At 61.0% G+C, this 57,671-nt stretch carries 51 protein-coding genes and 2 tRNA genes (1 of these 53 running past the window's edge); 13 read left to right on the top strand and 40 right to left on the bottom strand.

The window, feature by feature from the left end; genetic code table 11:
• From tadA to rpsT, 3 genes are all read right to left on the bottom strand, one after another.
• Positions 1–310: the 5' portion of a tRNA adenosine(34) deaminase TadA gene (tadA, locus tag H8711_RS07915; RefSeq protein WP_249282931.1), read on the bottom strand. It extends 179 nt beyond the left edge of the window; 310 of the gene's 489 nt are visible here — the first part of the coding sequence; its start codon is at positions 308–310; its stop codon lies beyond the left edge, outside the window.
• A gap of 4 nt (positions 311–314) precedes the next feature.
• Complete coding sequence (locus tag H8711_RS07910; RefSeq protein ID WP_249282930.1) at positions 315–1,373, bottom strand: CPBP family intramembrane glutamic endopeptidase; 1,059 nt, start codon at positions 1,371–1,373, stop codon at positions 315–317.
• 1,639 nt (positions 1,374–3,012) lie between these two features.
• Positions 3,013–3,273, bottom strand: a complete 261-nt coding sequence (rpsT, locus tag H8711_RS07905) for a 30S ribosomal protein S20 (RefSeq protein ID WP_249282929.1) — start codon at positions 3,271–3,273, stop codon at positions 3,013–3,015.
• Positions 3,274–3,464: 191 nt separating this feature from the next.
• On the opposite strand from rpsT, the gene gpr reads away from it, so the two are divergent.
• The 3 genes from gpr to H8711_RS07890 all read left to right on the top strand — a co-directional run bounded on the left by gpr (position 3,465) and on the right by H8711_RS07890 (position 6,075).
• Positions 3,465–4,361: a GPR endopeptidase gene (gene gpr / locus H8711_RS07900; RefSeq protein ID WP_249282928.1), complete on the top strand. Its 897-nt coding sequence runs from the start codon at positions 3,465–3,467 to the stop codon at positions 4,359–4,361.
• A 79-nt stretch (positions 4,362–4,440) separates the two neighbouring features.
• On the top strand, positions 4,441–5,706 hold the full coding sequence (spoIIP, locus tag H8711_RS07895) for a stage II sporulation protein P (protein WP_249282927.1): 1,266 nt from the start codon (positions 4,441–4,443) through the stop codon (positions 5,704–5,706).
• A 33-nt stretch (positions 5,707–5,739) separates the two neighbouring features.
• On the top strand, positions 5,740–6,075 hold the full coding sequence (locus tag H8711_RS07890) for a hypothetical protein (RefSeq protein WP_249282926.1): 336 nt from the start codon (positions 5,740–5,742) through the stop codon (positions 6,073–6,075).
• Between the two features lie 76 nt (positions 6,076–6,151).
• On the opposite strand, the gene H8711_RS07885 is transcribed toward H8711_RS07890, so the two are convergent.
• The 9 genes from H8711_RS07885 to H8711_RS07845 form a co-directional block, all read right to left on the bottom strand.
• Positions 6,152–6,796: a hypothetical protein gene (locus tag H8711_RS07885; RefSeq protein WP_249282925.1), complete on the bottom strand. Its 645-nt coding sequence runs from the start codon at positions 6,794–6,796 to the stop codon at positions 6,152–6,154.
• A gap of 28 nt (positions 6,797–6,824) precedes the next feature.
• Positions 6,825–7,379 (bottom strand): sortase, encoded by a 555-nt coding sequence (locus H8711_RS07880; RefSeq protein WP_249282924.1) that lies wholly within the window; start codon positions 7,377–7,379, stop codon positions 6,825–6,827.
• 16 nt (positions 7,380–7,395) lie between these two features.
• On the bottom strand, positions 7,396–8,373 hold the full coding sequence (locus H8711_RS07875) for a Cna B-type domain-containing protein (protein ID WP_249282923.1): 978 nt from the start codon (positions 8,371–8,373) through the stop codon (positions 7,396–7,398).
• Between the two features lie 6 nt (positions 8,374–8,379).
• Complete coding sequence (locus tag H8711_RS07870; protein WP_249282922.1) at positions 8,380–9,213, bottom strand: class C sortase; 834 nt, start codon at positions 9,211–9,213, stop codon at positions 8,380–8,382.
• 73 nt (positions 9,214–9,286) lie between these two features.
• Complete coding sequence (locus H8711_RS07865; protein ID WP_249282921.1) at positions 9,287–10,909, bottom strand: SpaH/EbpB family LPXTG-anchored major pilin; 1,623 nt, start codon at positions 10,907–10,909, stop codon at positions 9,287–9,289.
• Positions 10,910–10,969: 60 nt separating this feature from the next.
• Entirely contained in the window at positions 10,970–14,926 is a 3,957-nt protein-coding gene (locus H8711_RS07860) for a DUF7604 domain-containing protein (protein WP_249282920.1), read from the bottom strand.
• Between the two features lie 24 nt (positions 14,927–14,950).
• Positions 14,951–15,526 (bottom strand): signal peptidase I, encoded by a 576-nt coding sequence (lepB, locus tag H8711_RS07855; protein WP_249282919.1) that lies wholly within the window; start codon positions 15,524–15,526, stop codon positions 14,951–14,953.
• Positions 15,527–15,534: 8 nt separating this feature from the next.
• Positions 15,535–15,861: a DNA repair protein gene (locus H8711_RS07850; protein ID WP_249282918.1), complete on the bottom strand. Its 327-nt coding sequence runs from the start codon at positions 15,859–15,861 to the stop codon at positions 15,535–15,537.
• Between the two features lie 383 nt (positions 15,862–16,244).
• Complete coding sequence (locus H8711_RS07845) at positions 16,245–16,436, bottom strand: hypothetical protein (protein ID WP_249282917.1); 192 nt, start codon at positions 16,434–16,436, stop codon at positions 16,245–16,247.
• Positions 16,437–16,586: 150 nt separating this feature from the next.
• Here H8711_RS07845 and H8711_RS07840 point away from each other — a divergent pair, with 150 nt between their 5' ends.
• Both H8711_RS07840 and H8711_RS07835 read left to right on the top strand, forming a co-directional pair.
• Positions 16,587–16,811 carry a ribbon-helix-helix domain-containing protein gene (locus tag H8711_RS07840; RefSeq protein ID WP_249282916.1) on the top strand — a complete coding sequence of 75 codons (225 nt, stop codon included), beginning with the start codon at positions 16,587–16,589 and terminating at the stop codon, positions 16,809–16,811.
• A complete protein-coding gene (locus tag H8711_RS07835) occupies positions 16,771–17,004 on the top strand; it encodes a hypothetical protein (RefSeq protein WP_249282915.1) in 234 nt (77 codons plus the stop codon). The genes H8711_RS07840 and H8711_RS07835 overlap by 41 nt, the downstream gene beginning before the upstream one ends.
• 1,065 nt (positions 17,005–18,069) lie before the next feature.
• On the opposite strand, the gene H8711_RS07830 is transcribed toward H8711_RS07835, so the two are convergent.
• From H8711_RS07830 to H8711_RS07735, 20 genes are all read right to left on the bottom strand, one after another.
• Complete coding sequence (locus H8711_RS07830) at positions 18,070–18,369, bottom strand: hypothetical protein (RefSeq protein ID WP_249282914.1); 300 nt, start codon at positions 18,367–18,369, stop codon at positions 18,070–18,072.
• 43 nt (positions 18,370–18,412) lie between these two features.
• A tRNA-Glu gene (locus H8711_RS07825) sits at positions 18,413–18,487 on the bottom strand.
• Positions 18,488–18,533: 46 nt separating this feature from the next.
• Positions 18,534–18,610, bottom strand: a tRNA-Met gene (locus H8711_RS07820).
• A 148-nt stretch (positions 18,611–18,758) separates the two neighbouring features.
• Complete coding sequence (guaB, locus tag H8711_RS07815) at positions 18,759–20,234, bottom strand: IMP dehydrogenase (RefSeq protein ID WP_249282913.1); 1,476 nt, start codon at positions 20,232–20,234, stop codon at positions 18,759–18,761.
• A gap of 264 nt (positions 20,235–20,498) precedes the next feature.
• Positions 20,499–21,017 carry a flavin reductase family protein gene (locus H8711_RS07810; protein WP_249282912.1) on the bottom strand — a complete coding sequence of 173 codons (519 nt, stop codon included), beginning with the start codon at positions 21,015–21,017 and terminating at the stop codon, positions 20,499–20,501.
• A 12-nt stretch (positions 21,018–21,029) separates the two neighbouring features.
• Positions 21,030–21,776, bottom strand: a complete 747-nt coding sequence (locus H8711_RS07805; RefSeq protein WP_249282911.1) for an acyl-[acyl-carrier-protein] thioesterase — start codon at positions 21,774–21,776, stop codon at positions 21,030–21,032.
• A gap of 61 nt (positions 21,777–21,837) precedes the next feature.
• Positions 21,838–23,109 (bottom strand): serine--tRNA ligase, encoded by a 1,272-nt coding sequence (gene serS / locus H8711_RS07800; protein WP_249282910.1) that lies wholly within the window; start codon positions 23,107–23,109, stop codon positions 21,838–21,840.
• A 66-nt stretch (positions 23,110–23,175) separates the two neighbouring features.
• Positions 23,176–24,045, bottom strand: coding sequence for a ParB/RepB/Spo0J family partition protein (locus tag H8711_RS07795; protein ID WP_249282909.1), 870 nt, complete (start codon positions 24,043–24,045; stop codon positions 23,176–23,178).
• Between the two features lie 15 nt (positions 24,046–24,060).
• The gene (locus H8711_RS07790) at positions 24,061–24,831 is read right to left on the bottom strand and encodes a ParA family protein (RefSeq protein ID WP_249282908.1); all 771 of its coding nucleotides are present in this window, start codon (positions 24,829–24,831) and stop codon (positions 24,061–24,063) included.
• A 376-nt stretch (positions 24,832–25,207) separates the two neighbouring features.
• Complete coding sequence (locus H8711_RS07785) at positions 25,208–26,038, bottom strand: ParB/RepB/Spo0J family partition protein (protein WP_249282907.1); 831 nt, start codon at positions 26,036–26,038, stop codon at positions 25,208–25,210.
• 286 nt (positions 26,039–26,324) lie between these two features.
• Positions 26,325–27,038 carry a 16S rRNA (guanine(527)-N(7))-methyltransferase RsmG gene (gene rsmG / locus H8711_RS07780; protein WP_249282906.1) on the bottom strand — a complete coding sequence of 238 codons (714 nt, stop codon included), beginning with the start codon at positions 27,036–27,038 and terminating at the stop codon, positions 26,325–26,327.
• Positions 27,035–28,921, bottom strand: a complete 1,887-nt coding sequence (gene mnmG, locus H8711_RS07775) for a tRNA uridine-5-carboxymethylaminomethyl(34) synthesis enzyme MnmG (protein ID WP_249282905.1) — start codon at positions 28,919–28,921, stop codon at positions 27,035–27,037. The genes rsmG and mnmG overlap by 4 nt, the downstream gene beginning before the upstream one ends.
• Positions 28,922–29,080: 159 nt before the next feature.
• A complete protein-coding gene (locus H8711_RS07770) occupies positions 29,081–29,293 on the bottom strand; it encodes a helix-turn-helix domain-containing protein (RefSeq protein ID WP_249282904.1) in 213 nt (70 codons plus the stop codon).
• Between the two features lie 1,016 nt (positions 29,294–30,309).
• Positions 30,310–31,680, bottom strand: a complete 1,371-nt coding sequence (gene mnmE / locus H8711_RS07765) for a tRNA uridine-5-carboxymethylaminomethyl(34) synthesis GTPase MnmE (protein ID WP_249282903.1) — start codon at positions 31,678–31,680, stop codon at positions 30,310–30,312.
• A 70-nt stretch (positions 31,681–31,750) separates the two neighbouring features.
• Positions 31,751–32,941, bottom strand: a complete 1,191-nt coding sequence (gene jag, locus H8711_RS07760; RefSeq protein ID WP_249282902.1) for an RNA-binding cell elongation regulator Jag/EloR — start codon at positions 32,939–32,941, stop codon at positions 31,751–31,753.
• A gap of 29 nt (positions 32,942–32,970) precedes the next feature.
• Complete coding sequence (locus H8711_RS07755; RefSeq protein ID WP_249282901.1) at positions 32,971–34,074, bottom strand: YidC/Oxa1 family membrane protein insertase; 1,104 nt, start codon at positions 34,072–34,074, stop codon at positions 32,971–32,973.
• A 93-nt stretch (positions 34,075–34,167) separates the two neighbouring features.
• Complete coding sequence (gene yidD / locus H8711_RS07750; RefSeq protein WP_249282900.1) at positions 34,168–34,413, bottom strand: membrane protein insertion efficiency factor YidD; 246 nt, start codon at positions 34,411–34,413, stop codon at positions 34,168–34,170.
• Between the two features lie 3 nt (positions 34,414–34,416).
• Entirely contained in the window at positions 34,417–34,767 is a 351-nt protein-coding gene (gene rnpA, locus H8711_RS07745) for a ribonuclease P protein component (RefSeq protein WP_249282899.1), read from the bottom strand.
• Positions 34,768–34,831: 64 nt separating this feature from the next.
• The gene (rpmH, locus tag H8711_RS07740) at positions 34,832–34,966 is read right to left on the bottom strand and encodes a 50S ribosomal protein L34 (protein WP_249282962.1); all 135 of its coding nucleotides are present in this window, start codon (positions 34,964–34,966) and stop codon (positions 34,832–34,834) included.
• A 1,562-nt stretch (positions 34,967–36,528) separates the two neighbouring features.
• Positions 36,529–36,837, bottom strand: a complete 309-nt coding sequence (locus tag H8711_RS07735; protein ID WP_249282898.1) for a helix-turn-helix domain-containing protein — start codon at positions 36,835–36,837, stop codon at positions 36,529–36,531.
• Positions 36,838–36,965: 128 nt separating this feature from the next.
• Between H8711_RS07735 and H8711_RS07730 the strand changes: the two genes are divergently transcribed.
• A complete protein-coding gene (locus tag H8711_RS07730; RefSeq protein ID WP_249282897.1) occupies positions 36,966–37,601 on the top strand; it encodes a hypothetical protein in 636 nt (211 codons plus the stop codon).
• A 26-nt stretch (positions 37,602–37,627) separates the two neighbouring features.
• Here the strand turns inward: H8711_RS07730 and gyrA are convergent, their stop codons facing one another.
• The 7 genes from gyrA to dnaA all read right to left on the bottom strand — a co-directional run bounded on the left by gyrA (position 37,628) and on the right by dnaA (position 46,941).
• Positions 37,628–40,153 (bottom strand): DNA gyrase subunit A, encoded by a 2,526-nt coding sequence (gene gyrA / locus H8711_RS07725; protein ID WP_283245892.1) that lies wholly within the window; start codon positions 40,151–40,153, stop codon positions 37,628–37,630.
• Between the two features lie 256 nt (positions 40,154–40,409).
• Entirely contained in the window at positions 40,410–42,371 is a 1,962-nt protein-coding gene (gene gyrB, locus H8711_RS07720; RefSeq protein ID WP_249282896.1) for a DNA topoisomerase (ATP-hydrolyzing) subunit B, read from the bottom strand.
• Between the two features lie 61 nt (positions 42,372–42,432).
• Positions 42,433–42,705: an extracellular matrix regulator RemB gene (gene remB / locus H8711_RS07715; RefSeq protein ID WP_249282895.1), complete on the bottom strand. Its 273-nt coding sequence runs from the start codon at positions 42,703–42,705 to the stop codon at positions 42,433–42,435.
• 15 nt (positions 42,706–42,720) lie between these two features.
• The gene (recF, locus tag H8711_RS07710; RefSeq protein ID WP_249282960.1) at positions 42,721–43,824 is read right to left on the bottom strand and encodes a DNA replication/repair protein RecF; all 1,104 of its coding nucleotides are present in this window, start codon (positions 43,822–43,824) and stop codon (positions 42,721–42,723) included.
• Positions 43,814–44,038 carry an RNA-binding S4 domain-containing protein gene (locus tag H8711_RS07705; RefSeq protein ID WP_249282894.1) on the bottom strand — a complete coding sequence of 75 codons (225 nt, stop codon included), beginning with the start codon at positions 44,036–44,038 and terminating at the stop codon, positions 43,814–43,816. Before H8711_RS07705 ends, recF begins: the two co-directional genes overlap by 11 nt.
• Positions 44,039–44,052: 14 nt before the next feature.
• Positions 44,053–45,168: a DNA polymerase III subunit beta gene (gene dnaN, locus H8711_RS07700; protein ID WP_249282893.1), complete on the bottom strand. Its 1,116-nt coding sequence runs from the start codon at positions 45,166–45,168 to the stop codon at positions 44,053–44,055.
• A 426-nt stretch (positions 45,169–45,594) separates the two neighbouring features.
• The gene (gene dnaA, locus H8711_RS07695) at positions 45,595–46,941 is read right to left on the bottom strand and encodes a chromosomal replication initiator protein DnaA (RefSeq protein WP_249282892.1); all 1,347 of its coding nucleotides are present in this window, start codon (positions 46,939–46,941) and stop codon (positions 45,595–45,597) included.
• Positions 46,942–47,135: 194 nt separating this feature from the next.
• Here dnaA and H8711_RS07690 point away from each other — a divergent pair, with 194 nt between their 5' ends.
• A complete protein-coding gene (locus tag H8711_RS07690) occupies positions 47,136–47,414 on the top strand; it encodes a hypothetical protein (protein WP_249282891.1) in 279 nt (92 codons plus the stop codon).
• Between the two features lie 1,762 nt (positions 47,415–49,176).
• Here H8711_RS07690 and H8711_RS07685 read toward each other — a convergent pair.
• A complete protein-coding gene (locus tag H8711_RS07685) occupies positions 49,177–49,815 on the bottom strand; it encodes a superoxide dismutase (RefSeq protein ID WP_249282890.1) in 639 nt (212 codons plus the stop codon).
• Positions 49,816–50,049: 234 nt separating this feature from the next.
• Between H8711_RS07685 and H8711_RS07680 the strand changes: the two genes are divergently transcribed.
• The 6 genes from H8711_RS07680 (at position 50,050) to H8711_RS07655 (ending at position 57,462) form a co-directional block, all read left to right on the top strand.
• On the top strand, positions 50,050–51,324 hold the full coding sequence (locus H8711_RS07680; RefSeq protein ID WP_249282889.1) for a DUF1015 domain-containing protein: 1,275 nt from the start codon (positions 50,050–50,052) through the stop codon (positions 51,322–51,324).
• A 119-nt stretch (positions 51,325–51,443) separates the two neighbouring features.
• Positions 51,444–52,283 (top strand): phosphatase PAP2 family protein, encoded by an 840-nt coding sequence (locus H8711_RS07675; RefSeq protein WP_249282888.1) that lies wholly within the window; start codon positions 51,444–51,446, stop codon positions 52,281–52,283.
• A gap of 273 nt (positions 52,284–52,556) precedes the next feature.
• Positions 52,557–54,725 (top strand): Tex family protein, encoded by a 2,169-nt coding sequence (locus tag H8711_RS07670; protein WP_249282887.1) that lies wholly within the window; start codon positions 52,557–52,559, stop codon positions 54,723–54,725.
• A 36-nt stretch (positions 54,726–54,761) separates the two neighbouring features.
• Positions 54,762–55,214, top strand: coding sequence for a PH domain-containing protein (locus H8711_RS07665; RefSeq protein ID WP_249282886.1), 453 nt, complete (start codon positions 54,762–54,764; stop codon positions 55,212–55,214).
• Positions 55,211–56,662 carry a PH domain-containing protein gene (locus H8711_RS07660; protein WP_249282885.1) on the top strand — a complete coding sequence of 484 codons (1,452 nt, stop codon included), beginning with the start codon at positions 55,211–55,213 and terminating at the stop codon, positions 56,660–56,662. The genes H8711_RS07665 and H8711_RS07660 overlap by 4 nt, the downstream gene beginning before the upstream one ends.
• Before the next feature lie 17 nt (positions 56,663–56,679).
• Positions 56,680–57,462, top strand: a complete 783-nt coding sequence (locus H8711_RS07655) for a DUF4352 domain-containing protein (protein WP_249282884.1) — start codon at positions 56,680–56,682, stop codon at positions 57,460–57,462.
• The last annotated feature ends 209 nt before the right edge of the window (positions 57,463–57,671 follow it).

The raw sequence follows: 57,671 nt of genomic DNA, 5'->3' as shown, positions 1-57,671 counted from the left end.
CGTATGCGCCGAAGTATACCCGGTCGATGCGGCTGTTGATGATCGCGCCTGCGCACATGGGGCAGGGCTCCAGCGTGACATAGAGGTCGCAGCCGAACAGCCGCCAGCCGCCCAACGTGCGGCACGCCTGATCGATTGCGATCAGCTCGGCGTGGCACAGGGCGTTTTTTGCGCCCTCGCGGCGGTTAAAGCCACGCCCCACAATCCGTCCATTTTTTACCACCAGCGCGCCCACGGGCACCTCGCCCAGGGCTGCCGCCTGCGCGGCCAACGCGAGCGCCTGCCGCATATAAAATTCCTGCTGCTCCATGAGGTCACCTCGGCAAAAATTGTACGCTCCCGCGCGCGAGCCAGATGATCAGCACCAGCGCGATCACCATGGCCGGACAGGTGAAAAACAACTTGGCGCGCTGCCGCACGGGCAGTGCGGACGGGGACTGGTTGAGATGGAACAGGTTGACGCCGCTGCGCGAGAGCACCAAGATGGAGACAAGGCCCATCACCAAATAAAACAGCACCAGGATGGTGCCGAGCATCCGGCCCTGTTCGGGTTCCAGCATGGGGGTGACCACCTGCTGCGTCACCGCCAGCAGATTGTTGCAGAAGTGCATGAGCACGCCCGTCCAGAGCGAGCCGGTGCGCAGCACGAAGTAGCCGATCACCAGGCCCATGAGCAGCGCGATGGGCGCTTGCAGGACGTTGCGGTGCATCAGGCTGAACAGCACCGCCGAGATCACCAGCGCGAACCCGTCGCCAAACCGCCGCAGGCTTTGCATCAGCACACCGCGGTAGATGCATTCCTCCAAAAAGGCGGGCAGCAGGCAGACGTTGACGAGCGCCCAGACCAGGCCGCTGGCGGTGGTGGAGACCGAGATATCCGGCGTCACGGGGATGGCCCCGAACCAGCCGAAGACCATGCTGAGCAGATTGGCCGCAAACGAACCGAGCGCCGAAACCGCCAGGCCGATGAACACGGCCGGGGCGGCGATCACGCCGGGCGCGCGGCGCAGCGGCAGCGCCACCCGCGCCGGGATGCGGATGAGCGCCATATAAATTCCAAAGGCAACCACGCTGCAAATGACAAAAGAGAGGGCCTGGATGAGCTGGCCCACCCATTCCGGGGCCATCAGGTGGGAGTTGAAATAGCGCAGATGGGGCATAAAGAGCCTCATAAATCCGACCAGATAGCTCGGAGTCACCGAGCTGAGAAAAAGATACAACAGTACCGCAAGCCCCACCGCATTGGCACAAGCCACCAGCGCGGCGCGCTCCTTGTTGGCTGGCCCGTAAGGCACAAACCCCAGCCCCTGCACATAGGTGTAGCCGGACCCCGGCGGAGAGGGCTGGTTGGTGTTCCAGTTGTTTCCTGCCATGTAATCACCCTAAACGAAACTTTTTTGTTTTCTTAGCATAGCACAATCTGCCCGGTAGAATATACTCTTTTTTTGTAAACATTTTGCGTGCTGCCATGCACTAACCCGGCATAGCGCCCCGGGCGCTGCCCGGCGGGGTTGGCTGGTATTTACTGGCTACGGGCAGAGTGTATTGCGCACTATAGCGCAACCGGCCCGGCTTGGGCCTGGGCGCTTTAGTTTGCACCTGGCTTACAGCTACGGACACAGTGTTTTGCGTATTGTAGCGCAACTGGCCCGGCTTGGGCCTGGCCACTGGCCAGCGGGGTTGCGCCCCCGCACGACGCCATCCTTTTGGCACGCGCCAAAAGGATGCAAAAGCGCGCCAAAGGGCGTTCCCCCCTTTGGCATCCCCCCTAGGGGGCGGAGTAGACGGCCTGCGCTGTTTTTATCGGTTCTCACAAGTTCCCTCGGCAGGTGCCTTCCAGTCGCTTCGTGCAAATTCCAGGGAGCGCACTCGCTCCAATCAGGCACCTGTCCCGCCTTTGGCGGGATCCCCTCGGGTAATGCCCGCATACACTCAGCCGTCCCCCGCTTGCCCTAGATCCTCCGCCCCTCCGAGGGCGTAAGTGCGGTTTTCTTACTTGGGCTTTTCCGGCTTCGGCCACCGCGCCCCATGGCCTAGTAAGTGTCATCCCCGGCTTTCCTGTCGGCGTTGCCGACCCGGAGCCAAAAATCAAGCGGTGCGGGGCCTGCGCGCCTTACTGGTATCGCCCGAGGGCACCCCGCAAGGGGCAATGGTTGGTGGGAGCGAAGCGTGCCCTTCCCTCTTTTCGCGAAGCGACTTCAGAACCATTGCCGAGGGGGCTTGCCGTACTTCGCCATCACCAGCGCTGATTTTATCTCCGGGCGCACAACGGGGTTTTCAAAGGGGTGCCCCCTTTGACACGTTTTTGCTCGCTTTTGGCGTGTACCAAAAGCGAGTCGTCGCGCGGGGGCGGTGCCGAGGAGAACACTTGTTAAGGCATTGGGCTCGGTGCCCGTAGCTGCAAAGCAAAGTGCCAACCCGCCCAGGCATGCCCCCGGGGGTGTTGCCGAGGCAGCCGCACGGCAGTGCGCAAAGCCGCCCCCAGCAGCGCGGCCACAAAACTCCGCCGCACGGCAGCAAAAGCCCTGCAAAAAGCGCGCAAAAGCCGGGCGGAGGCGTCTGCAACCACCTCGCCCGGCTTCTGTTTTGAGGACGCAAAAAGGGCGCTGCATGTTTCTTACTCATACAGCACCCCGAATGTTTGCCATCCACTCGTGCAACGCAGACCGCCTGCAAAATACAGCGCGGCACATTCTCCCCGGTCCGCTCTCCCACCGCGGGCTTTGCCCGCGGCCGGCCCCTGCCCCTTGCTTTACAGGGCGGGAAAAATGTTGTATAATGTCGTTGCAAGGCGCGGCACTTAGCCGCGGTGTATGAGCTGATCCCTCATATGCAGGGCGCAGAGGGGGCTAACCTCTGGGCCTGCCTTGCGCTTTTTGCGCCTCACGTTTATTATAGGCTATCTTTTCCAGAAAATCAAGGGGTTTGTCGAAAAATGTCGATACCCATTTTAAAAGAAAAAGGTTTGAGGAACGGCTCCCCAAACCTTTTTTGTTGCGTCTTTCGTCCCAATCAGCCCACAGCGTTCAGCTTGCTGGCGAGGTGGGATTTTTTTCTCGCGGCGCAGTTTTTGTGAAGAATATTTTTAGCGGCGGCCTGGTCGATCTTTTTCACAGCCAGCTTGACAGCCTCCGCTTTGTTCGCGTCGTTGTTCGCCAGCGCCAGCTCCGCGTTCTTAATCACAGTTTTGAGATTGGTTTTCACGGCCTTGTTCTGAGCGGTTTTCACAGCGATGACCTTCACTCTTTTTTTGGCAGATTTAATGTTAGGCATATTCACACCTCCTTCGCGTCTCATGGCAGTACAATTTATCTTATCATTTTTATGCCCAAATTGCAACTGTTTTTGCGCAAAAAGTCGCGGATCGCCGGGATTTTTTTTGAGAAACAGCGATAAGATAGCGCCAAACGGACCAAACTAAAGGGGAAGAACGGCCGGAAAGCCCGGCGGAAGGAGCGTTTTCTATGAATTTTCGCACCGACCTCGCCATGGAGCTGGAGCAGCAGCACCGCAGCGAGGGGCTGACAGGGGTGGAATCGGAGGAGTGGCGGGCCGGCCAGCTTTCGATCAACCGCATCCGCATCACACAGGAGCAGGCCGCGCGGCGCATCGGCAAGCCGGTGGGCGAGTACGTCACCATCACGGTGCCCGCGTTTTCCGACGACGTGACCGCGGCGCACGACGAGATCGAGGCCATGGCCGAACAGATTGCGCGGCTGGTGGGGGACGACAAGGGCCTGGTGCTGGTGGCGGGGCTGGGCAATGTGCAGATCACGCCGGACGCGCTCGGCCCCAAGGTGATCGACGGCATGCTCGCCACGCGGCACATCCAGGGGGAGGTGGCGCGCGCCGCGGGGCTGGAAGGTTTGCGCCCGGTGGCGGCCATCGCGCCGGGCGTGCTGGGCCAGACCGGCGTGGAGACCGGCGAGATCATCGCGGCCATCGTGCGGGATATCAAACCCTGCTGCGTCATCGCGGTGGACGCGCTGGCCTCCCGCAGCCTCGAGAGGCTGGGGCGCACGGTGCAGGTGGCAAACTCCGGCATCTCGCCCGGGTCGGGGGTGGCCAACGCCCGCAAGGAGCTCTCCCGCCAGACGCTGGGGGTGCCGGTGGTGTCGATCGGGGTGCCCACGGTGGTGGACGGCGTCACCCTGGCGGGCGACCTGATGACCGGACGCGACGGGCTGGATGAGGACGAGCTGCGCGCGCGCTTTGAGCCGCGCGGCTGCGCCATGATGGTGACCCCGCGCGAGATCGACCTGCTCATCCGGCGGGCGGCGCGGGTGATCTCGCTGGCCATCAACCGGGCGCTTCAGCCCGCCATCAGCCTTACAGATATCGCGGCCCTGTCCGCCCCGTAACCCTTTGCCGGTATAAATCCATCCTGATTTTCATAACTATGAAAGAAGCAGCGATCTCAAACAGGATGGGGGAAAAGCGGTGGCCAGACACAGAAGAACGCGACAGATCAAAAAAGCGCTGGCCCTGCTGCTGGCCGTACCGCTGATCGGGTGGGGAGCCTACCGTTCCCTCCCCGTCCTGACCGACCTCGCCGCGCGCGCGGCCCTGGTCTCGGCCTATGTGAACATGCCCGAGGGCAGCGTGGCGCTGCTGGAGGAGCGGTTCAACTCGGAACTGTTTGAAAACGGCGAAAAGGACGACCCCATCGTATCGCAGGCCCCTCCCGCCGTTTCCTCCGCGCCGGAGGTCCCCTCCAGCCCCGGCGCGGATCTCTCCTCTGTACCCGATGAAAACGCCCCGCGGGATGAAGATCAACCCGACCTGCCCGGGCCGGACAGCGTGCCGCCCCGCTTCCGGGGGACCATCCGCGAGGTGCAATACGGTGCGGACGGCACCCCGCTGTACATCCCGCTGGCCGCGGGCTATCTCAAAAACTCCACCAACCTGGAGAACGACGAGGTGCAGGCCGAGCTCGACCAGCCGCTGGAGCTCAAACTGGAGGAGACCACGGAACCCCAGGTGCTCATCCTGCACACCCACGCCACCGAAGCCTATGAGCCCTATCCGGTGGATTTTTACGACACCCGCGGCACCTGGCGCAGCACCGACAACAGCTGCAACATGGTGCAGGTGGGCAACCGCATCGCCGAGCAGCTCGAGGCCGCCGGCATCGGGGTGATCCACGACGACACCCAGCACGACTACCCCTCGTACAACGGCGCGTATGAGCGCAGCGCCGAGACGGTGAAGGCCTGGCTGGAGGAGTACCCCTCCATCAAGGTGGTGCTCGACGTGCACCGCGACGCCATCCAGCCCGAAGATGACGTGATCGTCAAGGCGACCGCCGAAATTGAGGGCAAAAAGGCCGCGCAGGTGATGATTATTACCGGGTGCGAGGACGGCACCATGGGGGTGCCCGACTGGCCGAGCAACCTGCGGTTTGCGGCCGCCCTGCAAAGCACCGCCGAGGGCATGTATCCCGGCCTGATGCGGCCGATCTTTTTCTGTTACCGCAAATACAACATGGACCTCACCAAGGGGTCGATTTTATTGGAGTTCGGCAGCCACGGCAACACGCTGGAGGAGGCCGAATATTCGGGCGAGCTGATCGGCAAAGCGCTGGCCGAGGCGCTCAAGGGCACCCTGCCAGAGGGAGCGGCCACCCTCGCGCCACAAAGCGGGGCCGGGGAGACCTACACCACGGCCGACAGCCCCTGGATGCCCGGCGAAAGCCCCATGCCCTGACAAAAGGAAAGAAAAAACGCGAGGATGATGAAAATGAAGATCAGATGGCGCTGTTTTATGCTGGCGTTTATCTGCACCCTGCTGCTCTGTTGCCTGGTGAGCGGGTTCGCGGTGGCCGACGCCAACACCCGCGAGACCGGATACGGCGAGTTCGTGCCGCTGTGGCAGTTGGAGGAATCCGAGCAGCCGCTGCACCTCGATCTGGCTGTGTTCGGCACGCGCTACGACGTTTCGTTCGAGTGGCTCAACACAGCCGCGGGCTGGGCGCAGAAGGCCAGCCCGTTCGCCCCGGCGGGCGCGCGGCTGGCGGTAAAGGTGGGCGCACTGGGCGCGCGGTGGTTCGGCGAGAACTGCCTGCTGGCCGGGTAGCCGGCCGGCGTTTGCTGATAGCCAACAAATATAAATCCCCCGGATGATCCGGGGGATTTTGTTCGTTATCTCGATGTTAGACATTTCCTTCCGACTTGCTGAGTTTTTCCAAAAACGCGCCGAAAAGCTCCTTTTCCGCAAACCGGCGCGCCTCAGCCGCCTCCGCCCGGTTGTCGTATCTCCCCAGGTTGTACTTCTTCCCCTGGAATTTAATCATCGCCCGCCACTTGTTCTGCTGGTAGGTGACCCCGATGACCTCCTCGCCCTTCCCAGCATTCTGTTCCATAATTTTCCGTATTCGCGTCACCTGCGTCCCTTCTATGTATCCCGCGGCCTCGCGCATCTTCTCTACCTTTTCCGCCGCCATGCACCCGCAGCTCCGCGTTGTGCCCGACGTGAGGCTATCCAAACGCACCAACACGATGTTGCCGCAATCGCACCGGCATTTCCAAAGGGGCGATTTCGTACTCCCGTGCTGGACTGTCTCCTCCGTCTTTTCCAACACCACCAGCTTCCCGTACCGCTTGCCGATGTACGGGCTGACACGCCTGCACCCGCAGCTCACGACATGACCGCTTTTCAGGTTGCTTGTCGTCGCCTCCACGATATTCCCGCAGTCGCACCGGCAGGTCCAATATACCCGCGAATGCGGCTCCTCTGACCGGTGCAGCACTGTGAGCTTTCCAAAACGCTCCCCGCTCAGCTCTATCAGCCGCCCCAATGTCAACGCTCCCTTTCTGCAATCCCTTTCATCCGTCCACACGCACACACCGCACCGCGACGCGGCGCCTTCCATCCAGTGTGCAGGAAAACAACGTCATATCCCACTCGCCGCGCTCCATGCCCGCCAGGTCGTACTGGTCCACCGTCTCAAGCTGGGATACGACGTATTCAAACACCGCGCCGTTCATATCGGTGAAGCGGACCGCGTCGCCGGGGGCCACGCCATACAGCCGGCCGAAGCCGGTCTTGTAGTTGTGTCCGGCGACGATCAGCGACCCGTCGTAGGCCGAGCCCTGGTAACGGCAGGGGGAAACCAGCGCGCCGCCCTCGTCCCAGGCCGATTGGACGGGCAGGGAGGGCCCGCCGTCGGGCAGGTCGAGCACGCCGATGTAGGTATACCCGTCGATTTCCACCGCAGGCATCTCCGCACCGGCAGCCGCCTGGCTGCCCGGCTCGGGCGGAAGGGCGGTTTGCAGCTTTTGCACAACCGCGGCGGCCGCCTCCCCGGCCCTGTGATCCACGCGGCTGTTGTGAAGCAACAGGGCGAACGCGCCGATGATGAGCGCCAGCCCCGCAAGCATAAGGCGGAGGCCCAGCCTACTTCTCCTCATTCTTTTTTCTAATGCACATCGCCCAGCCAGCGCCGAATAAAACCAGGCCCGCCGCCGCCATCAGCGGCACCGGCCACCAGAGCTGCCCGGTCTGGGGCAGCTTATCGCCCGGTTCTTGCCCCGGGGAACCCGGACCGGTGTAACGGTTGGTCACGGTCAGCATCGTCCCATCCCGGGAGACCTGCACCTGATAGGCGTCGGGGACATCCCGTTCCACCACCCACCAGGTGCTGCCGTCGTCCCTGGCGCGCCAGGTGTAGGCCCAACTGTTCTCGGAGGAGAGCGTCTGCGTGGAGTACCACTCCCCGTCCTTCCTGATTTCCACAGTGACGTTCTTTGGGCGGTGGGCATCCTGATCGGCGTCCTCCCAGTGCTTCACCACCTGATAGGTGATCTTGTCGTCCCCGCCGGGGCCGGAGGTCTGGTAGGATTCCCCCTTGGGGAACGCCTGCACGTCGTAGACCCAGGCGTCCTCCTCGTTCAGGCTGGGCAGGGAAATCAAAAACGGGTCGAAGGCGATGCGCTTTCTCCCCTGCCGCCACAGGTCGGTCACCACGAGGTAGAGCCCCGTTTGCAGCTCGCCGAAGGTCACTTCCCCCTGTGCGCCGCTGGATGCATCCCGCAGCGCCGTGTGGCCATCCGCCGCCGCGTAGGCCGCCAGGGTCTCGGCTGCGGCCTCCCACGCCGAGCTGGTTTGCAAATCGCCGAGCTCCACCGGATATCCGGCGAAATCGCCCGACAGGGTAAAATCAGCCGTTTCGCTGATCTCTGCGACGCGGTAGAGGTGCACCTTGAGGCCCGCCACCCCGCTGCCGCGAATCTGATAGAGCAGGGAAAGAGACGCCTCCCGATTGGGCTGTAGATAGCCCGCCGCACAGACCGGCGGGGAGAGCTGGATCACGGCAAGGCCGCAGAACAGCCCCGCCAGCAGCGCCATGATCCACCGTTTTAATTTGATTCTCATCCTCATTCAGTCCCTTCTGGAATTTCCCTGTTTTTTTGCACCCCGCCCGGAAAATAGCAGGAAGCACAGCAAGATCAACAGCAGCGGCGCCGCCACGCAGGGCGCCACGATCACGGGGTCGACCTGCACCGCGTCGGCCGCGATGCGCATTTGATGCGGCGCGTCTACCGCGACCCCGCGCACCAGCAGGCGGTGGGTGTTGACCGCGTAGGGGGTGCAGGTCACCAGCGTGACATGGTCCTCCCCGGGCAGAATCGCCAGGTCGTCCGTCTCCTCGGGCAACATAATCTTGATCTGGTCCACCTCATAGGTCAGGGTCTGGTTCAGGGTGGTGACCGTAAAGGTATCCCCTATTTCCAACTGGTCCAGGTCGGTGAAGAGCTTGGCTGCGGGCAGGCCGCGGTGTCCGGTGATGACCGCGTGGGTACTCGCCCCGCCCACCGGCAGGGAGCTGCCCTCCAGGTGCCCCGCCGCGGACGACAGCACCCGCTCGGAAGTGCCGTGGTAGACCGGCAGCATCACCCCCAGGCGCTTGATGGTGAGATACCCGATCATGCCGTTCCCGGTGACGTCGAGGAGGGCCCGGTAGTCCTCCCCTTCAGGTTCGCCGTTCACCAGGCGCGGCGGGTGAGCAGCCAGCTCGCAGTTGTACTCCTGCGCGCGGGCGAGCAACTTCCCGTTTTCCTCGTCGCCCATGGAGTTGAGTACCTGGTCGTAATTCCCGATGGCGTGGGTCGCGTTGCTCTGGTTGAGATAGTTGCTGACCGTGGGGTACAGCAGCACGGAAAGGCCTACAAAAAAGACGGTGATTAAGATGATGGTGGATAGATGCTTTCTCATAGGCCTCCCCCTGCCGCCGTCAGCCGGGCGCGGAGGTCGCCGCACCCGGCCCGCAGGCAGCAAATGCCGTTTCTTATTTTTCTTTGTTCGTCAGGCGCTTTTTGGTGATGAGCAGGACAGCCGCGCCCAGCATCAGCGTGGCGCCCACGCCGGTGAACACCACGGTGCCCATGCCGCCGGTGGTGGGCAGCGTGGCGCCCGGGGTGTTGGCGATGTCCACTTTCCAGTAGCCGTCTACCGCAGTGCCCTCTGCCACCGTGATTTTGTCGCCCTCGCTGGTGACTTTGGCATACCCTGCGCCGTTGTCCTCATTCGGCGTTCCGATCGTAAAGCTGGCCAGGTCGGGCATCAGCTTATAGCCGGTGGGGGCCACGGTCTCTTTGAGGTAATATTTGCCCTTGGCCAGGCCCGCAAAGGCGGCATAACCGTCTTTGTCGGTCGTGATGGTCTCGATCGGTTCCGCATCGGCATTGACCTCACCGTCCGCGACATCCGCCGCCTTGTAGATTTCAAACGTCGCGCCCTTCAGCTTGGTGCTCGGCTCGCCATCTTTGTACTTTTCGATCACCAGGCCGTAAGTAAAGACGTCCACGGTGTTTTCATCCTTCCCGTAGCCGCCCTCCACTTCGGCGGGATCCGTGGCCTCGGCCTTGGTGGAACCATTGAACGGGTCGTTGCTGTACACCAGGGTGTAGGTGTTCTCGTTTTTGTGTCCGCTTTCTGCCGCTTCGCCGATGGCCGCGTCGTTGTCCAGCTCCGCGCTGTAGGCGGCGGTCAAGGAGGTGTAAGACTTAATCTCGTCGTACACAAAGCGGATGGTCAGCACCTGGCCCTCGGTGGTGACAAAGTAGTCCTCCCCAGCGGTGAGAACGGCGCCCTCTGTGTCCTCCGGCCCGGTAAAGCCCTTCACAGCGACGCTGTCCGCCTTGAGGGTCAGCCCATCGGCCAGCGCATCGTACATGTAGAAGGTGGTGTTGGTCGCGCCCGCCGAATAGGTGGGGATCGTGGCCGTCAGCTCATAGTTGATGACGTCGCCGATGCTGGCGGTCCAACCCTGCCCGTCCTGCACGAGATTGGTCACCGCCTTTTCAGCCGTGGGCTGCGCCGTCTTCATCGCAACGGAATAAGCGGGGTAAAGGACATACTCGTCATCCACGATCTCGGGCACGACTTCGGCGGTCACCGTCTGATACACATATGCGCCCTGGCTGTTGCCCGAGCCCAGGATGATGTACTGGCCCATTGCGACTTCCTGGAAGGTCGCCGCGCCGCTGTCATTGGTCGTTTCGGTATAGTCGGATTGAACCGGGGGCTCCTGGCTCCTGATGTACGCGGAGAACGCGCCCAGCAGCGCTTCCAGCGCGGAGCTGTTGTCCTCCAAATCGCAGTAGGCTTCCACTGTCATGTTTTCGTAGGCCGCGCCCATCTCCGACGCTTGGAAATTCTCAAACAGATCGGTGAACGAATAGGTCAGGGTGTTTGCATCAGGGTCAAACGCCGCGTCCACCACTCGATAGGCCGAGAGCGCATCGTTCGCGTTCGCGGTGGCCACCGTCACGCTCGCGGTGGAATCGGCCGCAGGTGCGGCTGCCTCACTGCCGTCTGCCGGCGTGCTCGCGGCGAACGCCGTGCAGGTGGAGCATACCAGCGCTAGCGCCAATGTCAGGGCGGATAGGGTCTTTACTGTCTTCTTCATCAAAACCATCCTCGCTTCCTTTTCTTTATGTTTTTTATCCCAAAAAAGCAGGTCAAACCGTCAATCACCCCTCATTGACCGTCTGGAACGATGCTTCTTCAGCAACAAATACGAACCTGCTGCCAGGAGAAGGCCGGTAAGACATACCGGGGCAGCGCCGCGCCCGCCGGTGCTCGGCAGGACATAGGAAACTGCATTGATGATGGCGTACGCGCCGTCGGACGGTGTGAGCCCCTCGACAGAGACCCCCTGCGCGGTCACCTCGACCCTCCAGGGTTCCTTGGGGAGCTTGTAGCCGGTGGGGGCTTGGGTTTCGTAAAGCAGGTACCGCCCCGGCAACAAGCCGGTAAACGTGAGCGTGCCGGTTGCACTGGTCGCACCCTCCCGGAGCGCGTCGCCGGTTTTGACCCATTCCCCGTCCACCAGCTCGGCCCGGTAAAGTGCAAATCCCGCGCCGGGCAGCAGCGGGCCGTCCGCGGTTTCCCCGTGTTTGACAATCGCGAGCTCGCCGGTGACGATCTGCACCACGGGATGGCCGTACTGTTCGGAATAGGCGCTGCCGTCCACCACATAGGACACCTCAGCGGAGAGGTTGGAGCGGAAACCCGCCTGCCCCGCGCTGGCGCCGTCCTCCCCGTAATCGGTGTCCGGATCGCCAATATGGGGATATTCGCCCGTCTCCAGGTACTTCTGGTAGGCGGCTTCGGTCACCTCCACATTGAAAGAAAGGGTGTATACATACGCGGCGTTGAGGAAGTAGCCCTCGCAGAACCTGGCCTCGACCGTGCCGGTCGAATCCTCCTCCTGCGATGGGGTGTAGATCACATCCTCGAGGATGCCCTCCCCCGCCTCAGTGACCGCGCCGTTTTCGTAGAGGACGACGGGCTCTTCGCTGTTGGGGGCCTTCATGGTCATCTTGACGTCCGATTGCCCTTCGGGCAGCCGCACATAGGCGCTCATGCTGTCCGAGATGGTCACATCGGTGTTTTTGCTCTGCTGGATGACCTGCGCCAACGCCTCCTCCAGCCCGCTGAAGTTTGCAGCGGCATAGTAGGCGCCGTTTCCCCGCTTCGCCATGTACTCGAGCACGTCCGCATTGAGGCTGCTCCCGAACCCGATCGAATAGATCGTGACGCCGCTGTTGGCCGTGCAGAACGCATCGACCGCGTCCTCTGTCCCGCTGATCACCTCACGCACGTTCTCTGTGGAGCCGTCGCCCTGGCGGTCTCCATCGTCGTCGATATAATAGGTGGGCCCGCCATCGCTTAAAAACACCATGATCTTTTTGTGCCCGTTGTTTTGAACCGCCGGGAGGCTGAACATCTCCTCGGCGCGCAGCAGGCCGGCCTCATAGTTGGTGCCGTCCACGAGGGCCTTCAGGTCTGTCGCATCGCCGTCGCGCCCCCATCCCCGGTAGACGCTGCTGTCGGTCGTATACCGGTAGCCATCCGCGTAGTCCGTGTCGGTAAAGCGGTCGCCGTCCACGCCGTTTTTGTAAAATTTTCCGCCGAACGTGCTGATTGCAATCTGGTTTTGCTCGTTCAGGCTTAAAAATGTTCGGATGAACCCGTCGTTGCCGCTGAGCAGGTTGTTGACCGCGGCGATCCGGTTGATCCGGTTTCCTTCGTCGTCCCGCATGTCCTCGTTTTCCTGCATGCTGTTGGACTGATCCACGACCAGCAACAGATCCACCGGCTGCTGGCGGCCGCTGATATCCAGGTAGAGGCGGTAGAAGCCGTCGCCGGTGAGGGCGGTGTCGGGGTTTTGCCCGTCGCCCAGGTAATCGACCCTCTTGTGATGTTGCAGCTTGAAGTCGTCGAGGGGCTCCTCCACCTTCCAGTTGGTGATGGTCACTTTGTAGCTGTCCGGCCTGGCCTCGCCCTTTTTGTACACGGTGAACCGCGTGGCGAGGGAGGAAGAAGTGGTGTCGTCGATGGTGCCCAAAATCGGCCACACCCGGACATAGCGCGTGCTGTTCCTGCTGGCATAATACAGCCGGCCGCTCGCGTCGAGCTGTAGGGCGGAGCTGTTGCCAGCGTTGGTTGCCGTTGTGAAACCGCTGTTGTAGCGGATCCACCGGTTACCCCTGGAGACGTTGGCCAGCCGGAAGCCGCCATCCACGGCGGTGGCGGTCCACTGCTGCAGCTCGTCTGCCGCGTCGTCCTGCGCAGCCTGCAAACTGTTGCCCGAGCTGTAGCAGGCCAGGGCCTGTCCGTCGGCCACAAACCGGTAGACGCCGCCGTCCTCCAGCGTTGTGACCTCCTCCCAGGTGTCCCCGCCGGGGATTGTCTCGGTGTGGTACGCGGCCAGATACCCGGCCACGTCCTCCTCGCGCACCGAATAGTCGATCGGCTGGCCTTCCGCATCCTCGGGCGAAAGGCCCTCAAACGCGCCGGTCCATTCGTTGCCGGCGTTTAATGTGAGCGTCCGTCCGGTGGGCTCGCTGTTCGCATACAGGCGCACCTCGACGGAATCGCCGGAATGGGCGCTGTTGCCGTCCGACCACTGCTTGACCACCTGTAAATTCATATCGCCCGCCGGCGCCTCTGCCGCGGGGCTCACCACCGCATAGGTGGAGAAATGGCTGGCCGAAAACCGGACGCCGCCGTCCTCCGCGGTCGCCTCGATCCCTTCTGGGCCTCCGCTCTCGGGGACGTAGTAGACGGCATAATCCGCGGGGGGCGCCCCATCCGCCGCCATCTGCGGCAGGCGGATTTCGACCGTCAGGGGGAGGCCCGCGCGCGGCTCAAAGGCGCTTCCGTCCGGCCGGTAGATGGTGATATCGTACGCGCCCAAAACTGTGGCATCCTCCATCTGCACCGGCACCGGATAGGCCCGGACCGATGCGCCCTGCGGGAGTGCGCCGCTCACGGTGATGAGAGTTCCCTCCCCGGCGAGGGGATGTTCCCCCGTTTCGTCCGTGAAGAGGGACGCTGTGAGCGTCTGCTCGGCGAGCGGCTCCTCCGCCAGCCAGGTGAGTACCAGCGGGCGGTACTCCGCGTCGGCTTTCCGCCCTTCCACAGCGGCGGCCGCTTCGTCCAGCGTCCCGCCGCCGCCCGCCGTGATGGTCATGGAGGCCACGGCCTCCGGCTGGACCTCCTGCGCGGGTTCTTCCTCGGGCGCGGATGCGCTGTTTTCCTCGCTGTTTTCCTCTTCGGATGCGCTGCTCTCCGCCTCGGGCGGGGCCACGTCCTCAGGCTGCGCTAGCTCCGGTCCATCGGCGGGCGCGGCGGGTTTCTCCCCGGACTTGTCCGCCTCTACGACCACCTCATCGGTGGCTTCCTTCCCGGCCTGCGCGGGCTCTTCCCCGGGTGCGGATGCGCTGTTTTTCTCTTCGGGCGCGCTGCTCTCCGCTTCGGGCAGGGCCGCGTCCTCGGGCTGCGTGGGTTCCGGTTCATCGGCGGCTTCCTCCCCGGCCTGCGCGGGCTCTTCCCCGGGTGCGGACGCGCTGTTTTCCTCTTCGGGTGCGCTGCTCTCCGCCTCGGGCTGCGCCGGCTCCGGTTCATCGGCGGGCGCAGCGGGATCCTCCCCGGGCTTGGTCACGTCCTCCGGCTGGGCCGCGGCTTCACGCACAGCGCAGTGGAGATCGAACGAAACCGCGCGCCCCTGCTCCAGGCAGAACCAATAGTCCGCATCCCCGTTCTCGCCAGGGACGCGGTGGAGCTCCAGGATGGAACCGTCGTCCGCAGCGACCTCCGCCACATCGCCGGTGAACTCGTGGATATCCGCAAGACCCGCGTTCCAGTTCTCCGACGACAGCAGGAAATAGGTTTCATCCTGTTTGGGTTGTGCGGCTGCGGTGACACGCACGGTGATGCCCGCGCCCTGCACCGCGCTTGTGACGTCGGTTTCGAGGAGCGGTTCGGCCTGCTCCAGGCTGATTGCGGGCATCGTCATCATCAAAGACACGCCGAGCACAGTCGTCAACGAAAGGACGCACAGAATCGCCGCAAAGCGGTTTCGCCGTTTGTGACCGCTCAAATATTGCTTTACCTGGGTTACCAGATCTTTTGTCATAATTTGGACGGCCCCTTTCTCACATTAGGCCAACGGGCCTATTTTTTGTAACGGCCACACGCGCAGAACAACCTTCCCCACGATGAATTCATCCGAAATGCATCCAATCGCAGAGGAACGGCTGTCCACAGAGGTGGCCCGGTGATCCCCCATCACAAAAATTTTGCCATCCGGCACCTGGTAGGGAAACTCGAGATCGCATTCCCCCAGGCTTTTCTCCACGAGATACGGCTCTTGCAGCGGCTCGCCGCCGACATACACCGTGCCGTCGCTCCGGATATCCACCTGTTCGCCGGGGAATGCGATGACGCGCTTCAGGAGGATTTTGTTGTTGTAATAAAAGGCCACGATATCGCCCCGCTTAAAATCGGAATTTTTGAGCGCGAGCACGATTTGTTTGTTTTCCAGCGAGGGCTCCATGCTGGTGCCCGTGACCCGGAGCACGGGGAACAGCAGCGTTGCAGCGAGCACAGCCGCGGCCGCCACAACCACCAGGAAATACACGGTGCTGCGCAGCGCCCGGCCATAATCCCCCTTGTGCTGTTCCCACTTGAGCTCCTCTTTGAGCTGCTGGCCGGTCGGTAAGGTGCGTTCTTCCATCTGAGACCTCACTCCGCCTTGGCGATATACTCCGGCTGCACCGTGCGGATATCCTCCAAATACTGCTCGACCGCCCTCTGTGCGCTATCCACGCTCAGAAGGCGGATGGTTTCCAAATATTGTTCGGCCGCCCTCTGCGCGCTTTCAAACACGCCGTTGATCTGGAGGCACGCCTCCGCGATGGAACCCACCGCGCCAATTTTGACCGCCCGCTCGGAAAGCTGCCGCCTGAGCTCCTCGCACTCCGCCTTTAGTGTTTCGTTCTCGTCGGTCAGATCGATGAGAATTTCAATGAGCTCCCTGCGGTTGAGTTTCCTCAGTTCCCGATCCGTCATCTTAAACCACACATCCTTTCATTGTTTCGGCCCTGCCGCCCGCACCCAACGGGAAATTTTCTGTTGCAAAGCAACCATTTTTTCACGCATCCGGCGGCCCGCCGGCCGGGCGCCTATTTCATTGCCCATGGCGAACCAAACCGCCATATCGGCATTTTTATAACTTCACAAAACAAAGCTATAAAAATAACCGCATCGCAGGTTCTCTCTGCCCGGACGCGGTTATCTATCGACTTTCGGCGGTCAGGCTGCCATACAATCTGCATTGCTCTTTGACTTTGCGTCACACGCCTTCATCTGCCTTGCCATTGTCGTGTCCCGCGCACCCGAGTTCCACATCTTCCGGCTCAAGCTGCAAGGCCCAGTTTTACACAGAAAATGTCTTATGCAATTTTTCCTTGACTGTTCCCCTTTGCCTCTTTCTCAGTTTTTAAAGCATCCAATCCGCGCGCAATCAAATCTCTCATCATCTGGCTTTGGGTATCCTTTTTATAAATCTGCTCCTTGGCCACATCCAAGTCGAGTTTTACATCCTGCGGAATGGTAATGGTGAAGCGTTTGAATTCCGTAGCCATATAGGTTCCCCCTTCCGACAAGGTGGTTCACTGAACCATTCAGCTTTATTATAATGGTTCACCGGTTCACTGTCAATAGATTTACCAAAAAAAGTTAATTCTTTACACCTCTGGTTCACCGATGTATAATCACAAGTGAGGTGATAAAATATGGCTACTCAACGGCCGCGATATACGGTATCGGTGGATCACGAGATGTTCCAACAAATCGAGGATTTCCGCTTTGAGCGCCGCTTCCAGACTCGCTCGGAGGCAACTGTGGAGCTCATCCGCCTGGGGCTTGAAGCACTGAAGAGGGAACAGGATGCACAGGGGAAAGCGCAAGAGGGTGAACATGAGCCCACAAATTCAAGCGATTCCCCGGAATCCACCTGAAAAACACATGAAAAAGGGCCGCATCAGAGACAATTCAGCTCAGATGCGGCCGTTTATTTTTTCATCTCCCGCCCTTTCCATCTTCATTATAATGGTCTGGGGGCGGCAGCGCTTGATTTGTTTTTCAGAACAGGGGATCTGCGCGCCGGGGGCTTTTTATTTTGCGCTTATATTTTATCTTCTTTTGAAATAAAAGCGACCATTCGGCGGCGGGGTTTGCACTGTGTTTCGCAGCTATAGGCACAGTGTTTTGCACACTGTAGCGCAACTGACCCGGCTTGGGCCTGGCCACTGGCCAGCGGGGTTTCGCCCCCGCACGACGACTGCCTTTTGATGCACGTCAAAAGGCAGGAAAAACGTGTCAAAGGGGGCACCCCTTTGAAAACCCCGTTGTGCGCCCGGAGATAAAATCTGCGCTGATATTGCCGACACCCGGCCAGCCCCCTCGGCAATGGTTCTGAAGTCGCTTCGTGAAAAAAGGCAAGGTTGCACTTCGCTCCCACGAACCATTGCCCCTGCGGGGTGCCCTCGGGCGACACCAGTAAGGCGCGCAGGCACCGCACCGCTTGATTTTTGGCTCCGGGTCGGGTCGGCAGCGCCGACAGGCAATCCGGGTTGGCGCTTGCGTTGTGCGGGGCGCGGTGGCCGAAGCCGGAAGCACAAACAGAACACCGCGTTTACGCCCTCGGAGGGGCGGAGGATCTAGGGCAAGCGGGGGACGGCAGAGAGGATACGGGCATTACCCGAGGGAATCCCGCCAAAGGCGGGACAGGTGCCTGATTGGAGCGAGTGCCCTCCAGAGGGCCTTCTCTTGTCCCTTCGGGACAATTCACCTTGCGCTCCTTGGAATTTGCACGAAGCGACTGGAAGGCACGTCGGCAGCGCCGACAGGCAATCCGGATTGGCGCTTGCGCCATACCGGGTGCGTCCTCCGCGCGGATGCTGCACTTTGCTTAACAAACGAGCCTGCCCGGCTTTCCTCCGGCCGTTGGCCGGCCGCCCCTAGGGGGGATGCCAAAGGGGGGAACGCCCTTTGGCGCGCTTTTGCATCCTTTTGGCGCGTACCAAAAGTGAGGCACCGCGCGGGGGCGCAATCCCGCCCAGGCGACGCCTGGAGGTGTTGCCGAGGAAAGCGCTTATTAAGGCATTGGGCTCGGTGGCCGTAGCTGCAAAGCTAAGTGCCAACCCGCCCAGGCAACGGCGGAGGCCGCCCGCCTGCCTGTTCGATTCCACGGGCCATGCCAAAAAAAGAAGCCACTCAGTAGGGTGGCTTGCTCTTTCTTGGTGCTCGACCGGAATCTACCCGCGGCAGAACCGGCCCGCCACCGGCGGCCCGGTTGCGCCCGCCCTTCGCCTTCGGCTCAGCCGGGCTTGCTGCCTGTTCGATTCCACGGGTCATGCCAAAAAAAGAAGCCACCCAGTAGGGTGGCTTGCTCTTTCTTGGTGCTCGACCGGAATCTACCCGCGGCAGAACCGGCCCGCCACCGGCGGCCCGGTTGCGCCCGCCCTTCGCCTTCGGCTCGGCCGGGCTTGCTGCCTGTTCGATTCCACGGGTCATGCCAAAAAAAGAAGCCACCCAGTAGGGTGGCTTGCTCTTTTTTTGGTGACCCGGACGGGAATCGAACCCGTGATGCCGCCGTGAAAGGGCGGAGTCTTAACCGCTTGACCACCGGGCCGGAGGTCAATATCAAAAACCCACCCCAAGGCGGAGAATTTGTAAAATGGTAGCGGCAATAGGATTTGAACCTACGACACTTCGGGTATGAACCGAATGCTCTAGCCAACTGAGCTATGCCGCCATATTTCGCCTTGCTTGTTCATCAGGCGAAGTTAATTATACTATACCCTGCAAATTTTGTCAACTATTTTTTCTGGGTTTCGCTGTTTTTATCATACCCCGCCCGGCGCGCGGTATGCACGGCCGGGCGGGATAGATACGCTGTTTCCTCAGGGATTGATGCTGTAGTTGGGCGCTTCCTTGGTGATGTAGATATCGTGCGGATGACTCTCCTTGAGGCCCGCGCCGGTGATGCGGATGAATCTTGCCTTCTCGTGCATCGACGGGATATCCGGGCAGCCGCAGTAGCCCATACCCGCTTTGATGCCGCCCAACAGCTGGAACACGGTGTCGGCCACCGCTCCCTTGTAGGGCACGCGGCCCTCCACGCCCTCGGGCACCAGCTTTTTGTTGTCCTCCTGGAAGTAGCGGTCTTTGCTGCCGCATGCCATCGCGCCCAAGCTGCCCATGCCGCGATACACCTTGAACCGGCGGCCCTGGTAGATTTCGCTCTCGCCGGGGGCTTCCTCGCAGCCGGCCAGCAGCGATCCCAGCATGACCACCGATGCGCCCGCCGCGAGCGCCTTGACGATGTCGCCGGAATATTTGATGCCGCCGTCCGCAATGACGGGGATGTCGTACTTGGCCGCGACGCACGCCGCATCATAAACCGCAGTGATCTGCGGCACGCCGATGCCCGCCACCACGCGGGTGGTGCAGATCGAGCCGGGGCCGATGCCCACTTTGATCGCGTCCGCGCCCGCCTTGATGAGGTCCTCCGCGGCCTCGGCGGTGGCGATGTTGCCCGCGATCAGCGCCACATCCGGGAACGCCTCCTTCACCTTGGTCACACAATTGAGGATATTCCGGCTGTGGCCGTGGGCGGAGTCGAGCACCAACACGTCCACCTGCGCCTCCACCAGCGCCTTGGCGCGGTCGAGCACGTCGCTGGTCACGCCGATGGCGGCGCCGCACAGCAGACGCCCGTTTTTATCGCGCGCCGAATTGGGATAGCGCACCGCTTTTTCAATGTCCTTGATGGTGATGAGGCCCTTGAGGCGGCCCTCCTGATCGACGATCGGCAGCTTCTCAATCTTGTGCTGGCGCAGAATCTCCTGCGCGGCCTTCAAATCGGTGCCCACCGGCGCGGTGATCAGGTTCTCCTTGGTCATCACCTCTTTGATTTTGAGGTTGTAGTCGTTCAAAAACCGCATGTCGCGGTTGGTGAGGATGCCGACCAGCTTGTTATCCTGGTCCACAATGGGCACGCCGCTGATTTTATATTTGCCCATCAGCTCGTCCGCATCGAACACAAAGTGTTCCGGCGAGAGGTAAAACGGGTTGACAATGACGCCGTTCTCCGAACGCTTCACCTTGTCCACCTCATCGGCCTGCTTCTCGATGGACATGTTCTTATGGATGATGCCGATGCCGCCCTCGCGCGCGATCGCAATCGCCATGAGTGATTCGGTGACGGTGTCCATGGCGGCCGTCATCAGCGGCGCATTGAGACGCACGTCCTTTGCCAGGCGGGTACCCACGTTGATTTCTTTGGGCAGCACATCCGATTTGGCGGGGATGAGCAGCACATCGTCAAAGGTAAGGCCCTCCTTGACAAACTTTTCCCCCTGATTGATGTTGAGCATCTACACTTCCTCCTTGTATCTGATTGGCGCACAGGCCCTTGAGCGCAGAACCCGTGCATGGCTTCAAATATTTTATCTATTCTACCACTTATCGCGTTGCGGTTCAACCCTTTGCCCGGAGAGATTTTACAGATTTTTTCACCACGAATTGTCAGGGTTGCAAATTGGTATGACTTGCTGCATCCTGTGCCGAACAACTGTGCGCCGAGAAAAGAAATACGGCCCGCACCACGCCGTTGGGCGCAGCCGGGCCGCCGTCATCCATCAATGAGCGCCGGGTTTGACATAGGTCGGTGCAAATTTGCTCGATTGCAGTTTTTTCACCTCGCGGTAGTACTGGTAGGTCATCGGTTGACCCTGCCGCACCACGTTGGAGTCGGTCACATCGCAGACAAAGATGGTGTGGGTGTCCATATCCACCTCATCGATCACCTTACAGCTGAACTGGGTCAGGATACCCTCGTTGATGTAAACGTCGCCGTTCGAGTCCTTGCGGCAGTTGAGGTCTGCGAACTTGTCGATTTCGCGGCCGGTGCGGTAACCAAACTTGCCCAACAGCGGACTGGGGCAGTCCTCGCCCACCACATTCACCGCCACTGTGCCGCCCGCGCGGATGAATTCATGGGTCTGGTTCTGCTTGGAGACGCTCACCGCCACGCGCACCGGCTCGGCCGTGATCTGAAACACGGTGTTGACCAGGCACCCGGCGTTCTTGTTGCCGTCGTGCGCGGTGATCAGATAGATGCCATAACTGAGTTGAAACAGGGCTGTAATATCCAGCATCGAATTTCCTCCTTAATTTTGAAACCGGATGACCGCCTCGAAACAGGCGCTGCCGTCCGGGCGGTCCGCGCCGGCGTACCAGGTATTCTCCACGCCGGGCAGCGGCGCGCAGTACACCGCCAGCCGGTCGCCCAGCGCGGCCTCCTTGATAAAATGGATGCGGTATTCCGCAATCTCCCTCCCCTGCAGCAGATCAAACGGCAGGAAATCACAGACGATGTCGCTGTAAACCGCATTGTTCATGTGCAGGTTGCAGTCGATGTCGCTGTAGCGCACCTCCCGCCATCCCGCAGGTCCGAGGCCCTCCGGACGGCGCACCCTGTCCTGAACCGGCGGGCGGTAGCCCTCCGGGGCCGGCCCGATCGGGATTTCGTGCGGCAGCTCGGACGGGCGGTGGAGCCTGTGGGTGTGCGGGTCGGCCAGCACCCAGGCGGTGCGCGCCGCGATCAGCTCCCGCCCCGCCGCATCGTAAAACGACACGTCGCGCATACTCTGCGCCCCCTTGCACGGGCGCGGCCAGGTGACCACCCGCATCTCCTCCAGCGCCGACGGCAGCCGCGCGATGTGCAGCTCCACACGGGTGAGCAGGTAGACGAACCCCTCCTCCCACAGCAAGGTGTGGTGCAGGCCCAACGCCTCCAGATGCTCGCCGGAGACCTCCTGGATGTGGCGCATCACATTGCTTAGTTTGATCCGGTTGCGGATGTCGCATTCAGGATAGGGGAGCTGAATCTTTTTTTCAAAGCTGGTTTTTTCCATCTGCTTCCCCTTTCTTGTATTGTTTTATACTGTTTGTATAATTATTGTTGTTATCTACAGTTCAGCGGATCACATCAACGCCCATATACGGCCGCAGCACCTCAGGCACCGTCACCGAGCCGTCCTCATTCTGGTAGTTTTCCAAAATTGCGGCCACTGTGCGGCCGATCGCCAGACCCGAGCCGTTCAGGGTGTGCACAAGCTGCGCCTTGTCCTTGGGATTATCCTTGAACTTGATGTTGGCGCGGCGGGCCTGGTAGTCCTCAAAGTTGGAGCAGCTCGAGATCTCGAGATAGCGGTTGTACGAGGGCATCCACACCTCGATGTCGTAGGTTTTGGCGCTCGAGAAACCCAGGTCGCCGCTGCACAGGGTCACCACATGGTAGGGCAGACCCAGCATTTGCAGCTTGGTTTCCGCGTCGTGGGTGAGCTTCTCCAGCTCGTCGTAGCTCTCCTCGGGGCGGGAAAATTTGACCAGCTCCACCTTGTTGAACTGGTGCTGGCGGATGAGGCCGCGGGTGTCGCGCCCCGCCGACCCCGCCTCCGCGCGGAAGCAGGCCGAATAGGCGCAATGCTTGATCGGCAGCTTGGCGCCGTCCAGAATCTCGTCGCGGTACAGGTTGGTCACCGGCACCTCGGCCGTGGGGATCAGGTAGTAATCCAGCCCCTCCAGCTTGAACATGTCCTCCGCAAACTTGGGCAGTTGCCCGGTGCCGGTCATCGAGGCGCTGTTCGCCATAAACGGCGGGAGCACCTCAACATAGCCGTTCGCGGTGTGCTGATCCAGATAGAAGTTGATGACCGCGCGTTCCAGCCGCGCGCCCAGCCCCTTGTAGAAGTGGAACCGCTTGCCGGTCACCTTGGCCGCGCGCTCCGGGTCGAGGATGTCGAGGTCTGCGCCGATGTCCCAATGGGGCTTCGGCTCGTATGGGAACTGGCGCGGCTCGCCCCAGCGGCGCACCTCCGGGTTTTGGCTGTCGTCCAGGCCGGTGGGCACCGACTCGTGCGGCACATTTGGGATGGAAAGCAGCAGTTCGCGCTGGCGGGCCTCCAGCTTGGAGACCTCCGCGTCGCAGGCGCCGATCTCCTCAGCCAACAGCTTCATCTCCGCCATCAGCGCGGTGATATCCCTGCCCTCTTTTTTGAACATGGGAATCTGCTTAGACGCCTTGTTCTGCTCGGCCTTCATGCCGTCGGCCTTGGTGCCGATCTCGCGGCGCTTCTCGTCGATGGCGAGAATCTCATCCACCACGGCATCCATATCCTTGCCCCGGCGCTTCACCCCTGCCTTGACCTCGTCGGGATTGCTTCTAATTCTGCGAATATCCAACATATTCCTTGCACTTCCTTATTTAAAATATCCAGTTATCCTGAATTTTTTGACTCAATTGTCCCCCGCCTACCAGTTGAGCTTCTCCCCGGTGAGGCGCTCCATGATGTCCGCCAGGTCGCGCTTGCTGAAAAATTCGATCTCCAGCTTGCCCTTGTCCCGCTTGGTGTGGTTGATCTTGACCTTGCGGCCGAATTCCTGGGTGGCCGCGAGCTCCAACTCCTCGTAGAAGGTGTCGCGCACCAGCGGTTTCGCCTTGGGCGCCTCCTCCTTGGGAGCTTTGATCGCCGCAACCCGCTTTTCCACATCCCGCACTGTCAAATTTTCCTTCACAATGCGGTCGGCCAGCTCCTCGATCTGCTTTTTGGTCTCCAGCCCGAGCAGCGCGCGCGCATGGCCCACCGAGAGCTCGTCCCGGCGCACCATCTCCACCACCTTGGCCGGCAGATGCAGCAGACGCAGGGCGTTCGCCACCACCGGGCGCGATTTACCCACGCTTTTTGCAATCTGCTCCTGCGTCATGTTGTATTGATCGGCCAGCAGCTTGTAGCCCAGCGATTCTTCGATGGCGTTGAGGTCCTCGCGCTGCAAATTTTCGATGAGCGCCAGCTCCATCGTCTGCTGGTCGTCCATCTCCCGCACGATCACCGGCACCTCGGAGAGCCCCGCCATGCGGGCCGCTCGCCACCGCCGCTCGCCCGCCACCAGCTGATAGCCGCCGGTGGGCATCGGGCGAACCAGCAGCGGCTGGATCACTCCGTGCTCACGGATGGAATCGGCCAGATCGGCCAGCGCAGCCTCGTCGAAATCCTTGCGCGGCTGCGACTTGTTGGGCTCGATCTCAGAGATGCGCAGGGTCAACACATCGCGCGAGCTGGTGTCGTTATCGACAAACAAGGCGTCCAGACCCTTGCCCAGCCCGCCTTTTCTTCCTGCCACGGCTTGTTCCCCCTTCTATTTGATCTTATTTTGGTTTAAAATCTCCTTTGCCAGCTCCTCATACGCCTCGGACCCCTTCGATCCGCGGTCAAAATAGGAGACCGGCTGCCCAAAGCTGGGCGCTTCCGATACGCGCACATTGCGCGGTATCACATTTTTGTAGACCTTTTTCGGGAAATACTTCTTGACCTCCTCCACCACCTGCATGGTGAGGTTGAGGCGCGCGTCGTACATGGTGAGCAGCACCCCTTCGATCTCGATCTGCGGGTTATACAGCCGTTTGACGCTGCGCACTGTGCTCATCAGTTGGGACAGCCCCTCCAATGCGTAATATTCGCACTGGATCGGCACGATCAAGGTGTCGCAGGCGGTGAGCGCATTGAGCGTAATCAGCCCCAGCGAGGGCGGGCAGTCGATGAAGATGAAGTCGTACTCCGGCTTGATTCCGATGAGCGCGTTTTTCAGCCGCCCAGCGCGGTTTTCCAGCTCCACCAGCTCAATTTCAGCCGCCGCCAGGTCGAGGTTGGAGGGCAACACGTCCACATTCTTAAACGAGGTATGCACAATCACATCCCGCGCCTTTGCGTCGCCGATGAGCAGCTCGTAGGTGGATTTTTGCACCTCCCGCTTGTTGATCCCCAGCCCGCTGGTGGTGTTGCCCTGGGGGTCGATGTCCACAATCAGCACCTTCTTGCCGAAAATACCGATCCAGGCGGCGATATTGATGGCCGATGTGGTCTTGCCCACCCCGCCCTTTTGGTTTGCCATAGCGATGATTTTTCCCATAGCGGACCTTCTTCCGTGTTATTATCGGTCGATCCCCTTTGATTATGACATCAACCGGGCAAAGCGGCCTTCGCTGCAATCGCCATATTGCGGCGCGGCCGCACCGCCTCTGCACTTTGCGCGGGCGGCAAACAGCGGCAATGCCGCCTGTTTTGTGTCTATTATAACACACCGGCGGGAAAATTCAATTGTTTCACGTGAAACAGCGACTTTTTTCGCGCGGCGCCTGTCGAAATATGTTTCACGTGAAACATTTCCACCGCAATGGGGTGCAGAAAGGCCGCCGGCGGACTATCTGCCCAGCCAGCGGCCTCGCTGCAATCGACATAGGGGAACTTTTATGACTAACCTTTATAAAAAGGATAGCGGGTTTGTTTTAAGACGATCCGCGCAGCGCGCCCCGGCGGGAAAACGCGGATGTCTTGGGGATTTTAACGGTGTATTCGATGTATTCGCCCTGGTCGGTGCGCGCCGCCTCTGCCTCAATGCCGGCCTCCTTCATGGTATCGATCGCGCGGTCAATGGTGTTGATAAAGATGCGCAGGTCCTTGACGATCAGCAGCCGCTTGGGCGCCATCCGCTTTTCCTCGAGCATCCCCTCAATCAGCCGCTCGGTCTGGGCCACGTTGAGGCACCGCTTGGCGATCATCGTGATCGCTTCGCGCTGCAACTCCGGGGTGCGCAGCTTGAGCAGCGCCCGCGCGTGCCGCTCTGTTAAGCCTTTTTCGCTCACAAGCGCCTGAATTTCGGGCGAGAGGCGCAGCAGCCGCAGCTTGTTGGCCAGGGTGGACTGCGCCATGCCCAGCTTTGCGGCCGCCTCTTCCTGGGTGATCTCCCACTGGTAGATCAGCTCATAGATGCCGCGCGCCTCGTCGAAAAAGGTGAGGCCCTCGCGGTGCAGGTTTTCAATCAAAGCGAGCACTGCGGACTGCTGGTCGTCGACATCCACAGCGATCGCGCGTATCTGCGCCACGCCCAGCAGCTTGCAGGCGCGCAGCCTGCGCTCGCCGGAAACCAGCTCATAGCGCCCGGTTTTGAGTCGCCGCACGGTGACCGGCTGCAACAAACCGTTTTCGCGGATGCTCTCCGCCAGGCTGTGCAGCTCATCGTCATCGAATAGGGTGCGCGGCTGGGAGGGATTTGGGTCGATGCTGCCAAGCGGCAGGTTGAGCACCTGCTCGCCGCGGTTGTTCTTTTGAAAAATCATCGGCCACGCCTCCCTGCATCTTGTTGCACGCGGTCTGTCCGGGCGTGCCGCCCGCGCGGAGGTGACGGAAGGTCTCCGCGCGGGCGGGGCGGCCGGACGGGCGGTTTGCCCACAAGCGGAAAAGGAGATTTTCCACATTTGCACGGGGATGTTGGGGAAACCTCGCGCTGTTTTTCTTTTCTGCTTGTCCGTGATTTCAATATACCACATATTTACAATTATTTCCAGTATTTTACATCGTAAAAAATCGACAGGATTCGCTCTATCCTGTCGATCTTCGGGCCGCTTACAGCGGGTTTTTTGCAATTTTTCCGGGATTTCTCGGATATTTTGCTGGAGTTTGCGATATTTTCCTGATTAAAACGATGGAACGGCGGCTGTCGTCCGGCAGGATGTACTTTTCCACACCGAATACGCGCCCGCCCAGCTCCTTGATCGCGGGCTTCGCCGCATCCAGCTCTTCATCAATTTCGTAGCCCTTGAGCGCTGCGAACACGCCGCCGGGCTTCACAAACGGCAGGCAGTATTCCGCGAGCTCCCGCAGGTTGGCCACCGCCCGCGCGGTCGCCAGATCGAAGCGCTCGCGCAGCTCCGGCTTTCGGCCGCCCTCCTCGGCGCGCAGGTGCACCGCCCGCGCGGGGATTTCCAGCGCCGCGCACAGCTCGGTCAAAAAGAGGATGCGTTTATTGAGGCTGTCCAGCAGGGTGAGCTTGAGGTCTCCGCGCGCCACAGCGCAGGGCACCGACGGGAACCCCGCGCCCGTGCCCACATCGATGACCGACGCGCCCTGGGCGGGCTGCGCCGCGTGCAGCAAAAGCAGGCTATCCAAAAAGTGTTTCACCGCGATCTCATCCGGCTGGGTGATCGCAGTCAGGTTGATCCTTTCGTTCCACTCCACCAGCATTTGGGCGTAATGCTCCAGCCGGTCGAGCTGTGCGGCGTCCAACGCCACGCCGTATTCCAGCGCGGCCGCGCACAGGGTCTCTTTGGGCAGGTTCATTCCTTGCTCCCTCCTCCCCGCTGCTCCAGATAGATGAGCAGCACCGAGATATCCGCCGGGCTGACCCCCGAGATGCGGGACGCCTGCCCTACATTGATCGGACGCACCCGCGAGAGCTTCTCCCGCGCCTCCATGCGCAGGCTGGCGATGCGGTTGTAGTCGATATCATCGGGCAGCGGCCTGTTTTCCAGGCGGCGCATCTCCTCCACCTGGGCGAGCTGCCGGCGGATATACCCTGCATATTTGATCTCCACCTCGGCCTGCTCGCACACCGCGCGGTCGAGCGCGGGGCGGATGGGGTCGAACGGCGCGAGGTCGTCGTAGCTCACCTGGGGGCGGCGCAGCAGGTCGGCCAGGCGCACACCGGTGGCCACCGGTGCTGTTCCACGTGAAACAAGCATGTCGGAGAGCGCCTCGCCCGGCGGGATGGAAGTGCCCTCCAGCCGCGCGATCTCGGCCTTTTTCTGCGCCTGCTTCCGAAGGAACCGCTCATAGCGCTCATCCGAAATGAGCCCGATCTCGTGCCCAACCGGCGTGAGGCGTTCGTCGGCGTTGTCCTGCCGCAAAAGCAGACGGTATTCCGAGCGCGAGGTCATCATGCGGTAAGGGTCGGTGCAGCCCTTGGTCACTAGGTCGTCCACCAGCGTGCCGATATAGGAGCTGGCGCGGTCCAAAATCATGGGCGGCTGGCCGCGCAGCTTGCGCACCGCGTTGATCGCCGCATACAGCCCCTGGGCGGCGGCCTCCTCATAGCCGGAGGTGCCGTTGAACTGACCCGCGCCGTAAAGCCCCTCGACGCTGCGAAACTCCAGGGTCGGCTTCAGCTCCAGCGGGTCGCAGCAGTCGTATTCGATCGCGTAGGCGGTGCGCATCACCTTGAGCTGCTCAAAGCCCTTGATCGTGCGGTAAAAGGCGATCTGCACATCCTCGGGCAGGCTGCTGCTCATCCCCTGCAAGTACATCTCGTCGGTGTCCAGTCCCATCGGCTCCACAAAGATTTGGTGCCGGGGCTTGTCCGCAAAACGCACCACCTTGTCCTCGATGCTCGGACAATAGCGCGGCCCCACCCCCTCGATCTTGCCGCCATAGAGGGGCGAGCGGTGGATATTGTCGCGGATGGTCTGATGGGTGGCCTCGTTGGTGTAGGCGATGTGGCAGACCGCCCGGTTGACCAGCGGGCGGGTGGTGTCGAAGGAGAACGGGGTGATCGGGTCGTCCCCCTGCTGCTCCTCCAGCGCCGAAAAGTCGATGCTGCGGCGGTGCACCCGCGCCGGGGTGCCGGTCTTGAAGCGCCGCAGGGTGATCCCCAGGTCGCGCAGGCTCTGCGACAGGCGGTTGGCCGCATGGGTGCCGTCCGGCCCGCTGGGGTAGGACACATCCCCCACGTAGACCATCCCCTTGAGGTAGGTGCCGGTGCAGAGGATCACCGCGCGCGCGCGGAACACCGCGTCCAGCGCCGTGACCACCTCACGCACCCCGTCCTTGCCGTCCCCGCGGATCGCCACCACCTCGGCCTGCTTGATGTCCAGGCGCTCCTGGGCCTCCAGGGTCTGCTTCATGCGGCTGTGGTAGGCCATCCGGTCGATCTGGGCGCGCAGGCTGTGCACCGCCGGGCCCTTGCCCCGGTTGAGCATCCGGCTCTGAATCATCGTGTCGTCCGCCGCCCGGCCCATCTCGCCGCCCAGCGCGTCGATCTCCCGCACCAGATGGCCCTTGGCCGTACCGCCGATCGACGGGTTGCAGGGCATGTTGGCGATGCCGTCCAGCGTGATGGTGAACAGGATCGTATTCATCCCCAGGCGCGCCGCGGCAAGCGCCGCCTCACAGCCCGCATGGCCCGCGCCGATCACCGCAATATCGTATTCTCCCGCGAAATATTCCACCCTGACATCCTCTCCATTGGTTGGATTGCAGCCGCAAAAGGCACAAAACAGGCCCAGAGGTATTGATACCCCTGAGCCCCGCATCCGGACCAGCCTTTTGCCGCGCTTTTATCCCTTATTATAGGTTATTTTGCCCGCCTTGTAAAGAAAAACCCCGCGTCACGGCGGGGTTGGATCGTCGGTTCGGTCGAGCAGGTAGTCCACGCTGATGCCGTAAAAGTCGGCGAGCTTGAGTAAAATGTCATCTCTTAAGGCAATTTTGCCTAATTCATACTTGCAATAAGTATTTTGAGAGACATGCAAAATCTCACCTAATTGTGCTTGGCTGAGGTCAGAGTCCTCGCGCAAATCTCGAATTCGACGATATTTCATTTTCTATCACCGGTTCTATCATAAGGCATAGTAACAAAATAGTGCGTTTTTATCTGAAATACAGATAAAATTGTGTGCAGCAGCTCGCCAACTCTACATCGCCCCAGGGGCATCCCTGGGCGGGGTTGCGCCCCCGCGCGACGCCATCCTTTTGGTACGCGCCAAAAGGATGCAAAAGCGCGCCAAAGGGCGTTCCCCCCTTTGGCATCCCCCCTTTGGGGCGGAGTAGACGGCCTGCGCTGTTTTTACCGGTTCTCACAAGTGCCCTCGGCAGGTGCCTTCCAGTCGCTTCGTGCAAATTCCAAGGAGCGCACTCGCTCCAATCAGGCACCTGTCCCACCTTACGGCGGGATCCCCTCGGGTAATGCCCGCATCCGCTCTGCCGTCCCCCGCTTGCCCTAGATCCTCCGCCCCTCCGAGCGCGTAAATGCGGTGTTCTATTTGTACCCCCGGCTTCGGCCACCGCGCCCCATGGCCTAGTAAGTGTCATCCCCGGCTTTCCTGTCGGCGTTGCCGACCCGGAGCCAAAAATCAAGCGGGGCGGTGCCTGCGCGCTTTGCGGGTGTCGCCCGAGGGCACCCCGTAAGGGGCAATGGTTCGTGGGAGCGAAGCGCCGGGTATGCACCCGGCGGCGTTACCGAGGATAGCACCGTACAAATTGCAGGGCACCCTACCCGAAGCCGCTGGCCCTGTGCGCGGGTTGCACCTTGCACAACGCAAGTGCCAACCCGGATTGCCTGCCAGCGCTGCCGGCCCGGGCGCACAACGGGGTTTTCAAAGGGGGGTGCCCCCTTGGACACGTTTTTCCTGCCTTTTGACGTGCATCAAAAGGCAGTCGTCGTGCGGGGCCGAAACCCCGCCCAGGCAGCGCCTGGAGGCGGTACCGAGGAAAACACTTGCTAAGGCGTGGGGCACACTGCCCGAAGCCAGTAAATAGCAGCAAACCCCGCCGCCAAGTGAATGGCTGATATTTTTATTGTGAAAAATGAAGCATTGAAATAAAAAAGCCCCGGCGGCTATTTGCCCACGCAGAACCGCGCGAACACCTCGTTCACCACCGCCTCGCTGGCGCGCTCGCCGGTGAGCTCCAGCAGGGCGGCAATCGCCTCGTCGATGCAGACCCCCACCGCGTCGAAGGTGAAGCTGTCATCCAAAGTAGAAATCGCCTCGTCCACCGCGGCGGCAGCGCGCTGGGCGCACAACCGCTGGCGCTCATTGGCGAGCAGAGCCGCGCCGCCGTCCAGCCGGTGCAGGCCTAGCACCTCGTTCACCGCGGCACTCAGCTCCCGCATCCCCTGGCCCGCCTTGGCGGACACCTGCACCGTGTGGGGGATGCGCTCGCTCACCCACGCGAGGTCGATGCGGCGGGGCAGGTCGGTCTTGTTGATCACCGCCACCGCCGGGCGGCCGCGCAGCGACTCGATCAACGCGCGATCCTCCCCGGTCAGCGGGTCGGAGCTGTCGAACACCGCGAGCACCAACCCGGCCGTTTCCAGCCGCCTGCGGGCCAATGCCACGCCCACGCTCTCCACCTCGTCGTCAGTGTCGCGCAGGCCCGCGGTGTCGGCCAGCCGCAAAATCGCGCCGTCCAGGTTCACCGTGTCCTCCACCACGTCGCGGGTGGTGCCGGGGATATCGGTGACGATGCTGCGCTGATACCCGGCCAGCAGGTTCATCAGGGTGGATTTGCCCACGTTGGGCCGCCCCACAATCGCGGTCTCCACCCCCTCGCGGATCACCCGCCCGAGGTCGTAGGTGGAGAGCAGCCCTGCAAGGCCGTCCCGCGCCCGGCGCAGGGCTGCGCCGATCTCCTCCCCGGTGATCTCGGGGATTTCGTCGTCCGGGTAATCCACCCAGGCGGAGAGATGGGCGGCCAGCTCCAGCAGGCCCCCGTTCACCGCGCGGATGCGGGCGAACAGCGCGCCGTCTCGCGCGGAAAGGGCCGACCGCGCGGCCTGATCCCCCTGCGCAGCGATCAGATCCATCACCGCCTCGGCCTGGGTAAGCCCCAGCTTGCCGTTCAAAAATGCGCGCTTGGTGAACTCGCCCGGCCCGGCCGGCTGGGCGCCCGCAGCCAGCACCGCGCGCAGGGTTCGGCGCAGCAGATAAAGCCCGCCGTGGCAGGAGAGCTCCGCCACGTCCTCGCCGGTGTAACTCCTGGGCGCGCGGAATACGGTGGCGATCGCGTCGTCGATCTCGCCCGCCGCGTCGAACACGCGGCCGAGCAGCGCGGTGTAGCCGGGCGCGTCCTCCAGGCGGCGCGCTCCCACCGGGCGGAATACCCGCGCCGCCACTGTCAGCGCGTCCGGGCCGGAGATGCGAATGATGCCGATGCCGCCCACCCCCAACGGGGTGGAGATGGCGGCCACGGTCGATTGCTGTTTCATAGAAACCTCCCTGTGCATCCATGTGCAAAAGGGGGCTTCAAACAATCCGTTTGAAACCCCCTGCGGTTTTTTAGTCGATGTCGTCCAGTTCAATTTTGGAATAGAGCGGCTTGTCCTGCGCCTCGGCCGGAGGCGTGTTCTTGGGCGCCTGCGGCTTGGGCGCGGCCTTGGGCTCCCGGTGGATCACCGGCGGCTCGATCTCGATCGCGCTGTCGTCGATCTTCTTGGGGGCGGCGCTCTCGCCGAACGCATTCGGCCGGGTCACGGTGTTGCCGCCGCCGCTGCGCGGGGGGCGGTTGCCGCCTCTGCCGCGGCCACCGCGTCCGCGGCCGCCCCGGTTGCCCGAGGAACCGCTGCGGTTTCCGCCGTCCTTCTGCGGGGCGCGGCGGCGCGGGTTGGTCGAGGAGATGACCACGCGGCGGTTGGGCTCCTCGCCGGTCGAGGCGGAGGTGACCCCCTCGATGGTCTGCACCGTGGCGTGGATGATGCGGCGTTCATACGGGTTCATCGGCTCGAGCGTGACGCTGCGGCCGTTTTTGAGCACCTGATTGGAGAGCTTTCTGGCGAGCTGCTCCAGGGTGCGCTCGCGCTTCTGGCGGTAGTTGCCGCTGTCGATGGTGATGCGGAAGTAGTCGCCCTCCAGGCGGTTGGCGACCAGGCCGGCCAGGTATTGCAGCGCGTCCAGCGTCTCGCCGCGGCGGCCGATCAGCACGCCCAGGCCCTCGCCGCTCAGGGTGAGCACCGCGCCGTCGCGGATGGCGGTGGCCTTGATCTCGACCGCCTCAAGGCCCATCTCAGTAAAGATCGATTTCAGATAAGCGACCGCGCAATCCACCTTTTCGCCGGTGGCGGGGGTGCCCGCCGGAATCTCCGGCTTGGTCTCCTCCGCGGCGGGCGCGGGCTGTACCGCCTGCGCTGGCGCGGCCTTGGGCTGCTCGGATTTGGGGGCTTTGGGAGCCTCAGGCGCGGGCTGCGGCTTCTTCTTGGGCTGCTGCGGGCGCGGCGGACGGGCCTCCCTGGGCTCGCGGGGTTCCCTCGGCTCGCGCGCTTCGCGCGCAGGGGTCGCGGGCTTCTTCACCTCGTCGGGCACCTCCATGGTGACTTTGACCTGCGCGGGGATCATCTTGAGGCCAAACAGCTTGCGCGCCGGGCGCTCCAAAATTTCAAATTCCGAATTATCGCTGTTTGCGCCGAGCTGTGCATAGGCGTTTTCCAGCGCTTCTTCCACGGTTTTACCCGTTCCTATCGCTTCTTTGATCAAAACTACACCTCCTGATTGCTGTTCCTTTTTTATTTTTCGTCCACGTCAATATCTTCTTCTTTGTAATCCTCGCCGTACCGCTCGGCCATGCGGCGGCGCGCCTCGGCGATCTTCCGCCGGTTCTGTTCCTTCTGGTTCATGGCCTTTTCCGCTTCGGCCTGCTGATATTCCTTGCTGGCCATCAGCTTTTTGCGCTCGATGCGCTCCTGCCGTTCGCGCTCCTTGCGGGCCTCCTCTTCGGCCTGGGCGGCGGCGAGCAGCTCCGCGGGGTTGTACTTCTTATTGAGGAAAATCGACTGCGCCATCGAGAACAGGTTGGTCAAAATCCAGTACAGGCCCACGCCCGCGGGCACCTGCAAAGCGATGACAAACGACATGATGGGCATCATCAGCATCATACCCATGTTCATGCCCTTGAGCGAGGCGTTGTTGCCCATGTTGGCCGCGCTCATGCGGGTGGTGTACCAGCTCAGCAGCAGCGAGGTGAGGCCGGAAATGATAGGGATGAGGATGAGCAGATTGAAGCCGAGGGAGGGCACCTGCGAGAGGTCGAGCCCCAAAAAGTGCTGGTCGAACGAGGCCACCTTGTCCACAAAGTCCTGGCCGAGCGCCGTCGAGAAGGCGGAGGGGTCGAGCTCGAGGCCCTTCATGATGATGTTTTCCTGCCGCAAACCGCCATTCTGCTGGATGAAATTGCCCAGCGTGCCGTTGGCGGTGATCACCTGTTTGCCGATCTCGACCGCCTTTTCGATCACATCGCTGGGGAAGCGCAGGATGTGATAGAGCGGCTTATAGATGACGTCGATGAGGCCGAACAGGATGGGAAACTGGATGAGCAGCGGCAGGCAGCCGCTCATGGGGTTGTAGCCCTCTTTTTCATAGAGGGCGGAGAGCTCCTCCTGCTGCTTTTGCGGGTTGTTGGCATACTTTTTCTGGATGGCCTCCATCTTGGGGCGGAACATGGCCATTTTTACAGTGGATTTCTGCTGCTTGATGCCAAACGGCAGCAGAATCAATTTTGAGATGAGCGTAAACAGGATCAGCGCGAACCCGTAGTTGTGCACCAGCTGATAGCAGGCCCACATCACCCATCCCAGCGGGTAACCAATAATTGTGTAGATAAAATTCATCATGCGGCGCTTATTCCTCCATTTTCTTTCGCAGCGGGCGGGGCGAAGCGATGCCCCCGCGGGCAAAATGGCGGACGCGCTGCGTTATTTTCTCTGTTATTGCGGCCGAACCTGCCGCACAAAGGTAAAGTGGTCTGGCACGGGGTCGTAGCCGCCCCGGCAAAAGGGGTTGCAGCGCAAAATGCGCCAAAACACAAGTAGCCCGCCCCTCACAATGCCAAAGCGCGAAATCGCCTCGAAGGCATAGGAGGAACAGGTGGGATAAAACCTGCAACAGGCAGGTTTCATAGGTGATATTACTTTTTGATAGAACCGGATCAGAGCTAAAAACAGTTTTTTCATAAGCTACCCATTGGCACTTCCGGCCCAGACGCCGAGCTTTTTGGCTTGTCCGCGCAGCACCGGCACAAGGTCGGTGGATTTTAAAAACACCGTGCGGGTGCGCGCCACCAGAACCAGGTCATAGCCGCAGGCCAGATCCGGTTCGGCCTCCAAGTAGGCCTGGCGGATGATGCGCCGCGCCCGGTTGCGCTGCACCGCGTTGCCGATCTTTTTGCTGGCGGTGAGCCCCAGGCGGTTGTAGCCAAGCCTGTTTTTGGCCACATAGGTGACCAGCGCGGGGTGCGCCGCCGATTTTCCGCGGCGGTAAAGCCGCTGAAAATCGCGGTTGCTTTTGAGCGGTTGTGTATGAAGCATGGCCCAGCCTTCCGTTTTCGTTGTAAAAAGAAAGGCCACAAACAACATTTGTGGCCGTCATCTCTTAGTAGCTCAGGGTCTTTCTGCCTTTCGCTCTTCTGCGAGCCAACACCTTACGCCCATTTTTCGTAGACATTCTTTTGCGGAAGCCGTGGACTTTCTCCCGATGGATCTTTTTCGGCTGATAGGTTCTTAACATTCCAAACCCTCCCTTCGAGGTAAACCTTGCAGGAATACAGTATACTTTAAAAACCGCATAGTTGTCAAGTTTTTTTGGGTTATTTTTGCCCGGATGCGGGGTTTTTGCGTCCGAGGGTCCCGGTGCGGGGAGATTTTGGCCCCAAAATAGGGGGATGGGTGGCTTGATGGCCGAAGCAGCCTGGCCTGCCAGCTTCGGGCACAGCGCCTTGCGCATTGCCATGCGCCTGCCTCGGCATTGCCCCCAGGGGCATCCCTGGGCGGGGGTGCGCCCCCGCGCGACGCCATCCTTTTGGTACGCGCCAAAAGGATGCAAAAGCGCGCCAAAGGGCGTTCCCCCCTTTGGCATCCCCCCTTTTGGGGCGGCCGGCCAACGGCCGGAGGAAAGCCGGGCAGGCTCGTTTGTTAAGCAAAGTGCAGCTTCCGCGCGGAGGACGCACCCGGTATGGCGCAAGCGCCAACCCGGATTGCCTGTCGGCGCTGCCGACGTGCCTTCCAGTCGCTTCGTGCAAATTCCAGGGAGCGCAAGGTGAATTGTCCCGAAGGGACAAGAGAAGGCCCTCTGGAGGGCACTCGCTCCAATCAGGCACCTGTCCCGCCTTTGGCGGGATCCCCTCGGGTAATGCCCGCATCCTCTCTGCCGTCCCCCGCTTGCCCTAGATCCTCCGCCCCTCCCAGGGCGTAAGTGCGGTTTTCTTACTTGGGCTTTTCCGGCTTCGGCCACCGCGCCCCGCACAACGTAAGCGCCAACCCGGCTTTCCTGTCGGCGTTGCCGACCCGACCCGGAGCCAAAAATCAAGCGGTGCGGGGCCTGCGCGCTTTGCGGGTGTCGCCCGAGGGCACCCCGCAGGGGCAATGGTTCGTGGGAGCGAAGCGTGCCCTTCCCACTTTTCGCGAAGCGACTTCAGAACCATTGCCGAGGGTACTTGCCGCACTTCGCTTTCACCAGCGCAGATTTTATCTCCGGGCGCACAACGGGGTTTTCAAAGGGGTGCCCCCTTTGACACGTTTTTGCTCGCTTTTGGCGTGTACCAAAAGCGAGTCGTCGTGCGGGGCCGAAACCCCGCCGCCAAATGAATCGCTTTTATTTAACAAAAGGGCATAAAAAAATAAACATTAAATTAAAATTGCTCCAGCCGTCCCGCGGGGGCGAAACCCCGCCGGGCATGCGCCCGGGGGCGTTGCCGAAGAAAACACTTATTAAGGCGTGGGGCACACTGCCCGAAGCCAGTAAATAGTAGCAAACCCTTACTGGCCAGTGGCCAGGGCCAAGCCGGGCCGGTTGCGCTACAGTGCGCAAAATACTGTGCCCGAAGCTACAAGGCTACAAGCAAACCCACCCGGGGATGCCCCTGGGGGCAATGCCGAGGCAGCCGCACGGCAGTGCGCAAGACCACTCTGCCCGTAGCTGGCAGGCCAGGCGCAAACCAAAGCTCCCAGGCCCAAGCCGGGCCAGTTGCGTTACAGCACGCAAAACGCTCTGCCCATTAGCCGCACAGCTAAGTGCAAACCCCGCCGCCAAGTGAATTGCTGACATTTTATGTGAAAACATAAAATTAAAAATCATGGCATTGTCTTAAACAATTCCAGAAAAAGTTCCTGCTGCTTCTTGGTCAGCGACGACCAGTGGTCCAGCATCTCCCGCTGTTTGGGCGTTAAATTAATCGCATCGTCGCCCTCTGCAAAAAACTGCGACATCGTTATGCCAAAACCGTGGCACACCTTGTTCAATGTTGGTATTGTGGGAATCTGGTTCTTGCGATACCAAGTTGAAATCGTTGATTGGGACAAGCCGGAATTCTTCGCTAACTCATACTCAGACCAGTTCCGCTCCAATCGAAGCCGGGTAATCTCATTCAGTATATCCTTCATTTGCTCACCCTATCTACTTTGTTTTTACGTATATTATACTTCGCTAAAAATTTGCTTTTTACTTATTTAAGAAGTATAATTTGTTCGTTAAAAAACACCATTGAGAATAGAGCGAGGGAGGTTCAAGTATGAAAAATCAAGCAGACAGCAAGCCCGCCAAATTCTTTAAAAATTTCCGCACCCTGTTTCGGACGGCGCGCAACCTAAAAGTCCTGCGGTATCTCATCTTCTTTCCCCCGCACGAAAATGAGCTCTACATCCTGTTTCTCACCTACCAATGCGAGTTCGCGCTCTATCAAATCAGCACTACAGGCGCCAACGAGGACCTCCTCTGGGATGAGTTTGTCCAGATTTTGCGGCGCTCCCCGGAGCTCCTCAGCACAGCTAAGGCCGCTATCCAGCGCGCCGTCGAACAATTTCCCCGCGATCAATTCGATTTTGATATCTCCCAACCGGTCAAATTTTTTGAGGATCACGACAAGGACGAAACCATGCAGATGGCCCGGCTGTTCTCCGAAAAAGATGGTTTTATGCTCCTCCAGCGCTTCGTGCTGCAAGCCGAGGCAGCGCACTTTTCCCATCTGGCGGGCTCCGCAAAACCTCGCTACACCTGGAAGGCGTACCTCAAAGCCCTGCACCGGGATAGCAGCCTCCGGCAGACGCTCATCCGCGCGTTTCAGGATGGGCTCAAAAAAATTGACTTTGAAACGGCCCTGCTGGCACTGGCAGAGGATCTCACAAAAACAGAGGGCGAAAGCACCTGATGCTTTCGCCCTCTGTTTTTTTTCGTTTATTCCTGCTCTCCGGAAGCAGTCTCTTCATCCACCTCCGGGCTGTTTTCAGTGGTCTCGCCGGCCTCCTCGGGGCTGTCCGCGCCGTCCGGGTCCTCCTTGGGCGCGCGCGCCAGGGTGACAATGCGGCTGCCCTCGGCCACGCGCATCACGCGCACGCCGCCCGCATAGCGCGACTGCACGTTCACCTCAGAGACCGGGATGCGGATGATGACGCCGTCGTCGGTAATCATAATCACGTCGTCCTCATCGTCCACCACCTTCACGCCGGCCACACAACCCTTGTCATCGTTGCATCTGTAGTTCATGATGCCCTTGCCGCCGCGGTTTTGCAAACGGTATTCGCTGGTCTCGGTGCGGCGGCCGGAGCCCTTCTCGGTGACGGTGAGCACGGTTGCTCCCTCGCGGGTGCGGGCCATGCCAACCACCTCGTCGCCCTCGCCCAGGCTGATGGCGCGCACGCCGCGCGCAGTGCGGCCCATGGGGCGCAGGTCGTTTTCTGAAAAGCGGATCGCCATGCCCTGACGGGTGGCCACGATCAGCTCGTTTTCGCCGCCCGTCTCGCGCACCCAGGCCAGCTCGTCCCCTTCGTCCAGGCTGATGGCGATGAGGCCGCCCTTGCGCACATTTTTGAACAGAGAAAGCGGGGTGCGCTTCGCCGTGCCGTGGCGGGTCACCATGATGAGATACCGGTCCTCGTCGAATTCATCCACCTTAATCATCGAGGTGATCTTCTCCCCCTGCTCCAGCGGCAGCAGGTTCACGATGTTCGCCCCGCGGGATGCGCGGCTGCATTCGGCGATCTCATACCCTTTGAGGCGGTAAACCCGCCCGCGGTTGGAAAAGAACATGATGTAGTCGTGGGTGGAGCAGATGAACAGCTCCTCCACAAAGTCCTCGTCGCGGCGGGTCATGCCCGAAATGCCCCGGCCGCCGCGGCGCTGAGTCTTGTAGACGTCCATCGCCATGCGCTTGAGATAGCCGAAATGGGTCAGGGTGATGACGCAGTCCTCCACCGGGATCAGGTCCTCGATATCCACCTCGCCGGATACCGCCTGGATTTCGGTGCGGCGCTCGTCGCCGTATTTGTCGCGGATAGCGGTGATCTCCTCCTTGATGATCTCGAGCACGCGGGTCTCGCTCGAGAGTATCTCCTCATAATCCGCGATGCGGGCCAAAATCTCCCGCAGCTCGTTTTCAATCTTTTCGCGCTCCAGGCCGGAGAGACGGCCCAAACGCATGGCCACAATGGCCGATGCCTGAATCTCGGTGAGGCCGAACCGCTCCATCAGGCGCGGCTTGGATTCGCTGTCGTCCTTGGAGGAGCGGATGATCCGGATGACCTCGTCGATATTGTCCTGGGCGATCTTGAGGCCCTCCAAAATGTGCTCGCGCTCGCGCGCCTTTCGCAGGTCGTAGCGGGTGCGGCGCACAATCACGCTCTCCTGGAACTTGATGTACTCGTGCAGCATCTCCTTGAGGGTGAGCTCGCGCGGCACGCCGTCCACGATGCACAACATGATGACGCCCACCGTCTCCTGAAGCTGGGTGTAGGTGTACAGCTGGTTTAAAACCACCTGCGCGTTCGCATCCTTCTTGAGCTCGATCACGATGCGCATGCCGTCGCGGTCCGATTCGTCGCGCAGGTCGCTGATCATATCGATGCGCTTTTCCTTCACCAGGTCCGCGATATTTTCAATCAGGCGCGATTTGTTGACCATATAGGGGATCTCGGTCACAACGATGCGCTCGCGGCCGTTTTTGTGCTCCTCAATCTCGGCGCGCGCGCGCAGGATGACGCGGCCGCGCCCGGTGCCGTAGGCGCTGCGGATGCCCTTGCGGCCCATGATGATGCCGCCCGTGGGAAAATCCGGCCCCTTGACAAATTCCATCAGGTCGTCGAGGGTGGCGTCGGGGTTGTCGATCAGGCAGCAGACTGCGTCCACCACCTCGCGCAGGTTGTGCGGCGGGATGTTGGTGGCCATGCCCACCGCGATGCCGGTGGAACCGTTCACCAGCAGGTTGGGGTAGCGGCTGGGCAGCACCACCGGTTCGAGGATGCGGTCGTCGTAGTTGGGGGTGAAATCGACCGTCTCCTTCTCGATATCGGTGAGCAGCGGCATCGCCATTTTGGCCATGCGGGCCTCGGTGTAGCGGTAAGCGGCCGCCGGGTCGCCGTCCACCGAGCCGAAGTTGCCGTGGCCGTCCACCAGCGGGTAGCGCAGCGAAAAGTCCTGCGCCAGGCGCACCAGCGCGTCGTAAACCGAGGCGTCGCCGTGCGGGTGATATTTACCCAGCACGTTACCCACCGTATCCGCGCACTTGCGGTAGGCCTTGTCGGGCGAAAGCCCGTTTTCATACATCGTGTAAAGGATTCTTCTGTGAACCGGCTTGAGGCCGTCGCGGACATCGGGCAGGGCGCGCGATACAATGACCGACATGGAGTAGTCGAGAAACGACTTCTTCATCTCCTTCTCGATATCCCGGATAATCAGCTTGCTGTCTTCCTGATACATGTTTTCCATCACCATATTTCATGGGGCCTCCCCGCGGCGGGGCGGTCGCCCGAATTATTTTCGTTGTCTTGTCGATTTCATCGACAAGACTGGGGTGGGAACCTCAATCGCAGCGGCTAACGCCTTGCTCTGAGAGTTCCCCTCCCAACCAACCCCTCCAACACAAACCGGCTCCCTACCGCCGGTTTGTTCTCAAGGTGCGGCTGCGGCGGCACATGTCCGCCTTCGCCGCCGATTTTATCTTGTGATTTTCTGACAACTAGTATCAGATATCGAGGTTGCTCACGTAGCGCGCGTTCTTCTCGATGAACTCGCGGCGCGGCGCCACCTTGTCGCCCATCAGGATGGTGAACACCTCGTCCGCGGACACCGCGTCCTCCATGCTCACCTGGATCATCGTGCGGTTTTCCGGGTCCATAGTGGTCTCCCACAGCTGCTCGGGGTTCATTTCACCGAGGCCCTTATACCGCTGGATCTCCTTCTTGACGTTGGGGTTCTCCGCCGCGTCCGGGTAGAGCTCGCGCACATAGGCGTCGCGCTCCTCCTCCGAGAAGGCGTAGCGCACCTTTTTGCCGCGCGACACCTTGAACAGCGGCGGCTGCGCCAGGTAGACATGCCCTTCCTCGATCAGCGGGCGCATATACCGGAAGAAGAAGGTGAGCAGCAGGGTGCGGATGTGCGAGCCGTCCACATCGGCATCGGCCATGACGATGATCTTGCCGTACCGCAGCTTGGTCAGGTCGAATTCATCCCCGATGCCCGTGCCCAGCGCGGTCACCACCGGCATCAGCTTGTCGTTGCCGTACACGCGGTCCAGCCGCGCCTTCTCCACGTTGAGCATCTTGCCCCACAGCGGCAGGATCGCCTGGAACCGCCGGTCGCGGCCCTGCTTGGCCGAGCCGCCGGCCGAATCGCCCTCGACGATATAGATCTCGGTGCCCTCGCTGCCGCGCTCGGAGCAGTCGGCCAGCTTGCCGGGCAGCGACGCGGTCTCGAGCGCGGACTTGCGCCGGGTGAGCTCGCGGGCCCTTTTGGCCGCCTCACGGGCGCGCGCCGCGGTGGACGCCTTCTCCATGATGGTGCGGGCCACGGCGGGGTTCTCTTCAAAATAGGTCATCAGGCCGTCGTACACCAGGTTATCCACCATGGTGCGCATCTCGGTGTTGCCGAGCTTGGCCTTGGTCTGCCCTTCGAACTGCGCGTCGGTCAGCTTCACCGAGATGATCGCGGTGAGGCCCTCGCGCACGTCGTCGCCGGAAAACTTCTCGTTCTCCTTGATGATCTTCGCCTTGTGGGCGTAGTCGTTGAACACCCGCGTCATCGCGTTTTTAAAGCCGGTCTCGTGGGTACCGCCGTCGGTGGTGTGGATGTTGTTGGCAAAGCTCAGGATGACGTCGTAAAAATCGGCGTTGTATTGCAGCGCCACCTCGGCGGTGCTGTCGCCGTCGCGGGCGGACAGGTAGATCACATCGTCGTGCAGCACCTCCTGGTTTTTGCTCTGGTGGATGTGCTCGACAAAGCTGCGGATGCCGCCCTCGTAGTGCAGCCGCTCCTCGCGCACGTTGGCGTGGTCGCGCAGGTCGGTGAACAAGATGTTGACCCCCGCGTTGAGGAACGCCTGCTCGCGCAGCCTGCGCAGCAGCACCTCGTAGTCGTAGGAGGTGCCCTCGCGGAAGATTTCGGGGTCGGCCTTGAACAGCACCGTGGTGCCGGTCTCGGCGGTGTCCCCGATGATCTTGAGGGGCGCCACCGGGTTGCCGTGCTCAAACCGCTGGTAATAGCGGTGCTCGCCGTCGCGCACCTCCACCTCCAGGTAGGTGGAGAGCGCGTTCACCACCGACGCGCCCACGCCGTGCAGGCCGCCGGATACCTTGTACCCGCTGCCGCCGAACTTGCCGCCCGCGTGCAGCACGGTGAACACCACTGTCACCGCGGGCAGGCCGGTCTTCGACTGGATGCCCACCGGGATGCCGCGGCCGTTGTCGGTCACCTTGACCACGTCGTTTTCCAGCAGCTCCACGGTGATGAGGGAGCAGTAGCCCGCCAGCGCCTCGTCGATGGCGTTGTCCACCACCTCGTAAACCAGATGGTGCAACCCCTTGGGCCCGGTGGAGCCGATATACATGCCCGGGCGCTTGCGCACCGCTTCCAGCCCTTCGAGCACCTGAATGTCGTCCGCGCCGTAATTGTTATTTTCGTGCGTGGCCTGTGAGAGTTTCTCTTCCAATGCTAAAACCTCCAAAACGGCATATGCCTAGTCTGCGGACAGTCCCGCCCGCAAGGGTCTTTTATTTCACGTTTGCGATGTTGTCGATATAGCCCGAGCGCTTTTTCAACGTGGCCGAGGATATCTGCGAGATATACACCCGCTGTTTCCCGTCCTCCCCGCACACCACAAAGCTCTTGGGCAGCTCATACGAGACGTTCACCACCAGCCCCCGCTTCTCCGCCTGGGCGAGATACCCGCGCGTGGAGCGCGCGAGGGAGGTGTTTTCAATATCAAAAATGCCAATGATGTCGCTGGTGCGCACCACCGTGTCCTGCCCCAGGTGCAAATACATGGCCCGTCTCCTCTCTCATGCGGGGCACAGCGCCCCGGCCTTCAGTTCAAACTCCCGGCCACCCTGCAAACTGTCGAAGCTCTGCCGGTCGCAGCAGGTGATGAACACCTGGCTGCCGTCCAGGTGGTTGAGCAGGTAGTCCCGCCGCCCGCCGTCCAGCTCGCTCATCACGTCGTCCAGCAGGATCACCGGCCGCTCGCCCAGCATCTGCTCGGCCAGGCGGCTTTCGGCCAGCTTGAGCGCCAGCACCGCGCTGCGCTGCTGCCCCTGCGAGCCGAACCCGCGCAGCGAAAGGCCGTCCACCGAAAGCTCGATGTCGTCCCGGTGAGGCCCCACCGAGGTCGCCCCGGCGCGCAGGTCATCCGCGCGCGCCCTTCGCAGCGCCTCCAGCAGCCAGGCGCGGTATTCCCCGCGCGCCAGCCCCTCGGGCGCGCCGCCCGGCGCGTACCGGGCCGCGAACCGCTCCCGGCCCGCCGAGATGCCCGCGTAAATTTCGCCCGCCAGGGCCGCCAGCCGCGCCACATACTCCGCGCGGTTGCGGCAGATCAGCGCGCCCAGCTCGGCCAGCCGTTCGTCCCACACGTCCAGCGTATCCAGCAGGCTGGGGGCATAGGCGATATCCTTGAGCAGGGTGTTGCGCTGGAGCAGGGTGCGGCTGTAGTCGGAAAGCAGGGCGATATACCGCGGCGAAAGCTGGCAGATGCAGCCGTCCGCAAACCGCCTGCGCTCGCTGGGGCCGTCCTGCGCCAGGCTCAGGTGCGCGGGGGAAAACACCACCGCGCAGAACACCCCGGCCAGGCCCGCGCCCGACGGCAACGGGATCTCGTTGAGCCGCGCCCGCTTTTTAACGCCCGCCCCAAAGGCGAGGTCGGCGGTCTGTTCGCGCCCGTCGCGGAAAAACGCCGCCTCAACCGACGCGCACGCCGCCCCAAACCGGACCAGGTCGGCGTCCCGCCCGCCCCGGAAGCTCTTGGCCCCGGTGAGCAGCCACACCGCCTCGATCAGATTGGTTTTGCCCTGCGCGTTGTCTCCATGGATAATATTGACATGTTCGCCGGGCTGTAACTCCAGTTCGGCGATATTCCTGAAATCCCGCAGGTGCAGCCGGTCAATTCTCACCAGCAACAACCTCGATTTCCACGCCGTCCAGCGCCACCCGGTCGCCCGGCCGGATCTTTTTGCCGCGCATCTCGCAGCGCTCGCCGTTTACCGACACCTCGCCTGACTGGATCGCGTCCTTGGCCTGGCCGCCGGTCTCCACCGCGCCCGCAAATTTTAACAGCTGATCCAGCTTGATAAACCCGGTATGGATTGCAATTTTCTCGGTCTTCATCCGCTTCTCCCCCGTCATTCCGCCTTGAGCCGCACCGGCAGCACCAGGAACAGGAAGTTCTCGCCGTCCGGCGGAAGCATCTTCATGGGGGAAAGCGGCCCGTTGATGACCAGCCGCACCTCATCGCAGTCCGACGCGCGCAGCGCGTCCAGCAGGTAGCGGTTGTTAAAGCCCATCTCCACCGGCGGGCCCTCGATCTTGCAGGTCAGCTCGTCGTACGCCTTGCCGATGGCCGTGGAACAGGACATTTTAATGCACTCGCCGTCGAACTTCACCCGCAGCGGGCTTTTGAGCCGGTCGGAGATCAGCAGCGAGGTGCGCTCCACGCTTTCGATCAGCGCGCGCTTGCTCACCGTCACCACCGTGCCCTCAGCCGGCGGGATGGCCGCCTTGTAGTCGAGGAATTCGCCCTCCAGCAGGCGCGACACCACCGCATAGCCCGATACCTGGAAGATGATGTGTTTGCGCGAGTGCGAAACCTCCACCAGCTCGTCGCTCTCGCCGTCCAGCAGCTTGGAAATTTCAGACAACGTCTTGCCGGGCACCACAAACGACGCCTCGCCCGCGCCCGCGAGCTTTTCCCGCCGCAGCGCCAGGCGGAACCCGTCCACCGACACCACCGAAAGCTCGTTGTCGTCCATCTCGAACAGCGAACCGGTGTGCACCGGCTTGGTGTCGTTGGTGGCGATGGCGAACAGCGTCTGGTCGATCATGCTCTTGAGCATGTTCTGCGGCAGCGAGAACCCCTCGTCGCCCGTCACCGCCGGCAGCTCGGGGAACTCCTCGGACGGGATGCCCAGGATGGTGAACTCGGTGAGGCCGCACTTAATTTCTGTGAGCAGCTTCGCGTCGCTTTCGATGCTCACCCTCTCGCCCGCCATGCGGCGGATCATATCGACAAACAGCTTGGCCGTGAGGACGATCTCGCCCTCCTCAGCCACGTTCGCCTCAATCGAGGCGGACATGCCCATATCCAGGTCGTAGCCCGACAGATACAGCCGCCCGCTTTGCGCGCGCAGCAGGATGCCCTCCAGCGCGGCCAGGGTGCTTTTGGGCGACACCGCCCGGGAGACGTTCGAGATCACCTCAAACAGCTCGTTTCGATCGCAGTTAAATTTCAATCGGATCACCTCTGCTTTGATTTAAGGCCCATGCAGGAAAACCTGCACGGGGAGATAATTTTTTATCGTGCCTGTATTTCCGTGAAACACAGTTTTTCTTTCCACATGCATAAACATGCAAACAAAGATAGATAGGAAAGGATAAAGAAAGCTAGTCGCAGTAGTAGGGGGCGGGGATTTCGTGGAAAAGCCCGCGAACCCGCATGGACAAGCGAAAAACGGGACATCCCACCGCGTGCAGAGAATCCGGACGCGCCGGTGGAAAGGTGAAAACCGCCGCGCCTGTTCCACAGCCGCGTGGAAAACCCCCGGTGGATGGTGCAAAACATGTGAACGATTCGGTGGAAGGCCGGGGCGCGCGCAAAATGGGTTTCCACAAGGTGTGAAAAAGGTGGAAGGTGGAAAACTGCGCGCTGTGGAAATCCGGCCGGTTTTTTAAGAATTGCGCACGTTTTTGGTGATATCCTCGATCAATTCCTTGTATCTCGGGTCGATCTTCATATTCTTTTCCACCTGTTGCAGCGCATACACGATGGTGGAATGGTCGCGGCCGCCGAACTCCTCGCCGATGGCCGACATGGACATCTGCGTGATCTCGCGCACGATGTAGATGGCCACCTGGCGGGCCGACGAGATGTTGGCCGAGCGCTTGTTCGAGCGGATATCCTGCGGGGTGACACCGTTGTAGGTGCGGGCCACCTCCGAGATGATGCGCTCGATGGTGACGGGTACCGGCTGGTGGTCGTTGAGGATATCGCGGATGGCGTTCTGAGCGATGAGGATGGACGGCGGGGTGCCGGCCAGCAGCTTATACGCCTTCATCTTTTTCACCGCGCCCTCGAGCTGGCGGATGTTGGTTTTGAGCTTGTTGGCCATATATTCGGCCACGTCGTCGGGGATGTCGATATCCAGCAGCTCGGCCTTGCGGCGGATGATCGCCACGCGGGTCTCAAAATCGGGCGGCTGCACGTCGGCCAGCAGGCCCCATTCAAAGCGGGTGCGCAGGCGGTCCTCCAGGGTTTTAATCTCCTTGGGCGGCCGGTCGGACGTGAGCACAATCTGCTTGTTGGCCTCATACAGGGTATTAAAGGTGTGGAAGAACTCCTCCTGGGTGCTCTCCTTGCCGCCGATAAACTGGATATCGTCCACCAGCAGCACGTCGGCCTGGCGGTACTTGTTGTGGAACTCAGCCGTGCTCTCCGAGCGGATCGCCTCGATCAGCTCGTTGGTGAAATTCTCGCCCTTCACATAGATGATGTTGGTTTCGGGCTTGTTTTTAAGCACCTCGTTGCAGATGGCGTACAGCAGGTGGGTCTTGCCCAGGCCCGAGCCGCCGTAGATGAACAGCGGGTTGTATGCGCCCGCGGGGTTGGTGGCCACCGCCAGCGACGCGGCGTGGGCGAATTTGTTGGAGGGGCCCACGATGAAGGTGCTGAAGGTGTATTCGTAATCGCCGCCCGCCGTGGTCTTTTCTACCTCCTCCGGGGAGCAGCTCGCCAGCTTCTCCACGGCCTCCTCGGCCTGCGCCTTGGTGGGTTCCAGCGAGGTGATCACCAGGTCCACCGGGAAGCCCATCACCTCTTCAAACGCGCGGGTGAGTAGATCGTAGTATTTTTCTTCCAGGATTTTTTGTTTAAACTCCGAGCGGACCGCCAGATAAGCGGTGGAGCCCTCCAGTTTGACCGGTTCGATGTCTTTGATCCAGAGCGAGTGGGCGACCTGTGAAATCTCCTTTTTGCAGTATTCGCTCACCAAAGCAAAAACCTCGCGGAACGATTCCATGTTGTTTAACCTCCATCTGTGGAAAACTTGTTGAATCAGTGGAAAACATAGGTCCGACGGGTGGAAAGAATAGTTTTCAACGTTTTTTTCACAAAGTTTATTCTAACAAATTTTCAGCCTTATTTCAAGTTTTTCAACAGCCGATTTGAACTATATTTATATATAGGTAAGCGGGGGTGGTATTTTCCCCGCGGATGAATGAAAAAAAGAAAGACGGCGCCGGGCTTGGCCGGTACCGTCTTTGGGGTCTGTTTTTGTGGGGAAGGGGCTGCGCGAAGCGTTTGACGACATTTTTCGACAAACCCCTTGATTTTCTGGAAAAGATAGCCTATAATAAACGTGAGGCGCAAAAAGCGCAAGGCAGGCCCGGAAGTAGGAGCTTCCGCGCCCTGCATATGAGGGATCAACTCATACACCGCGGCGACAGCCGCGCCCTGCAACCGACATTATACAACATTTTTCCCCCGCTGTAAAGGAGTCAGCGATGTGCTCACACATATCAACGTGCATATCATCCGTGCCTTGCAAGTCGAAGATGAATATGCGTTCCACACGTGGGGAGGATGTGCCGCGCTGTATCATGCAGGCGGCCTGCGTTGCACGAATGAAGGGGAAACATTCGGGGTGCTGTATGAGTAAGAAACATGCAGCGCCCTTTTTGCGTCTTCAAACAGAAGCCGGGCGGGATGGTTGGCGACATCCTGCCCGGCTTTTGCGGCTTTTTGCGGAGGGGTGGTGCCGCGCTGCTGTGGGCGGGGCTTTGCGCACTGCCAGGCGCTGCCCGGCGGGTTCGCACCCGGCTTCACAGCTTCGGCCACCGCGCCCCACGCCTTAGCAAGTGTTTTCCTCGGCATCGCCCCCGGGCGCATGCCCGGTGGGGTTTTGTGGCCGCGGTGCGCGCCGGGGTCTTTTTTGTTTTTTGTTAGATAAATCAAGTGGTTTTGTGCGGCCCGCTGCACAGATGTTGTTGTAAAAGTTTGTTGCTTGTGCTATGATAGCGGCGGACACTGTCGCAAACGGCAGGCGGTTAAGTCTTGCCCCTGAAAGGGGGTGGTGCTGATGGTTACATATGCAGAGCTGTTTCAGTTTTGTCTGGTGGTCATCGGCATTGTTGCCCTGTTTTTGGACAAAAAGAAATAACCGCCCCTCTAGCCAAAAAGTAGCGGTTATTTCTTAACCAAACCTTTGGGGCTAACCGTCTGCTGACAGTGTCCCTTTGGTTTTATTATAGCGGAATTTTTTCGTGCTGTCAAATGGATTTGCGCTGGGGCGGTGGCCTTAGGCGTTGCTTGTCAAAATGAGCGGGCTATGATATCATAATGGCGGACACTGTCGCAAACGGCAGGCGGTTAGCCACTCCCCAAGGAAGGGGGTGGTGCTGATGGTTACATATGAAGCGTTATTTTCGTTTTGTCTGGTGGTCATCGGTATTATTGCTCTGTTTCAGGGCAAAAAGAAATAACCGCCCCATCGTCCAAATGTAGCGGTTATTCTTTAACTACTATCTGTCGACAGCGTCCCTTTGGTTTTATTATAGCGGAATTTTTTCGTGCTGTCAAATGGATTTGCGCTGGGGCGGTGGCCTTAGGCGTTGCTTGTCAAAATGAGCGGGCTATGATATCATAATGGCGGACACTGTCGCAAACGGCAGGCGGTTAGCCACTCCCCAAGGAAGGGGGTGGTGCTGATGGTTACATATGAAGCGTTATTTTCGTTTTGTCTGGTGGTCATCGGTATTATTGCTCTGTTTCAGGGCAAAAAGAAATAACCGCCCCTCTATCCCCATAGAACGCGGTTATTTCTGCAATCTTATTTGGGGTTAACCGTCTGCTGACAGTGTCCCTTTGGTTTTATTATAGCGGAATTTTTTCGTGCTGTCAAATGGATTTGCGCTGGGGCGGTGGCCTTAGGCGTTGCTTGTCAAAATGAGCGGGCTATGATATCATAGCGGCGGACACTGTCGCAAACGGCAGGCGGTTAAGTCTTGCCCCTGAAAGGGGGCGTTGCTTATGGAATATGGTTGGGTCATCCTCGTGTTGATCGCAGCAACCGGATACATAATTGCAATCAAAAAGAAATAACCGCCCCTCCAGCCAAGAAGTAGCGGTTATTCTTTAACCAAATCTTTGGGGCTAACCGTCTGCTGACAGTGTCCCTTTGATTTTATTATAGCGGTATTTTTTTCTGCTGTCAAATGAATATATCTTTTGGTAGAAGGGCTTTCACAGCCGGGCCTTAGCTTTGTTTGCCGCTGGTCGCCTGCAAAAACGCCTCTTCGGCCTTATCCCAATTGATGAGGGTAAACCAAGTTTGGATGTACCGGTCGAGCTGGGCCGGGAATTGCAGGAAATAGGCGTGCTCCCACACATCCAGCACAAGGATGGGAGTGAACACATGCAGGGCCGGGGCTGCGTTGTCGCTGGTGATGGCGATGTGCAGGTTGCCTTCGCTGTCGGTGTTGAGCCACACCCATCCCGCGCCAAAGATGCTGTGCGCAGCCTGTTGGAACAACTGCTGGAACTGCGCCATAGAACCGTAGCGGTTGGCAATCGCGGTGGACAGATGCGGGCCGGGCTTGCTGGAACCTTTGGGGCAGGCGCGCTCAAAGAACAGCCGGTGGTTAAAAACCGCGCCCGCATAGTTCTGGATGCGCAGCCGGTCGGTTTCGGGCATCAACAGCTTGCCGGTGATGAGATGTTCCAGGCTCCAGTCATGATACTGCGGATACTGGGCCACCAGGAAATTGAGGGTATCCACATACCCTGCCAACAGTGTGGCGTCATGTATATACAGCGTGTTCGGGCTGATGGTGGGCGCAAGACCGGCATAGTGGTAGGGCAGGCTGAGCTTTTGAAACGGATAATGCTCCGACAAGGGGTCACTTCCTTTCTTTATTTGATCGAAATGGGAATCTCCCTGTTGTCATCATATTCATCAAGGCGCGGCTTGTTGTCAGCCGCGATCCGGCCGGGCTTACAGCGGCGGTTTGTGCGCCATAAAAGTATCACTTTCTCGAAATTCCGCAATTTTCCTTGACTTGTCCGCGGGATTCCCTAAAATAGAAATGAGAAGTTTCTATTGACAAATAAAAAAGATGAGGTGCCGTTTATGCCAGAAATCAAGCCGTTCCGCGCCCTGCGCTTTACCGAGCAGGCGGGGGAGATCAACACCCTTTGCTGCCCGCCCTATGATATCATCAGCGACGAGCAGCGCGAGGGATATCTCGCCGCCAACCCCCATAACATCATCCGGCTGGAGCTGCCCCGCGGGGAGCATCCCTACAACGAGGCGGGCTGCACGCTGCAAAGCTGGCTGGAGCAGGGGGTGCTGCGCCAGGATGACCGCGCGGGCATCTATATTTACGAGGAGGAATTCACCGCGCTGGGCCAGGTGAAGCGGGTGAAAGGCTTTATCTCGCGGGTGAAGCTCACCCCGTTTTCCGAGGGGGTCGTACTGCCGCACGAGGAGACTCTCTCGAAGGCCAAGGCCGACCGCTTTGAGCTGATGAAGGCAACCGACTGCAACTTTAGCCAGATCTATTCCCTCTATTTCGACGAGGACCGCGGCGTGGCCGGGTTGATCGACGCGCTGTCCGCGCGCGAGCCGGATGTCTACTTCACCGCCGAGGATGGGGTGATCCACCGGCTGTGGTGCGTGTACGACGAGGCCGCGGCGGAACAGCTCTGCGGCCTGATGCGGGACAAAAAAGCGTACATCGCGGACGGCCATCACCGCTATGAGACCGCCCTCAACTACCGCGACCACCTGCGTGCGCAGGGCAGGGCGCTGGAGGAGGACGATCCGGCCAACTATGTGATGATGATGCTGGTGAGCATGGAAAACGAAGGCCTGGTGGTGTTCCCGACCCACCGCGTGGTGAAAAACCTCGATCGGTTCGACAAAGAACAGGTGTTGGCCGATTGCGCGGCCTATTTCACCGTGACCGAGGGCATGGGCGACCCGCAGGCGGCGTTGGATGCGGCGTATGCGCGGGGCGAAAAGAGTTTTGTGCTGTACACCGGCACGCCGGTGTGGCATCAGCTCACCCTCAAGGATACCGCTGTGATGGACGAGCTGCTGCCGGGCAAGAGCGAGGCCGGCAAACAGCTCGATGTGTCCATTCTGCACACGCTGGTGCTCGAACGCATCTTCGGCATCGATAAGGAAAACATGGCCAACCAGCTCAACCTGCGCTATACCCGCGACGCCGCCGACGCGATGAAGGCGGTGGACGGCGGCGAGGCCAACTGCGCGTTCCTCATCAACCCCACCCGCGTCAGCGAGATCGCGGCGGTGGCTGCGGCGCGCGAGAAGATGCCTCAGAAGAGCACCTACTTCTATCCCAAGCTGATCACCGGCCTGGTGATGAACCGCTTCGCATAAAAAATAGCCGCAGGCTATTTTTTCGACCATTCGGCCCATCCCCGGGTCGCGGCCATCAGGATAAGTTTTTTATTGCTCTGCAATAAAAAATCACACCGGTCATTCCACGGAGGTACGTTATGGAGCTATCGATCCTGCTGGCAATCCAGTCGGTTGCCAACCTGTTCCTCGATTACCTGGCAATCGGCGTCACCATGCTGGGCGAGCCGGTCGCAGCCGTGTTGGCGATCACGGTAGTCTATTGGCTGCTCGATAAAGAGACCGGCGAGTATATGACCTTTTCGCTGCTGTTGAGCGTCAACGCCAACGGCCTGGTGAAAAATATCTGCAACTTCCCTCGCCCGATCGGGCAGGAGGGGGTGCGCTCGTTGCGGGTGGAAACCGCAACCGGCGCGTCGTTCCCCAGCGGCCACACCCAGACCGCCGCCGCCCTGTTCGGGTCGATCGCCATCCGCGCGCGGCGCGCCGGTACAGCCTTCGCCGCCGCGCTGGTGGTGGTGCTGGTCGCCCTGTCGCGGCTTTATCTGGGGGTGCATTGGCCCAAGGATGTATTGGTGGGCGCGGTGCTCGGCCTGCTTTGCGCGGTGCTCGTCTACCTGCTGTTCAGCAACTTCAATGAACGCGGGCGGGAGCGCGCCTGTTTGGTGTTGGCTGCGGCGTTTCTGCCGCTGGTGCTGCTGTGGCACGACGCGGACTTTGTCAAGGGCTACGGCCTGTTGGTGGGGTATGCTGCCGCCATCCCGCTGGAGCACCGCTTTGTGCGGTTCCCGCCGGTGAGGCGCACCCTGCGCGCGCGGCTGCGCCGGGAGCTGTTCGGCCTGCTGGTGGTGGCGGCGGTCAAGCTCGGCCTGGGTTTCCTGCTGCCCGACCTGCTGCCTCTCAAGGCGGTGGAGTACGGGGCGGTGGCTTTCGCGGCGTTTTATCTCTGCCCGCTGTTGTTCGTCAAGCTGCGCTGGTGAAAAGACAAAAAACTGCAAAAGGAACGGCGGTACCGTTCCTTTTGCAGTGTTAAACTATTTCTATCGAATATAGGAGGAGAAATCAAACTGATCAAATTAAGTTTACATCATTCGCCGCGGGCTGTCAATCTCTTGGAAAGAAAAATGGTAAAATATTCTGAACGGCGCCTCCTCCGCGTAAACTTTTGAAAAAGGTCGCGGTGCGGGGCTCTTTTGTGGTATACTAGGTTTGACCCAACAACAGGGATTTACAATCGTGAGGGACAAAGCGACATGGATATCAAAGAGCAGTTAACAGAAGAATTTTCGCTGCGCGCGCAGCAGGTGGAGAACACCGTGCGCCTGATCGACGAGGGCAACACCATCCCATTTATCGCGCGCTACCGCAAGGAGCTCACCGGTTCGCTGGACGACCAGATTTTGCGCGAGCTGTCCGAGCGGCTGGCCTACCTGCGCGGCCTGCAAAAGCGCAAGGAGGAGGTCGCCGCGTCGATCGGCGCGCTGGAGAAGATGACCCCGGAGATCGAACGGGCGCTGGCCGACGCCAAGACGCTGGCCGAGGTGGAGGATATCTACCGGCCGTATAAGCCCAAGCGCAAGACCCGCGCGAGCGTGGCCCGCGAACGGGGGCTGGAGCCGCTGGCGCTGGCGATTATGGAGCAGAACCCCGGCTTCGACCCGTTGGGGGCGGCCGCGGCCTATATTTCCGAGGAAAACGGGGTGCCCGACGCGGCCGGCGCGCTGGCGGGCGCGCAGGATATCATCGCGGAGGCGATCTCGGACAACGCGGATTGCCGGAGGCTGCTGCGGCAATACCTGATGAAATTCGGCGTGGTGCGCGCGGCGGGCGCGCAGGAGGACCTGGGCGTTTACGAGATGTACCGGGAGTTTTCCGAGCCCGTGGCGCGCATCGCGGGGCACCGGGTGCTGGCCATCGACCGCGGGGAGCGCGAGGGCTTCCTCAAGGTTTCGGTGGAGGCGGACGAGGCCGCCTGCCTGGGCATCCTGCTGAGCCGGTTCGTGGCGGGGGAGAACCCCTCCTCCGCGGTGGTGCGCGCCGCGGCTGAGGACGGCTACCGCCGCCTGATCTTCCCTTCGCTGGAGCGCGAAATCCGCGCGGCCCTCACCGAGACCGCGACCGAGCAGGCCATCAAGGTGTTCGGCGTCAACCTGCGCCACCTGCTCACCCAGCCGCCGGTCAAAAATTCGGTGACGCTGGGGCTCGACCCGGGTTACCGCACCGGCTGCAAGCTGGCGGTGGTGGACCCCACCGGCAAGGTGCTCGAGACCGGCGTGATCTACCCCACCCTGGGCAGCGCGGGCCGGATGGAGGAGGCCAAGCGGGTGACCAGGCGCATGATCCAGAAGCACGGCGTCACCACCATCGCCATCGGCAACGGCACCGCATCGCACGAATCCGAGGTGTTCATCGCCGGCCTGCTGCGGGAGCTCGACTGCGGCGCGGCCTATATGGTGGTGAGCGAGGCGGGCGCCTCGGTCTATTCCGCCTCCAAGCTGGCTGCGGACGAGTTCCCCGACTACGACGTTTCGCTGCGCAGCGCGGTTTCGATCGCGCGGCGGCTGCAGGACCCGCTGGCCGAGCTGGTCAAGATCGACCCCAAGGCGATCGGCGTGGGGCAGTACCAGCACGACATGCCAAAGGCCCGCCTGGACGAGGCGCTGGGCGGCGTGGTGGAGAGCTGCGTCAACTCGGTGGGGGTGGACCTCAACACCGCGTCGTTCGCGCTCTTGGCGCATGTGGCCGGGGTGAACAGCGCGGTGGCCAAAAACATCGTCGCCTACCGCGAGGAGAACGGCGAGTTCAGCGAGCGCCGCCAGCTGCTCAAGGTGCCCAAGCTGGGCAAAAAGGCGTTCGAGCAGTGCGCGGGCTTTTTGCGGGTGCCGGGCGGCAAAAACGTACTGGACAACACCTCGGTGCACCCCGAGAGCTACGGCGCGGCGAAAAAGCTGCTCGAGCTGTGCGGCTACACCCTCGCGGATGTGGCGGCGGGCGGCATCGGGGAGATGCGCGAGCGCGCCGCCAAGCTGGGGCTCGCGGCCCTGGCCGAACAGACCGGGGTGGGGGAACCCACCCTGCGGGATATCATCGAGGAGCTTTTAAAGCCCGGGCGCGACCCGCGCGACGAGCTGCCAAAGCCCTTGCTGCGCACCGACGTGATGTCGCTGGAGGACCTCAAGGAGGGGATGATCCTGGACGGCACGGTGCGCAATGTGATCGACTTCGGCTGCTTTGTGGATGTGGGGGTGCACGAGGACGGCCTGGTGCACATCTCGGAGCTGTGCAAGCGGTATGTCAAGCACCCCAGCGAGGTGGTCAAGGTGGGGGACATCGTCAAGGTGATGGTGATCGGCGTGGACCTTGGGCGGGGGCGCCTGTCGCTTTCCATCAAGAGGGCCCAGCAGGGCGCGCCCGCGTCTTGACGCGCGGCGGGGGATTTTACAGGGAGGAGGATGCGGATGAATTTTCACAGGATCGACCCGCGGGCGCTGCTGGTCTGGCGCATCCGCCTGTGTATCTGCGCGCTGCTGCCCTCCTTTTTGTCGGCGCTGTTCTTCGCGCCCGGCACCCTGGTGTGGTGCATCCTCACCGGGCTGTGGGTGGCGGCCTTTCTCGCGCTGTTCCTCTGGTACTATCCGCTCAAATATAAAAAGCTCAGCTATGCCGCCAGCGACGACCTGCTGGTGATCCGCTGCGGCGTAATTTATACAAGAAGGAAATCGATATTAATTAAAAACATTCAGTATATTACAATTGTGACTCTGCCGCTGCCAAAGCTGTTCGGCCTGTGCGCGATCTTCTTCCAGGCGGCGGGCGGTTGGATGTATCTGCCCTGTGTGCGGCGGCAGGACGCGCAGATGATGCAGGAGCTGTTCACCACGGGCAGGGGCGTGGAGGAGGCGGACGGATGAACCAGGCGCACCGCGCGCATCCCATCATGGTGCTGGAGCACCTGTCGCGCTTTCTTTACCTGCTGCTGCTGCCCCTGCTGCGCGGCGTGGCGGCCGGGCTGCGCAACGGCCTGGCCGGATGGCTGGCTGGCGCGTGGTTCGACCTGCTCGTCCTGCTGCTGATCGTGGGGCTGGCGGTGGCGCGCTGGTGGCTGCTCACCTACGAGCGCAGGCCGGAGGGGCTGTTTGTGCAGGCCGGCATCTTCTGGCGCAGCCGCACCCTCATCCCGGCCGCACGGGTGGACACAATGGCGCTCACCTACCCCTTCTGGCTGCGGCCGCTGGGCGCGGTGCGCCTGCGGGTGGACACCAAGGCGGGCGGCTTCGACCAGGCGGACATCCGCCTCACCCTGCGGCGGCGGGACGCCGAGGAGCTGTTTGCGGACCGCGAGGAGGGCCTCTCCGGAGAGAGCTATCTGCCCCGAGAATACACCCCGCGCGGCATCTACATCGCGGCCCTGTCCGCGATCCTCTCCAATTCGCTGGCCGGGGTGATCTTTTTTTCCACCTTCATCTCGCAGACCGGCACCCTGTTGGGGGAGGAGCTGGAAAACCGCATCTACGGCACCTTTGAAACCTTCACCCGCATGATGGCGTTCGGCCTGCCGCCCGCCGCGGCCGCCATCGCTTATCTGCTGCTGTTCGGCTGGCTGTTCACCTTTGTGCGCAACCTGATCCGGCACAAAAATTTCCGCGTGCGGCGCAGCGCGGGCGCGCTGAATATCTCGGGCGGCATCTTCACCCTGCGGCGCTACTCGGTGGCTGTGGAGGCGATCAACTATGTGGATATCCGCCAGAGCGTGCTGACCAAGCTGTTGGGGCTCTACTCGGTGTTCATCCACGCGGTGGGTTACGGCAAGATGGAGGACGACGTCTCGGCATTGATTCCGGCGACCGCCGCGCGCGACCTGATGCGCCACCTGAGCCTGCTGCTGCCCGAGTTCAAGCTGACCAGCCGCCAGGCAAAGCCCAACCCGGGCGCGATCTTCCGCTTTTTGAACGACGCGTTCTGGCCCTGCGTGCTGCTGCCCGCCGCCGCCATCATTTTGGGCCGGGTGTTCCCCACCTGGGCGGATTTCATCCACTGGGTGGGCTTTATGTCCTGCCTGCCCGCGTTCCTGTTTTTGATTGTGCGTATCCTGGATTTTACCAGTTCAGGCATCGGGCGGCACAACGATATTTATACTTTGCGTTATTCTAGTGGATTTTATTTACACACAGTAATGATGCCGCGCGAAAAAGCGGCCAACATTACCCTGCGGCAGAGCGTATTTCAAAAGATGGATAACAAATGCGATGTGCTGATCTACTCCATCTCGGAAAAGCGCCGCCGCCATCACATCCGCAACATCGATAAGGACATGGCGATTCAGGTGCTCGGTTTGGAACTGATGGGAGAGAAAGCATAGAAGGAGGCTGTTTTCAGATGGAGGAGTTCTACGACAACCGCAATTCCTGCCAGCCGGGGGAGAACCCGCCCCCGGAGCCCGCTTCGGCGGAACAGGAAGCCGCTGGGGAAGAAACCCCTCAGACAGAACGGGAGGCCGCGCGGTGTGTGCGCTGCGGCGCGGTGCTGCTGGGCGGCGATGTGTGTCCGATGTGCGGCCTGCCGGCGAGCATCTCCAACGCGGCCCCGCGGTACCAGTACATACCCGCGCCGCCGCCCAAAAAGAGCAGCACCAAAAAGGTGGTGCTGATTGTGCTGGCCGTGGTGCTGGGTGCGGTGCTGCTGTTCAGCGGGTGCATGGCGCTGCTGATCGGGGTGGCGCGCAACGCCGAGCCGTCCAGGAGCGGCGTGGAGGAGTTCGACGAATACTACGACTTTTTGCCCCACGACTTCCATCTGGAGTATACCAACGAATCGCGGTATCTGCGGGTGGAGTCGCTCGGCACCAGCCGCAGCGACGGCACCTGGGATTACCCCGCGCCCGAGGGCAAGGAGTATGTGGTGGTGTCCCTGCGCATCACCAACCTGTATGAAGATATCATGGCTTATGACGCCGCCAACTTTGAGCTGTGCAATTCCAACGGCAACCTCACCCCCTCGCTCGAGACCGACCTCGACACAGCCACGGCGCTGGGGTACGGCCGCCTGCTGCCCGACGGGTTTGTGGAGGGCACTCTGGTGTTCCTGGCGCCTGTGGGGGAGACCGACCTGGTGCTCTATCTCAACGATTACACCAATTCGATCTGCTTTCCGCTGCTTTAGTTGAGAAGCGGAGATTTCTTATGTGGCTGCCCCGGGGGAGGGGGCGCCCGGGGGGTTTCTGGGCGCGTAGCAACGGGCACAGTGTTTTGTGCACTGTAGCGCAACCGACCCAGCTTGGGCCTGCCGCTGGCCAGCGGGGCTTACTTGCTGCCTTGTGGCTACGGGCACAGCGTCTTGCGCACTGCCGTGCGTCTACCTCGGCATTGCCC

This window comes from Ligaoa zhengdingensis (assembly GCF_014384885.1).
GTDB classification, from domain to species: domain Bacteria; phylum Bacillota; class Clostridia; order Oscillospirales; family Ruminococcaceae; genus Ligaoa; species Ligaoa zhengdingensis.
The sequence above is the reverse complement of the archived record's forward strand: the minus strand, read 5'-3'. Positions and strand labels throughout refer to the sequence as shown.

Bases quoted from the DNA above. Each gene is read 5' to 3' on its own strand.
- H8711_RS07890 (WP_249282926.1), top strand. From the start codon at position 5,740: ATGAAGATCAGATGGCGCTGTTTTATGCTGGCGTTTATCTGCACCCTG.
- guaB (WP_249282913.1), bottom strand. From the start codon at position 20,234: ATGCTCAACATCAATCAGGGGGAAAAGTTTGTCAAGGAGGGCCTTACC.
- H8711_RS07840 (WP_249282916.1), top strand. From the start codon at position 16,587: ATGGCTACTCAACGGCCGCGATATACGGTATCGGTGGATCACGAGATG.
- H8711_RS07875 (WP_249282923.1), bottom strand. From the start codon at position 8,373: ATGAGAATCAAATTAAAACGGTGGATCATGGCGCTGCTGGCGGGGCTG.
- H8711_RS07665 (WP_249282886.1), top strand. From the start codon at position 54,762: ATGAATTTTCACAGGATCGACCCGCGGGCGCTGCTGGTCTGGCGCATC.
- rsmG (WP_249282906.1), bottom strand. From the start codon at position 27,038: ATGAACCTGCCCAAAGAGACCCTGTGCGCGGCCGCGCTGGAATACGGC.
- rpsT (WP_249282929.1), bottom strand. From the start codon at position 3,273: ATGCCTAACATTAAATCTGCCAAAAAAAGAGTGAAGGTCATCGCTGTG.
- H8711_RS07910 (WP_249282930.1), bottom strand. From the start codon at position 1,373: ATGGCAGGAAACAACTGGAACACCAACCAGCCCTCTCCGCCGGGGTCC.
- H8711_RS07680 (WP_249282889.1), top strand. From the start codon at position 50,050: ATGCCAGAAATCAAGCCGTTCCGCGCCCTGCGCTTTACCGAGCAGGCG.
- H8711_RS07870 (WP_249282922.1), bottom strand. From the start codon at position 9,213: ATGAGAAAGCATCTATCCACCATCATCTTAATCACCGTCTTTTTTGTA.
- H8711_RS07730 (WP_249282897.1), top strand. From the start codon at position 36,966: ATGAAAAATCAAGCAGACAGCAAGCCCGCCAAATTCTTTAAAAATTTC.
- H8711_RS07675 (WP_249282888.1), top strand. From the start codon at position 51,444: ATGGAGCTATCGATCCTGCTGGCAATCCAGTCGGTTGCCAACCTGTTC.
- lepB (WP_249282919.1), bottom strand. From the start codon at position 15,526: ATGGAAGAACGCACCTTACCGACCGGCCAGCAGCTCAAAGAGGAGCTC.
- H8711_RS07655 (WP_249282884.1), top strand. From the start codon at position 56,680: ATGGAGGAGTTCTACGACAACCGCAATTCCTGCCAGCCGGGGGAGAAC.
- H8711_RS07705 (WP_249282894.1), bottom strand. From the start codon at position 44,038: ATGAAGACCGAGAAAATTGCAATCCATACCGGGTTTATCAAGCTGGAT.
- yidD (WP_249282900.1), bottom strand. From the start codon at position 34,413: ATGAAAAAACTGTTTTTAGCTCTGATCCGGTTCTATCAAAAAGTAATA.
- H8711_RS07835 (WP_249282915.1), top strand. From the start codon at position 16,771: ATGAGCCCACAAATTCAAGCGATTCCCCGGAATCCACCTGAAAAACAC.
- H8711_RS07785 (WP_249282907.1), bottom strand. From the start codon at position 26,038: ATGATTTTTCAAAAGAACAACCGCGGCGAGCAGGTGCTCAACCTGCCG.
- H8711_RS07860 (WP_249282920.1), bottom strand. From the start codon at position 14,926: ATGACAAAAGATCTGGTAACCCAGGTAAAGCAATATTTGAGCGGTCAC.
- mnmE (WP_249282903.1), bottom strand. From the start codon at position 31,680: ATGAAACAGCAATCGACCGTGGCCGCCATCTCCACCCCGTTGGGGGTG.
- rpmH (WP_249282962.1), bottom strand. From the start codon at position 34,966: ATGTTAAGAACCTATCAGCCGAAAAAGATCCATCGGGAGAAAGTCCAC.
- H8711_RS07755 (WP_249282901.1), bottom strand. From the start codon at position 34,074: ATGATGAATTTTATCTACACAATTATTGGTTACCCGCTGGGATGGGTG.
- dnaA (WP_249282892.1), bottom strand. From the start codon at position 46,941: ATGGAATCGTTCCGCGAGGTTTTTGCTTTGGTGAGCGAATACTGCAAA.
- H8711_RS07690 (WP_249282891.1), top strand. From the start codon at position 47,136: ATGAATGAAAAAAAGAAAGACGGCGCCGGGCTTGGCCGGTACCGTCTT.
- serS (WP_249282910.1), bottom strand. From the start codon at position 23,109: ATGTTGGATATTCGCAGAATTAGAAGCAATCCCGACGAGGTCAAGGCA.
- H8711_RS07770 (WP_249282904.1), bottom strand. From the start codon at position 29,293: ATGAAATATCGTCGAATTCGAGATTTGCGCGAGGACTCTGACCTCAGC.
- H8711_RS07845 (WP_249282917.1), bottom strand. From the start codon at position 16,436: ATGGCTACGGAATTCAAACGCTTCACCATTACCATTCCGCAGGATGTA.
- gyrA (WP_283245892.1), bottom strand. From the start codon at position 40,153: ATGGAAAACATGTATCAGGAAGACAGCAAGCTGATTATCCGGGATATC.
- H8711_RS07850 (WP_249282918.1), bottom strand. From the start codon at position 15,861: ATGACGGATCGGGAACTGAGGAAACTCAACCGCAGGGAGCTCATTGAA.
- H8711_RS07790 (WP_249282908.1), bottom strand. From the start codon at position 24,831: ATGGGAAAAATCATCGCTATGGCAAACCAAAAGGGCGGGGTGGGCAAG.
- H8711_RS07660 (WP_249282885.1), top strand. From the start codon at position 55,211: ATGAACCAGGCGCACCGCGCGCATCCCATCATGGTGCTGGAGCACCTG.
- H8711_RS07735 (WP_249282898.1), bottom strand. From the start codon at position 36,837: ATGAAGGATATACTGAATGAGATTACCCGGCTTCGATTGGAGCGGAAC.
- H8711_RS07880 (WP_249282924.1), bottom strand. From the start codon at position 7,379: ATGCTTGCGGGGCTGGCGCTCATCATCGGCGCGTTCGCCCTGTTGCTT.
- H8711_RS07810 (WP_249282912.1), bottom strand. From the start codon at position 21,017: ATGCTGGATATTACAGCCCTGTTTCAACTCAGTTATGGCATCTATCTG.
- H8711_RS07830 (WP_249282914.1), bottom strand. From the start codon at position 18,369: ATGACCCGTGGAATCGAACAGGCAGCAAGCCCGGCCGAGCCGAAGGCG.
- H8711_RS07805 (WP_249282911.1), bottom strand. From the start codon at position 21,776: ATGGAAAAAACCAGCTTTGAAAAAAAGATTCAGCTCCCCTATCCTGAA.
- remB (WP_249282895.1), bottom strand. From the start codon at position 42,705: ATGTATTTGCACCTGGGGCAGGACACGGTGGTGCGCACCAGCGACATC.
- rnpA (WP_249282899.1), bottom strand. From the start codon at position 34,767: ATGCTTCATACACAACCGCTCAAAAGCAACCGCGATTTTCAGCGGCTT.
- H8711_RS07670 (WP_249282887.1), top strand. From the start codon at position 52,557: ATGGATATCAAAGAGCAGTTAACAGAAGAATTTTCGCTGCGCGCGCAG.
- H8711_RS07865 (WP_249282921.1), bottom strand. From the start codon at position 10,909: ATGAAGAAGACAGTAAAGACCCTATCCGCCCTGACATTGGCGCTAGCG.
- gpr (WP_249282928.1), top strand. From the start codon at position 3,465: ATGAATTTTCGCACCGACCTCGCCATGGAGCTGGAGCAGCAGCACCGC.